Below are 52,737 nucleotides of genomic sequence, written 5' to 3'. Positions count from 1 at the left end.
TGTGGACTCCGTTGCTAGCCACACCCACGATCGAGTCACCGGCTTCGATCGCACGTCCGTCAATCAGTTCGTCTTCTTCCACGACCGCCACACAGAACCCGGCAAGGTCGTACCGGCCTGCTGGATAGAACCCTGGCATTTCCGCCGTTTCCCCTCCCAAGAGAGAGCAGCCACTGCGTCTGCAGCCATCGGCGATGCCTTCCACGACCTCGGCCATGGCCTCGGGGCTGAGCGCGCCCGTTGCCATGTAGTCAAGGAAGAACAAAGGGGACGCCCCTGAGGTGATCACATCGTTCACACACATCGCCACCAGGTCGATGCCAACGTTGTGATGACGGCCATAATCCTGCGCCAGCTCAAGCTTGGTGCCCACTCCATCCGTCCCGGACACAAGGAGCGGCTTGCGTAACCCTGCCGGGAGGCGCATTAGCCCCCCAAATCCCCCCAGACCTCCCAGCACTTCTGGCCGGAAGGTGGATTCCACGCTCGAGCGGATCCTGCCAACGAAGGCTCGTCCCGCCTCGACGTCCACGCCCGCGGTCTTGTAATCCATTCTCGTGCGGGGCGGTCCCCGAATCGCGCTTTCTTCGATCCTCTCTCCCCGTGGTCCCAGGCCCGGTTGCTTGGCCGTCCACACGGCTGATTAGGTGGCGTTGTCTTGCCGATAAGGCCGGCTAATCGGACCTTGATGGGCCTCGCTCTTCTGTCGCATTGCAGTGCAACTGGTTGAGCGCTTTGGCCTGGTTGCGTCCCATCAGCAGGAAGCCCTTTGCTCTGCTGCGCCCATCCTGCAGGCCTCCTTACCGTTCGATCGATCTTTGTTCAATCAGGTTGCTCGGATTTGATTCCCATTGGGAATCTGCATGCTCAACGCAGTTCCCTTCAGAAGCTGAAGCGTTCGAGCCATCCAGGCATCCGCCACGCATGAGCTCACCCTTCGCTCTTCTGCTGTTCACCGGCCTGGTTTCGAGCGGAGTCGCTCTCCTGCCAGTTCTCTCTCGTGAACTGGCTCCAGGCTCGGTGCGTGAATCGCTTGAAGCAGTGCTGAGTCAACCCATTCAGCCTGTCCGTTCATCCTTGGTTGACAGCGAAGACAGCGGAAGCAGCATCAACCAAACGGTCGTTCCTGCTTCTGCAGACGACACGGTTTCGAAAGAAAGCGTTCTTCCAACTTCAGTGATTGCCCCACCTCCCGTTCCTCAGCCTGCTGTGGTCTCGGTGAGTACAGGTGAGGCCAGCTGGTATGGCCCTGGGTTCTACGGAAATCGCACGGCCAATGGTGAGGTCTATCGGCCCGGCACGATGACCGCTGCCCATCGCACGCTTCCCTTCGGCACCAAGGTGCGGGTGACCAATCTCTGGAACGGGCGTATCGCCGTGATCAGAATCAACGATCGTGGACCATTTGTGGGCCATCGTGTGATCGATCTTGGCCACGGTGCCGCCAGTCGTCTTGGGCTGACGGCCTCTGGTATCGCACAGGTGAAGCTCGAGGTACTGCGCTGACCTTTCAGGTTCTTCGATCAGTGTCTGCATTGCGCCATTGGCGCGCTCAGCAGACCCATCCCGTCCATTTCGTACCCACCATGGGTGGGCTCCACCAAGGTCATGCGCGGCTCATGACCGCTGCTCGTGGATTCAGCCCCGCAGCTTGCTCTGTTTTGGCAAGCGTCTATGTGAATCCTCTTCAGTTCGGGCCAAGTGAGGATTTCGAGCGTTATCCCCGAGACCTAGAGGCTGATTGCCGTAGGGCAGCACTGGCCGGTGCGGATGCCCTTTGGTGCCCCAGCGATGTCGAGATGTATCCCGATGGTGCTGATCAGGTGTTCCGCATCCAAGTACCCAGAGGATTGCAGCAGCATCTCTGTGGTGCAGGGCGTCCTGGGCATTTTGATGGTGTGGCAACGGTGGTCAGCCGTTTGTTGGCGCTCGTGCGTCCCGCCGTGCTGGTGCTCGGTGAGAAGGACTGGCAGCAGCTCACGATTCTCCGTCATCTGGTCATGGATCTGGACTGGCCTGTGCGGATCTGTGCAGTCCCAACGGTTCGCGAGCCAGATGGTGTAGCGAGCAGTTCCCGGAACCTCTATCTCACCGCCCCTGAACGCCAAAAAGCGGCGGCGTTTTCGGCAGCGCTTCGTGCTGTGGATCTGCAGACACCTGTGGCCTCGGCTCGTGTCGCCATTGCAGCTGCTGGATTGGAGCTGGAGTATGTAGAGAGGGTCGATCCCTTCAGCCTCCAGCCTTGTGGCCCTGAGAAAGCGATCTCGCTGCTGGCCGCGGCGGTTCGCTGCCGGACGACCCGTTTAATTGATCATGTTTTTCTGATGAGTCGTCAGCCCCTCGTTGCGATCGATGGCCCGGCCGGCGCCGGCAAGAGCACCGTGACTCGAGCCTTTGCTGAACGGCTTGGACTCATCTACCTGGATACCGGAGCGATGTACCGCTCGGTGACCTGGTTGGTGCAACAGAACGGTGTGGACCCCAAGGATGGGGCGTCCATTGCGCCGCTGCTGAACGACCTCGACCTGCAGCTGCGGTCACTGCCCGCTGGCGGTCAGCAGGTGTTGGTCAATGGGCAGGACGTGAGTGAAGCGATTCGCTCGCCTGAAGTCACTGCGTCGGTTTCGGCTGTGGCGGCGCACCGCTGCGTCAGGCAAGCGCTGACTTCTCAACAGAAAGCGATGGGTGCCAAGGGTGGCTTGGTGGCAGAAGGTCGCGACATCGGTACCGCTGTTTTCCCGGATGCTGATCTGAAGGTGTTCCTCACGGCCACGGTGAGCGAACGAGCCCGGCGTCGCGCCCTCGACCTGGAGCAGCGGGGGTTCCCGGTGCCTGAGCGCTCTGAGCTCGAGGCACAGATTGCTGAACGGGATCATCTCGACAGCACGCGCGAGGAAGCTCCCTTGGTGCAGGCGGACGATGCTGTGGAGCTCGTGACCGATGGCATGAGCATTGAGGCTGTGATCGACGCCCTGGTGGCGCAGTTCCGGTCTCGGGTGGCGGAGGAAGTCTGGCCTACTCCCGCGGTGGACTGAGTTCGTCCAACAGGTTGGAACAGGCGTCTTCGAGCAGGTCGAGCACGTGTTCAAACCCCTGCTCGCCTCCGTAATAGGGATCAGGGACCTCCGTTTCAGAGAACCGGCGGCTGTAGCTGAGCATCGGTTTGATGCTGGCCGTTGCCCTGGGGCCAGCTTCGCGAGCCAGTCCTTGAACGGCGGTGAGATTGTCGTCGTCCATGGTCAGCACCAGATCGAAACCCGAGAAATCGTCGAGGCTGATCTGTCGTGCGCGGCTGGGCAGCTGAATGCCGCGGCGGTTGGCTGCAGCCTGCATGCGTCGGTCCGCTGGATTGCCCACATGCCATCCGCCCGTTCCGGCGGAATCGACAACGAACTGATCGCTGAGACCACGCTCCTCAAGCAGATGCAGGAAGACACCTTCGGCAGCGGGGGAGCGGCAGATATTGCCGAGGCAGACGAAGAGCAGTTTCATCTCTGACTTGGGCGGGGCATGGGCTTGTTCATGGACTCACAGATTAATTGCAGTGATCTACACCCTCTGCCAGGGCCATCGAAATTCTTGATGCGACGACAGGATCGGGTTCGCTGTCTTTTGCGCTAATTAGAAGGTTCTTTGCTTTTATGCTGCTCATTTTTTCAAGCGCAAGGCATGCGCTGTAGCGGAGGCCCCAGTCATCAGGCTGATTCAGGGTCCAGTTGAGTTTTTCAATGATTAATGAGAGGGATTCCTCAGCCTCTCTTTGTATAGATCCAATTTCCCCAAGCGCGTTGGCTGCGACGCGGCGTATGTTGCCCTGGCAGTGGTTTCCTATCTCTACTCCAATGGCATCAACGAAAGCTGGTAAGTAAGAAGGATTCTTGAGTTCTGACATCGCCTTAATGATTCCCATTTTTATATCTTGATCTGATTCGGAGAAATATAGCTCTGAGAGTCCTTTGTGGTTGTTTTCGAAAATTCTGACCAGTAATTTTATCCCCTCTATGCGACTTGAAAGGGATGGCTCCCGAAGCATTGAAAAAGCTTCCGGAGTTGAATTCTGAGTCGTTTTTGGCCAGTCTTCTTGGCGACCTTGAGGCCTGGTTTCTTGGCTGCTCGTTGGCAGGTTTCCGGAAAAGTTTTCTTTAATAAGGGCATCTAGCCTTGCAAATAAGTTGCTGCGAAGAGCGCTTTCCTTAGGCGATTCTTCGCTTGTGTGATCTGATTGTTGATTGCTAAGTTCGCAGAGAATGGCCTTAATGGCGAACATTTTAATGTTGTTGGGGATGTTCGCCTCAAGGATTGCGTCTGCACTGCTGATTGTTGCGATTCGTGCAAGGTCGAATGCTGCTGCTTGTCTTATGAATCGATTGTTGTGGTCAAGCAGTGTGATCACGTTCTCTAAATATGATGCTTCTCCTGTGCAGATGAAAAAGAATGATGCGGCTGAGCTGGCAATTCTTTCTGAGTCTGAATCGAGGAAGGGCTCGATTTTATCGCGAACATGGCAGGCTTTGAAGGTTGTCAATGTTTCGATGAGAGCCTCGATGGGCTTGTTGATGTCTTGTCTGTCTAGGTAGGTGATCAGAGGACCGATACAGTCATTGTTATTGATTGCGATTAGTGCTCTAAGTGTTGCCTCGTGTAGCTGTACGTCCTTCGTCTGCAGAGTCTGTAGCAACGCTGGAATGCAGCTAGAGTCTCCGATCATTCCTAGTGAACGCGCGGCCTGGCGTCTTAGGGGATATCCTCCCGCTGCTGTTCTATCGCGTTCGTCGTTTAAGCATTGAACCAGTTTTGGAACGGCGGATTTGATTCTGTGTTTACCCAGCCACCAAGCGCTGTGATACCTAATGCCTGAGTCTTCATGATTAAGGGCATCGATGGCCGTTTTTGCCGAATTGATCAGAGTCAAGTCGCTTCCCTTCTCTCGGTGACAATGGGTACTGCAGTCTAGGAAATTGACTTGGTTGTTATTTTGCTTGCTTGGTGTAATTCTTGATTGATATCCCTTCAGCTGGCATCTGCCCAGTCTGCATCCCAGGATTCTGATCGCTTAAAGCAAAATTCTCCTGCAATAGAGCCCCAGCATCGTTGATTAGTTGTAGGGTCATATCCTCGATCGAGGGTTGAGAGTGTATTCCCCTTAAGGTGGAAATGGCTTTTGAGCACTGTGTCCTTGTCGTCTCGGCGCACGATGCAGAGACATCCGGGTTCAATTTCTCCGTGGTAGCCATCTTCCCTCTCAATAACTTGATAGTGGCATTGCTCTAAAACTGTCAGGTCGTCAGTGCTGATTTCTTGGCGTCTGCGACGATCAAGTGTCGCGTTGGCGAACCTTGCAGGCTCACGAAAGCTATGGTTCCAGAGTTTGATCGCTCCTGTTTCAAGCTCTTCAGCCCGGATCATTCGCAATCTATATGGATTCTTGGGGTCAACTGCATACGTCTGCTCTAGAAGAAGTGACCCTGGTTGAAGATGTTCTATTGGCCTATAGCGAAGAAGAATATGTGCAAAAAATGGTGGATTCTCAAAGGCTTGTTGTTGGTTGCTGTACTCTCCGCAAAGCAGGCTGAGAAATCGTTGAAGAGAAGGTGTCATCCAAAGCCATGCAGAATGAAAAAAGCCTCCCTAAGTAGGGAGGCTTTGTAAGCTACTTGCTCAGATCTGCTTAATCAGATCAGGGCATTGATGGCGTAGTCGATGTAGCTGTTGGCTTCGGTGGCAGCACTGCCGGAAAGGCCGTGGTTGGCTTTGATGTGCTTCAGAGCTTCAACATACCAAGTAGGAGAAAGCTCAAAGGTGCGGTTGATCTCAGCCAGTCCGGCGATCAGATAATCATCCATGGGGCCAGTACCACCAGCGACCAGGCAATAGGTGATCATGCGCAGGTAGTAGCCGACGTCACGGGAGCACTTGGCTTTACCTTCAGAGGTCGAGGCGTAGTTGGCGCCTTCCATCTGGGTGGTGAAGGGAAACTTGGTGTAGACAGCCTGAGCTGCACTGTTCACCAGAGCATCAGCCTGGGTGGTGAGGGCTTTGGCTGCCTCAAGGCTTGCCGTGGCGCGGTTGAAACGACCGGATGCCGCCTGAACTTCAGTGTTGCTGAGGAACCGACCTTGGGAGTCTGCTGCTGCAACAGCTTCGGTGAGGGGAGTTTTCATTGCTATAGAGAGGAATTAATAACGTTGAGTGCGACGCCTTGATCAGGCGACGGAGGCTGCAGCGCGATCGAAGTAGGTGCCGATTTCACTACTCAGGGAGGCGCAGTCACCTGAGGAGATCCCAGACTTGTCGTTAACGGTGGACAATGCTGCGTCCTTCATCAGGTTCACGCCGGCTGCCACGGAAGCACCGGGAGTTCCCAGGGCGAGATAGGTCTCACGCAGACCGTTCAGGCAGCGGTCTTCCATCACGGAAGCATCGCCGGTGAAGATCGAGTAGGTGACATAGCGCAGGATGATCTCCATGTCGCGCAGGCAAGCGGCCATGCGGCGGGAGGTGTAAGCGTTGCCACCGGGGGCGATCAGGGCAGGCTGCTGGGCGAACAGGCCGCGGGCAGCGTTTGCAACGATGCTGGAGGCGTTGCTGGAGATACGGTTGACGGCATCCAGACGCTTGTTGCTGTCGGAAACCATGGCTGCCAGCGCATCGATTTCGCTGGCGGTGATGAACTGGCCCCTGGCGTCGGCCTGGGCGACCACCTTGGTGAAGGCGTCGAACATTTGGAACTCCTCTTGGCAGCGTCTAAGTGTGTGTCACAGACACAGGAGGGACATCGACAAAAGTCCCGTCTGAGTCGTTCAAGATTCTCGCGAAGTGGAGCGGAGGCTCCCGAAAGCTGTTCATAATGCTTAATCGCCTTTTGCTCACAGGGATCTCGCACATGCAGGAAAGAGACCCCCTACAGATCAAAAAGCACAGTATGGATGTACTCCTCTGTCCACTCTCCTCCGTGAAAGCGGGTGAGCATGCCGCGTGCTGGATCTTTCTCTGCCCTGTAATCGGTGTAGCGCCGTTGGCCGGCAAGGAGGTGATCACGGCGGCTGTCTGAGACGGGTTGGGCGGTTGCTGCCAACTCCAGATAAAGCTTCAGATACTCATTGAAGGCGGGCCGTACCACAGTCTCGATCAGATGATCGCCTTCCTCCCCCAAAGGCAGACGAGTCCAGAGGAAGCCTGGTGAGAAGAAGGGTTGGGCTTCGTCAGGGATTGGTCCTCCATCTGGCAATTTGGATCGCCAATGTTCAAACAGTGGCAAAAGTCGATCCCACACGGGTTGTGTATGGCTCTCGTCGGATTTGTCCGCTGGTTGAAGGTCTAGGGCAAGAAGGTGGCCAGCTGGAAGGGTGACAAGGTCACCGCCGAAAAAGGGCAGGTCGAAGCGAGCTAGCGGATTGATGACGAAGTTCAGCACCGAGGCAGCTCCTCCTGCGCTCACGCAGGCTGCCCTCACCTGGCGGAATTTCTCTGTTTTGCAGGCCCAGGTTGCTGTGGTGACCGTCACGGGCTTTGCTTTCGAGCCCGTCTGATCTTGCTTGAACAGGAATTCGTCTTTGACCGGATAGGCCTCGATGTTGAGGCTGTTCATGGCCTTGATGGCGTCCTCAAGAAAGGGTTGCCAGGTCCATCCGGGAATGTCGACAGGATCTGTGCTCTTGAGTCGAGTCGGGCTCATTGATTCGCAGAAGCGGGGAATAGAAATTCATGCAGGAATCGATCCGACCACTCTTTGCCAAAGTGACTGGTGAATAGGCCGTGGGCAGGATCGCGCTCTGCGCTGTAAACGTCGTAATTCTCCTGCAAACGCTTGACCTCATCAGCAGGAATGGAAGCCTTGCCACCGCAGGCTTGATCGTGAAGCTGCCAGTAGGCCTTCAGGAAGGCACTGAAGGCGGGTGGAAGTGATGTTTCAGCTTGATCGGCTCCTCCACGGCAAAACAGTAACCATGAGGAGAAGTATTGATTCGGGTCAAAGGAACGCATGGTTTCTTCCCCATTGAGATCGGGAAATTGTGCGTTCAGACTCTTAAGACCCTCGAAATAGCGGTCAAGGTAATCAGCATCCTGAACCAGAGGTTGAAAGTCCAGCACCGCCACCAGTTTTTGCCGTGCCCCAAACCAGAGCAGATCCACTCCCATCAGTGGGTGGTCGAAGTCATGGTCGGGGTAGGCAACTGAATTCAGAACTTGGAGGCTGTCGCCGGCATCGAGCCTGGTAACACGCCAACGGCGAAAGCCTGGGACCTGCCAAAGCCAACTGCGGATCACGCTGTTCCCTTTGGCTGAATGACATTCTTCGAGCCCACTCGGGACCTGAATTGGCGTGCCTCCCCTGGCAGTGATGCTCTGATGCAGTTCGTCGAGAAAGGGGTCAAACACGATTCAGCTCCGCAACGGAAGAAGGTGGTGCATCCGCTTGGGCTCTTGCTTCTGCTGAAATCGCAGCAAGATCGGCCTCAGTAGGACAACGAAATTCAGTGCAATAGGTGGTCATGGCGACTCCATTCAGGAATTGCACCGAACTCACACGCATCCTGATCTGATCGTTAACAAACCAGCAACGTTCAATTCCCACATTGGTATCATAACGAGTCTTGATTGTTAAAATTCCATCGTCGGTAAAGTTGTAAGTACTGATGACAGATTTTTTCTCGACATAGCCAACATCACGAAGCAGGAAGCCTGTGCTGGGGTCTTGGGGGTTTGGAGCATTAACAACGACTGCCGCATAGTCATCATTTCGAGTCTCTTGCATCAGATTGCTCTCCCACCAGAATTTTGCACCCCCGGCCGTGTCTTGGTGCTTGACGCTTAGAGCGTCGCAGACCTTTTCGACGACAGGATCGTCATTCTCGAAGGGTTCAATGATTAAATTGGAATCCCCTGATTCATCATCCTGACTGTCAAGATGATGAACCACGCGTCGAATCATCCATGTGCCGCGACTGGCTTCAAAGAAAGCCGCCATCGTTCGCGGTGGATTGGCCATTCCTTTCATGGGTTGTTCGCTTGGAAGTCCCGTTGTTGCTTGAGCTGGCTAAGGATCTCGTCTATCCGGGATAGTTCAGGGTGGTCTTTTATGGTCGCTTCAATTTTCTTCTGAGAGAGTCGGAGCTTCTTGCCAAGTCCGACGACATCGTTGTAGAGCCGCTCACGGTAAGCGGAGAGTTCCTCAATGGATTCTTGTAGCTCTTCAACTGTTGGGGCCTGATCAATTTGGTCCGTCATCCTGGTGAGAGGCCAAGAAAATTCTGTGACAACCTTACCTCTGGCCGCCATAGACAAGCCTCAGGCGTTGCGCTTGGTGACTTGCTTCTAACGATTGCTATGTCTCTCGCAAAGCCTGTCCCTGGCTCCCCTTTATTCCTTGGCTTGTCGCGAGGGGGGTGGTGGTCGACTGCTGCAAGGTGACGAACTCTTGCGTGATCGGCAGATCCCCTGCCAGTGCTTGGCTGTACAGGCTTAGCTTGCAAGAGCGCTTCAGCCCACTGGGGTCAAATGTTGTCAGGTCAAGCCTTTCCCTAAAGGACTTGCTTGGCGGCTACCTCACTGCACCAGAAGCCTTCCCCCTACAAAACTGTCTGGCCTACAATGCTCGACGCATTTTCCCGTTCGGTCGTCAGCGCTGACGCCAAAACTGCTCCCGTTGGTGGTAGTGACCTCGTTGGTCTCCGGTCCTACGTCCAGAATGGCAACAAGCGTTTGGACGCAGTCAACGCCATCACCTCCAACGCCTCCTGCATCGTTTCTGATGCCGTCACTGGCATGATTTGCGAGAACACCGGCCTGATTCAGGCTGGTGGCAACTGCTATCCCAACCGCCGCATGGCCGCATGCCTGCGCGACGGTGAGATCGTTCTCCGCTACATCAGCTACGCCTTGCTGGCTGGCGATGCTTCCGTTTTGGATGATCGCTGCCTCAATGGCCTGAAGGAGACCTACATCGCTCTGGGCGTGCCAACTCAGTCGGCTGCTCGCGCTGTTGCGATCATGAAAGCTGCAGCAACAGCTCTCATCGGTGAAACCAACTCTCCTGCTTCAGGTGGTAAGCGTTTCCGCAAGATGGACACCACTCAGGGTGACTGCTCTGCGCTGGTTGCAGAAGCTGGTGCTTACTTCGATCGTGTGATCGGCGCCGTTTCCTGATCAGCGTTATCAATTTAATTTTCAGCAATTCTCCCCTTTAAAGGAAACCATCAATGAAGTCCGTCGTTACCACTGTTGTGACTGCTGCAGACGCAGCTGGTCGCTTCCCTTCTCAGAACGATCTTGAGGCCGTTCAGGGCAATATCCAGCGCGCAGCTGCTCGTCTGGAAGCTGCTGAAAAGCTGGCTGCTGGTCTGGACAAGGTCACCCGTGAAGCTGGCGATGCTTGCTTCAACAAGTACGCCTATCTGAAGCAGCCAGGTGAAGCTGGTGATAGCCAGGTGAAGGTGGACAAGTGCTACCGCGATCTGGGCCACTACCTGCGTCTGATCAACTATTGCCTCGTTGTTGGTGGCACCGGCCCTCTCGATGAGTGGGGCATCGCTGGCGCCCGTGAGGTGTATCGCAGCCTGGGTCTTCCTACTGGCCCCTATGTCGAGGCTTTGATCTACACCCGTGACCGCGCTTGCTCACCCCGTGATATGAGCCCACAAGCTCTGAACGAGTACAAGAGCTATCTTGACTATCTGATCAACGCTCTTTCCTGAGTTATCCCTCAGCGATCTAATACAAGGGGGCAAATGCCCCCTTTTTTTGATTTTAAAAACTGCTAGTTTTCGCTGGCTCTTAGCAGCTGATTAATAGCAAGTTTTAAAACACTTAAAACGTTCTCATCGTTTTCCTCGGTCGCCCTGCTTTGAAGAGCATCGATTGAAGAAATCTCGCGTAGCTTCATTAGCGAAAGTGCACTATTCTTTCGTACCCAGGAATCGGAATCGGAAAGCTTGGGGATCAGCAGCGGGGTCGCGATTTTTGCATCGTCAAATTTACCCAAGAGTGTGACTGCTTCTGCACGGATCTCTGCAAAAGGATCAGATAGTGCATTGAGCAAAAGTTCTTTATCCTCCTCTGTCTCGAGAGCTTGGATTTGGCTTCCTAATGCAGAAATGGATGCTTTCCTTACATTGGCATTTTCTGATGTGGCGGCTTGACGCAGTACTTGTGGAGCCCTGTCTCCGATCAGAGTTAGAGCCCAATTTGCTAGCCCAATTTGCATTTCCGTACTGTCGGGAGCCGCAATAATGCTCAGGATTGCGTCGATAGATTCTTCTCCCATCGATGCCATGGCACCCATGGTTGATCCTTGAACAACTGAGTCAGTATCGGAAAGAAAGGTTGAGAGTAGATCGGGAAGACTTGCCGGGTCCCTAATCAGCGTCAGTGTTTTGGCAGCTGCTCGTCTGACTGTGACTTGAGAGCTATGCCGCATGGCTTGGCATAAAGCAGGTACGGCAGCTTGACCAACAGATCCAAGGCTGTCCGAAAAACTCCGGCGTAGTAGGCCTCGGGGATCGCCAAGCCCAGCTATCATTGTTGCGATCGATTCTGGATCAGACTCGATCGGTAATCCTGCTCTAAGTTTCTCTTTGAGATGCGTAGCCAGATCAAGAGCTTCTTCTTCGCTGAGTTGGATTTCAGCAGAGCTCTTCTCAGGAATTTCCATTAGATCCCCTTTGATGAGAAATGGCTGCTGGCTTCATAGCCTTCCGATTGCCTCGTTCAAGTTATCACCAACCATAGACCCCGACCATGACAGTTTTCGTTGTTTCCCATAACCTCCAATTGAACTCGCCGCAGACACCAGATTTTTCTGCAGAGCAGTTGGCTGAGGGTTTGATGCATCATTCGACTGCCTTCTCATGTTCCGATGCTTTGAATCACCCACATTGGTTGGTGAAACTTGAATCTGATTTATCTGTGAATGATATGGCCAATGAACTCGTAAGAGCGTGGAAGGCTTTCCGGATTCATCAGGGGCATTCAGTGGATCACTCTTGTTTGGCCTTAGGAGGCCGAAAAGATAGCGCTGCCCTACCTGAAGCACCACTTCAGATGGGAAGTTGGGGGGTCGATTTTGTTGAATGTGCCGACCCCGACACATTTCTTGCGAGCATTAACTGGGATGCCCTTAAGTCAGCTCGACCTTCAGACGGTATTTTTGAGTTAAGGGCTTAAGAATGAGATCAGACTCGACCATTCATTTTTTGCGTTGACGCCGCCGCTGGGATGACTTCTCTTTGTTGCCTCCATCTTTATCTTGCGATGATAATTTGCTGATCAGCGCCTTTCCAATCTTTGCAGCCGTTCCGTCATTGTTTTGGTCTGCCGAGCCAGGATTTTCAGGCGTTGATATTGGCCTCATATCGGTAATCACATAACCGCTCCTATGCATGACTTGCATGCCATGGCAAAGAGAGTTAAACGGCAGGCTGAAGTGAGTTGATATGCCTGGCCTTGAGCGATTTAGCGCATTGACTTGCACCTTAAAATGCGCGCTTGAAAATGGCCCCATTTTTTTATAGTCTATTGGATAAGTAAATTGTATGCTCGTTTTGGCTCGAATGCCAAAGCTTTACTTTTATTAATTGGGTTGAGTTTGGTTAAGGCTTGCCTCGCTCGAGTGCCTTAAGATTCAGGGGAATCAGTTCATCTTGATGTGACCTTGGGCCGTTTTGATAATATCCACCCTGGGCTTACATGTAATCATGCACGCCACATCCTTTCATTGTCCATTGATGAGTTGGAATCCAAAAGTGACTTTTATATGGCTGCAGCCCACCTGATCAATTGCCCCTGCGCAGAAACTGAGGATGCACTTCAATCACTTCTTGTCTGTGCAGTAGATGATCAGGCGATCAAGATAGCAAAAAGAAAAGCCGTTGAGGTTCTAGCGCGACTTGGTTCTAAGTCTTCAGTCCCACTAATTGGCCAATGTCTCTGGTCTGATGATATTTACCTCGTTGAAAATTCTGTTTGGGCTCTCGAAAAATTGAGCTGTAATCGTCATGATTTGATCCAGCAGATGATTGACTTGCTAAAGGACGCTTCTCAAAATCAGAGGGTTTTGATTAAGGCTCTCGCTACGCTTGCGATCGATCAGAGTTTTGACTCGATTCGCTCGCTTCAAACCTCTGATCGCCCTGGTGTTCGTGGTGCTGCAATTGCTGCGGTTGCCAAGTGTACGCAAGATAGGGCTAGCTTGTTACAAATTAAGGGGTATTTGACGCTTCCCAATCAAATGGATCGGCAATGTGCCGTTCAGGATCTTGTCGACGGGGGTGCAATTGAACTTCTCCCTTCCATTGCCACTGCACCTGTTTCTCCGGCTTTTCGAATACGAGCTTGCCGTGAAATTCTCGCAACGGCAAAGGTTCTTCTTTCAGCAGATGTTGGCCTGGATTTAATAGATGTCGTCTTTAGGGACGATCCGGCCCAGATTAATGTGATTCATCAATATGATGAGGCTCCGGCTCCTGAGTTTCTGGTTCGCCAGCTATATAGTACTGACTTTAGTCGTTGTTATCTGGCGATGCAGAATTTGCCAGAGTATTCTGCTGAAGTGCTGATTCCAATTTTGCAACAGTCGTGGGAGGAAGAAGCCCATAATGATTATGGGGCCCACTATTTTTTCATGCATGTTTTTGGCTCAAGAGATGACTGGAGCTCCTCCGCTCTTGAGTGGATCGTTGACTTGTTGAATGAAGCCGCGATCAATCGGAGGCCTCAGTTCCAAAAAAGCCGTGCAGCTGCAATTCAAGCACTTCATAGTCTGAGGCCTGATTTGTTTTTTGAACTCGGTTCGCAGCTGCTTCGTGGTTCGATCCCTGCATCCTGGGAGTGTCGCTACGTCACCATCATGTGCATGGAGAGCTTATCCATCGAAGGCGGTGATCAAATCAGGGATTTACTTGTCAATTGTCAACAAGATGCCGACGCTTTCGTTCAGGCTCGAGCTGCTTCGGCTCTCTCTTCTATAGGCTGAATTGAGAAATAAAATTGTCTAGTATCATCGCCAAGGCTAAATCGGTTAAATGCTAAAATTAGAGAAGAATTAAGCAAACTGTTCATATGGATTCTCCTTCTCAATCATTTGACCAGCTCCTTGCTGATCTTGCTCATCCGAATCCGAATATCCGTGACAATGCTTGTAGCCTCATGGCCCAGCATTTTGCTGATCAGGCATTGCCTCAGCTGATCTCTTTGCTCCATGATCCGGATCCAGCCGTCTACAGAACGGCTGTCAAGGGGCTTGGGATTCTGGGTCACCAAAGTGTTCCGCAATTGTTAGAGCTGTTTGAAACGTCGGATAATGGAACAGTCAAGGCTTGCTGCATTAAAGCTCTTGTTCAAGTTTCAGTGAATTTCCCGACGCAAGCCTTTCCGGCTCAGACGATGGATGTATTGGAAAAAGCGCTTGATGAAGCGAACCCAGTTGTTGCACAGTCAGCATTGATGACCCTCGGTCATCTTTCCAAGCAGGACTCTGAAAAAGAGCGTGTCATTCCTCTTCTGATCAAGGCATGCGAAAGGGATAATATTGCTCATGTTCAGGGTGCTTTGATGGCATTGGCAGAACTTGATGCACCTTTGGTGAATGATTGCTTAGAGAAACTGGCCTCTGATATGAGTAAAGACAGCTTGGTGCGAGAAATGGCTCAAGCAAGTTTAGAACGTCGAGAAAGTCTCAATCTTGGCTGATGCTTTCATGAAATTCTTTTCAGTTGGTTGTGGGCCACTTCCATGACAGCCTTGACTTGATTGTCAGGTTCGCTCTTGATTGCTGTCATCAGGGGTTCAATTGAATGACATGCTTCCATTTTCATCAGTGCAAGGGCAGTATTCTTGCGTACCTGTGGTGATGTGTCTTGAAGCAGAATAATCAGTTGGTCTTCCGCATCCTCTGGGTCTAACGTTTTGCCGGTGATTGTTGCTGCTTCCGCTCTCACTTCTTCTTCTTCATCTTCCAAAGCCTCGAGTAAAAGATTTCGTGCTGATCGGCTTGAGCCAGACTGAACCTGTTCCGATAACGCAGTAAGTGCAGCTATTCTTATTTCTGGATTTCCTGATTTTGCCGCTGTGTTAAATGCATCTGGGGCTTTAGCCCCAATAAAACTGAGGGCGAGATTGATCAGGCCAACTTGAAACGCGGTGCATTTTTTATCTGAAAGTATTTTGAATATTGATTCGATTGCGGGGATGCCGATGGTGGCCATCGCTCCAGCCGAGGAACCTTGAACGACTGGATCATCATCCGTCTCGAACGCTTCGATCAGGTTCGGTAGGGCTAACTCACTGCCGATGATATTGAGGGTTTTTGCAGATGCCCGTCTGATCACAACATTCGGATTGTTTTTCAATGCATGGCAAAGGATTGGCACCGCGGCCTCGCCCACGGACCCTAGGCTTTGAGCAAACGTAAGGCGAAGTGAGCCCCTTTGGTCTCCTAATCCAGCTACCATTCTTCTGAGAGAATCATCGTCTGAATTTGGCTGCAGATGATCAGCGAGTTGAAGCTTTAAGGCTTCGGCCAGCTGGTAGGCCTCAGCTTCGGTTAGCTCTCCGACCTCAAGCATCGAAGAGTTTGGAGTTTGTTCCGTCACTATTCATTTTGCCTTGTATACAAACTCTACCTGAGTGCGATTAGATCCTGGCTGTTGATCCACCTGATTGGAGCATAATAAAAGCCTCCTCGCACCAAGATGTGAGGAGGCTAATTGTGTTAATGAGTTTGAACTTCCGTTAGATCAGAAGTGAACTCCGAAGGGACGGAAGGCGACGTAATCAGTCATCTTCGGTGTCTGGTGGCCGGCGTACTGCTGCTCAGGCAGTTTGACCGGAATGCGCGTCACTGCGGTATAAGTGAACGGCATTGGTTTTGCACTTGCGCGAGCCGCGGTGGCCAAGGGGTTGACCGTACGGCTGTTGCGACCCTGTGCGTTGTCACTGATGGCAACCTTCCAGCCACCCAGTTCACGCATCAGGTTGAAGGTACGCGTGAACATACCTGCGTAGGAATCCTGACTGCGGTCGTAAGGGACGATGTCTGAGCCAAACACCTCTGTGTATTCCGCAGAGTCAGTCAAGCTATCAACCAATGCATCGAAGCCCTCTTCGGCTTGCAGCTTGATGTTGGCTTGAACTTCAGCCTGATTCAGTGGAGCACGGCCAAGCAGATGCTTGAAGTTCAGCTCAATTCCGCGCTGAGCGCCCACAGCATGGAAGAAGTTGGCTTTGTAGAAGTCAGACTTAGCCAGTCCGTTCACGAAATCACGCACAGTGATTTCGCCATTCATCAGACGAACTTCCAGCGATGTTTCGCGCTGGTTCTCTGTGGGAGGGAGGTTACCCAGCACCTGACGGTAAGCAGCCGCAATCACGCGCTCGAGTGCTGCGCTGTTCTCTGGGCTGTACTGATCGAAGGTGACTGCGAAGGGGCACTCGGCGTGGAGTCTTGGCCCAATACCAATACCCATCGCGGCACAATGCTGACGCTTGTAGTCAGCAATAGCGCCTGCAACGGTGCGAGGAGCGGTGTTTTTGCCGGCTTTGCTCGCTGTGGAGAAGGAAGCGGGCCCTGTTCTTGTGGCTGACGTGAGGGCTTTCAGGCTGGTTTCAGTGCCGAGCATGATGAGAATTGGGTTGAGTTTTGCTTTTTGTCCCGACTCACTCCTGACTCATGCTGTTGTGTTTGCAGATCAAGAGTTAAGCCATAGACAAATGGTTGAAGCAGAAAAATGTTTCTGTGGATTTTTTGCTGTCAACGCATATTCTATGTGTTAAAGCCAATAGGCTAATTGTTCACTTGTTGGAATTGTTATATTCCGGGCGTTTGGTTGACGCCTCTATTCGGCAATGTGTGCCTTGCGCGAAAACCTAGCCAACCAGGCGTTTGGGTTGTCTAAATGTGCGCCTCGACGGTAAAAAAAAGGGGTGGGCAGTATTGCCCACCCCGGTCACATTGCTGAAGTGATAAACATCTAAGCTGAAGAATCAGCCCAGGGAGTTGATCACATAGTCCAGCAGGGTGTTGTAAGCGGTCAGAGCCTGGGGGCTCATGTCACGAGGTGAGCAACCGTCGTTACGCATGTTGGAGAAACCAGCAACGTAGGTGCCACCGTCGATGCTGAGAGCCTTGTAGACTTCCTTCTGACCATTGATGGCCAGCTCGTCCAGAGGGCCGGTGCCGCCGGTAACCAGGCAGTAGTTGATCAGACGCAGGTAGTGAACGAAGTCACGCTTGCACTTCTCTTTGCCTTCGGTGGCGCACTTGCGGGGCTGACGGCCGGTGGCGCCGTTGGGGTACTGGGCGTACACAGCGTCAACAGCGCGCTGAGCGATGCCGTCGTAGTTAGAAGCAAGCTTTTCAGCAGCTTCGAGACGAGCAGCAGCGCGTTGGATTGAACCCTGCACCGACTCCATGTCGGAGGCGGAGGGGAAACGGGAAGCGCTGTCGGCTGCGCCGACAACGGTGGTGATGACGGACTTCATGATTTAGGAAGCTAGTTAGGGTGTTGGACGTTTAAACAGACTTGGTTCAGCTGATGGCGCTGATCACCATGTCGAAGTAGCTACCAGCTTCGCCGGACAGGCTGGAGCAGTCACCCTGGGTCACAGCAGCTTTCTTGGGCTGGCTGTTGGTGTTGGTGATCAGAGCACCGGCGGCGGCCTTCATGATGGCCACGGCGCGGGAAGCAGAACCGGTAGGAACGCCCAGAGCGGCATAGGTCTCGCGAAGACCGTTCAGGCAGCGGTCCTGAAGCACGGAAGCGTCACCGGCGAGCAGGGCGTAGCTCACATAGCGGAGGACGATCTCGCCATCGCGCAGGCAAGCAGCCATCTTGCGGTTGGTGTACACACCACCGTTAGGAGCGGTCAGGCCAGTGTTCTCGCAGCAGATGCCGGCAACAGCGTCAGAGACGATGCAAGCAGCGTTGCCAGAGATGGCGTTCACAGCGTCGAGGCGCTTGTTGCCATCAGCGATGAAGGACTTCAGAGAGGCCAGCTCGCCTCCGCCGATGAAAGCACCGCTGGAATCGGCCGAGATGGCCTTCCTGGAGAATGCGTCGAGCATGGGTGTTTGAAAGTTAGAGGGGGATGCAAATCCGCATCACGAATGACAGTAACCCTGCTCTCAGTCTCCGAACCGGGAACCCGAATTTGAAGACACACAAGTTTGCAAACCCGAGTCAGAGTCAGAATATTAAAAAAAACGGAACAGAAATTGCCTCGGCTCTAGCGGCACCGCAGTCTGCTGCGGTTGCGGAATTCATCACAACCCTTTCAGGACTTGCTCGCAGCTCCATTTGAGAGGCAGCCAGCTTGTCGTCTGCTGAATCTGCATAAGCGGCTCTACCTGGTCTTTCAGCCCTAGCCTCAGGCAGGACCAAGCTGCTGCTACGCGTGACTTGGCGTACTGCGGCAGCGTCTCAGCCAGGGCGGTGCGGACAAGATCACTACGTTCTTGTAGGCCCTGAAGGCCAACAACTGCCGTCAGCAGATAGTTGACTCCGTAATCACTCCAGAAGCGCGAATGGATGTGATCAATTGTATCGAGTTGTTGCCCCTTCGGCATTTTTATCACGCTTAATGCTCCCCCGTATTGTTTACCTTCATCCCTGTGCTGCAGGTTTTTTTCGATTTCCGCGATCTCTTCGCTGCAAATCCAGTCGTGCTGGAGTGAAAGCGTTGAAGGGTCGTCTTGCAGGAGTTGAATGATGAGGTCGCTGTGCGCGATCGGAACCGTTCCACTCTTTTGGGGATCGACGAGTTGAAACGCACTTTTCGCCCGCAACGGCATCGACACCGGGCACGTCACGAGATGGGGCAGAACGCTGACGTCACCGGCATCGCCAAGGTCGATCACAGCGGCCCGCCGTCGACCGGCAATCGAATCGGTCAGCTGCGGGATCAGGGGGGCGAGTTGGTCGAATTGGCCATGCACCTTGGCTGCATAAGCCCGAGCTGCGCCGGCAACGAGCGGGTTGTCATCCCGTTCTAGGGCCGCAATCGCTTGTTCTCCGGAGGCGATGCCAAGACGAGCGTGGGTTTGAATCACGGAACGCTTCTGGTTGTCGCTGCCATTGAGTGCAGAAAGGAGCTGCTCACTTTGATGGTTGCTAAGAGGGGCTCCAATTTGTGCTATCGAATCCACGGCGTTGATCACCGATGCTTCGTCGTCAAACCCTAGAGCTGTAAAAAGTGCTGGCAAAGCTCTTGGATCTCGTCGTCTTCCTAGCGCTTCAAGAACCTTACGCCTTGTGATCCGGTTAAACAGATTTTCTGGATCTAGCTCAATGGCTTCGATCAAACCTTCTAGTGATCGATCGCTACGACAGGCAGCCAGCCTTGTTGCTGCTGTGTATTTCTCGACTGGATTGGATAGCTCTTCGGGGTTGGTTCTCAGTAATTCCAGCGCTTTCTCTTCTGGAAGCCCCTCAAATAAAATATCGAATCTTTCAGACATGACCGACGTGGCTTCATTCTTCGAAAATTAGCACCTCCAGCTTGCACCTCTTTGTAACAGTGCCAGCTTTGAATGGGTGCAGCTTGTATCTGGTAATCTTCTGTACAGATACTTGCGTATTATGCCTGTCTCTGCTGAAGCGGAACAAGCCTTGCACCGTTTTGTCGATGCAATCGCTTCTCAGCCCTCACTTCAGGACCAGTTCAACCAAGTCGAAGAGATTGATTCTCTTCGTAACCTCGTTCAATCGGTTGACTCTACTCTGACAGGTGCTGCTGTGATCCCCTTGGATCAGGCGACTCTGCCCCCTAAAATCCTTGTGAATTCTGGCGTGACGAACCAGGAGATACCCTGGCGCCTACTTCGCTGCCCCGGTGGTCCTTTGGTTCTGCAAATGATCTGCAAAAAAGCAAATTTTGCGGTTTGGATCGAGAGTTGCTGATGTCTGCTAAGGAGTTACATCGCTTTATTGATGAAGTCGTCCGCTCCCATGAGCTGGCTACAGGTCTTAAGGGGCTTGCCACGCATGAACAAATTATTGCTTATGGGCAAAGTCAGGGCTTTGATTTCACTGCCTCGGATTGGTCTGATTTGTATGACCAGGATTTCTTGAGTCAGGAAAGAGCTGTTCAAGAGTCTGTGCGTCAGGCGGATCCTTGCCACTGGTCGTGGGCTTTTCGTCAACTGTCTTGCTGGAGAGCTATGCTGATGGAAGGCGCTGGAGACGGTCGGTCTTGAGCCCTGCATTGTTGACTACCTGACTTTTAATAGCCATGTCTGATGCTCAGCAGGATCAGATTCTTGAGGATTTTATTACTCAAGCTCGTTCGGATCAGTCTTTGAGGGATGAGATCAAGGCGGCATTGAACCAAGATGAAATTATATCCATTGCGCAGGCGAGGGGTTTTTCAGTTGATTCACTTGCGATTCTGCGAAAATGGAGCAAGCACACTGATTTTTCAAAGCCAACATGGTTGGGTTGGTTTGACGACTGAATCAGGTATTGATGTCTGAGTATCGTGTCTGATTGCTTCCTTTTTTTGCCCAGTATGTGACGAGTTCTTCTCCCCCAGGTCTGGGTACACTGGCGATCGCTCTTAGGATTTTAAATGACCTGTTAGGACCCATGGGCCAATTCCCCACTGCTTTCACAGTCCTCACTCGTCCACCAATTGATTCAACACACTGTTCAAATTTCTCAAGCTGTGTTTGATCGACTGTCTCAAAAACAAAATCAGTTCCTTCGCATATTAGGTGTTGAGATCGAATCCAGGCCTTGATTTGTTTTTTGCTATTTTCCATGCATTACTGACTTATCTTTGCCCAATTGGGTGTAATTAGTTCTGATATTGTTTGTACTCTGGCAAAGCGAAGTGGGCCATGCTCTGAGCCCCATTTTGGTTCATCTGTTTGGGGGTCAAAGCCACGATCGCGACTAATCCACGTGTCTTGATCGACCTCAACTTCGCTAACTAGGTAGGTGAGGTTTCCATCTCTCGGGACGAGGCATTTTTTCCCGGGTTCGACATTGCCAATATAATGTCCTGGTTTGCTTTCAATGAAATGCATCGAGCAACCACAGCGGGGCTCTAGGTTTTGGGCATCGATTGCTTCAAGTAGTTCTGGAGTTCGTCCTGCTCCTGCCAGCCTTTCTTTGTTGGCAAAGCCAAAATTTTCCATCACGTATATTTCGTTTTCGACCCTAAGACGATGAATGCCTTGCCGGTATGGATCCCATGGAGCGTAATCGTAATATTGTTCTGAATAAAATCCGGGACCCTGAAAGATTGACCATGGTAATGGCCTGAAGACAATATGGATACGGGCAAAGTCTTTGGGATTCTCTTGTGCCTGTGTGAAATTATCGTAGATGCCTGCAAGCGTTTTGGTGAACCTAAGGATATCGTCTGGATTCATGTGGTTGTGTAATTGGATGATTAGGCCTTGATTCTTCTAACCTCAGACGCGAATGATGTTTGCAAGATGCCAGATCCCTCTGAGGTTCTCAAGACGGATGATCGACACCGTACATTTTCGGATACAAACCAAATTCTCTCCTCTGCCATTGACTGATCGTACTTTGTATTCAGGATGAATGTTCCGTCATCAAGGAACTCATAGCTTGATTCTGCAGGGACTGATTCTGCATAGCCTAAGCTTCTCAGTAGCCAGCCTGATTTACTGTCTTTTGGAATCGGAATAATAATGCATGATCCGCTCGATACTTCGTTTGGATCATCGGGCTCCCAATCGCTTTCGGCACTCCATTCCATTTTGAATGGAGATTGAAATTTTGAATCAGATGATAAATTTGATTTATCTATTAACTCTGCAATTGCCTCGCTTTTGGGACTTATGGCTTCGATTGAAACTTCGCTAAGAACATCTTCAAATTGTTGAAATGCGAGAGAATGGCCAGAGCGCATCGATCGCCATTCGCCTGCACTTTGAGCAACAAATTGCTCAATATTCATCGTTGTGAGTTAGCGGATTAATCGTGTTGGTTTGGGCGGGCTCAAGGTTGTTCTTCATCATGCTCACCATCGAGTCAACCATCATGGACATGGCCATGGGCACAGAGGAGACAGAAGTTTGGAACTCTTCTGTTTGATTCGACTGTGTGCTGGTTGTATTCCGGAGAATTGGCATGATTTGAGGATTTTGAGGCTGAGCTAGTGGGTATATATACTTGCCCTGTCAGGGTTGGCTTTTGCCAAGTCCAATCATGACAGGACTAACGATAGAGGTGGTGGCCATCACGCAAAGGCTTAAGTCTTCGCAATAGAGAGGATTTTGCCTTTCTGAGCCAGAATGCTTTGAATCGTGGCAGACATTGAGCTTTGGCTCACCACAGATCGCTGGACAGCACGACGGTTGGCTCCGATCTGCCTGCCAGAGCTCCAAGTGATCGCGAGCGTATTGCCATTGCCCACACCCTTGCGATTGACGATGTTTGGAACATCGCCTGTGGTGAGGCTGTTCAGCAGCTTTGAGCTTCGCTCTGCTCCATCAAATCCAGCAAAGCCACTTTCCATAACAGTGGATCGTGTGAAATTGATCGTTCTGCCACCGGTTACTGTCTGTTTGGAGCGGTTGTATGGAACTTGGTCAACACCAAATGAGGAGAGATACTCTTCGCTGTATGTGTAGCTTTCAATTTCAGCTTCGTAGCCTTCATCATTGAATCGCCTGACATGATCTATCAATTCAGCTTGATCATGAGGTGAGCGCCCCAAGAGGTGCTTGAAATTGAGTTCGACGAACCTGTAAGGGCTGTTGCTTTCTAAGAACAGCTTTTTGTAGGTTTCAGACTGGGCAAGTGCAGTAACAAAACCTTGAACAGTCAGATCACCGTTGATGAATAATGCTTCAAGAGATGGATTCACATCCAGCTCCATCAGATGACGGTTGCCAAACACCTGTTTGTAGACGCTTTGGATGACCTCTTCAGCGTGGCCGAGGTCAGTATTCGCTGGCGCTGCAAGGGTTGTGGTTTCCGTCATTGGTCTGGGAATAGGGAGAAGTGTCGGTGGAGCCTTGATCAATCAAGACTCCTATTGTTCAAAGCGACTGCTTTGTCTTACATCACTTCAGTGATGGAGACGATCTTGCCGCCGCGAGCATGGATGTACTTCATCTGGCTGGACATGTCCTTGCCGGACACCAAGTAGGTGCTCCCTGCTGTGCGTTGGCGCGTGCGTGCTGACTGAGCAGCAACAACGATCCGGAACCGCTTTGTGGTGGGATCAGGAGAGCCAGATTGGGTGCCTGTGCGATTGATCCGGGTGGTCGTTGAGCTCCAGCCACCAGGCACTGTTTTCGTTGCCACCGAGGTCACCAGGGCAGAACTCGTCTGTACCGTGTCGCTGGCGGCATAACCTTCTGCCAGTTTGAGATGGCGGTTGAAGGCAACCTGTGAACGGCCGTTTTCAGAAAGGATGCGAGCGAAGGGGACTGTATCTTCCCCAAAGGTGCTTTGGTACTCCTCGCAATCCACGTAGCTGCTGATTTCAGCGTCGTAACCACCTTCGGCGAGGATACGGGTGTGTTCGCTGATCTCGGCTTGTGATTTAGGAGCCCTACCCAAGAAGTGCTTGAAGTTCAGCTCAATGAAACGGTAAGGAGCGTTGGTTTCAAAGAAACGGCGCTTGTATTCGGCCGAAAGACCGATAGCACGCACGAATTCTCGTGTGCTCAAGTAGCCGTCAATGAATTTACTTTCAGCTGAAATGGCCCGTTCGAACTCCATCAGATGAGGGTTGCCCATCACTTGCTTGTATGAAGCACGGATGAGAGCGTTCAGTTGATCGGTGCTATCGCCGGGGCAGCGCTGGTACGTTTCCTGTTCTCTCTGGCCAAGCCCAAAGAACACGTAGGAATCACCACGCATCGGAGCGGAATCCTTGCCGCTCGTGACGCCTGGATCTTTGCTGGCGATCCGACCTTTCGCGAAGCTTGCGCTTGGGCGAATGCCAATAGCTTGAGAGGTCAGGCTAATGCGGGGTGCCATGCCGCTGCCCATGCTGCTGGTGAGCGCACTGCTGCCGCCTCGAGCACTGTCGCTGCCTGCGAAGCTCTTCTGAAGAGCCGCCAGCATTGGGAATGCTGCTGTTGAGAGGTCAGCGGGAGAATTCCAGGCGCGAGCATAAGGAACAACATCGCTGCCAAACACTTCGAGGTATTCGGCAGAATCGATGATGCTGTCAATCAGTGCATCGTGTCCGTGCTCTGCCTGCAGGGCAATTTTCGCACCGATTTCGGCTTGAGAATGAGGAGCACGGCCCAAAAGGTGTTTGAGGTTCAGCTCGATACCGCGCTGTGGGGCCACGGCGGCAAAAAACCGACTCTTGTAGAAGCTTGACTTGGCTAGGCCACGGATGAAGTTACGAACATCGAGTTCTCCGTTGCAAAGCTGTGCTTCCAGCTCATTAGAACGCTCGAAATCCATCACATGGGCGTTGCCGAACACCTGGCGGTAGGCGGCAGCGATGACATCATTCAGCGCTGATGCATCGGAGGGGCTATAGCACTCAAAAGTGACGCGATGGGGGCAGTCTTCATGGCTGCGGGGACCGACCCCGATGCTCATCTGATCACACGACTGCTTGAGGAATTCGCCGTTGGTTAGGGCCGCTTTCTGTGCGGACTTCGTCTTGTGCTTGAAGCTGACTGGGCTGCTCCACTTGGTTTCAGCGCCGAATCCGGTTGAGACTTGATTGGTGGCCATGGTTCAGGTTGAGGGGGAGTTGGGGAGTGTTGATTTCGAGTGCTTGTTCCTGAATGGATCAGGTCACCGGTGTAATGCTTGCGATTTTTCCGCCTTCGCGGTGGATCCGTTTGAATTGCTCTGAGAGCTTGTCGAACGGCACATAGAACACCCTGTTGGAACGGGTGTAGCGCGAGATGCGACGCAGATCATTGGCGCTGTATCCAGTTACTTCCACGCGGTAGGTCACGCCTTCCTCTCCCGCACCAACACCCAGTCGCGTGGGTGCGTCCTGCAGATTTCGTGAGGGTCGGAAGCTCCAACCAGTGGTTTCGCCAGAGGATGGCGGAATCACGGGAAGAGGGAGGTTCTGATATGCGGCACCACCGAGTTTGCTTCTCTTGCCTGCGAGATCACCCTTCAAGCTGCTGCTGCTGTTTCCTCGCAGCAGTTGGAAGCTCCAGGTGAACTCCTGGAGTGTGGTGCAGCATTCGGTCTTCCAGCCGCGTTGAAAGGGAACAGTCCACTCCCCATAGGCGTTTTGGTAATCGGCTGAATCGAGGAAGCTATCGATATCGGCGTCATATCCCTTGCTGTCGAGGCGTTCAGCGTGCTCGCGCATCTCCTCGAAGTCTTCCGGTGCCCGACCCATCAGATGGCGGAAGGTGAGTTCGATATAGCGGTAGCGCGCACAGGTATCGAAGAAGCGACTGCGGTAGAGCTCGCTCTTGGCGATGCGGCGAACCAGTTCCCGCACACTGATCTCGCCCAGCTTGAACTGGGATTCGGGAATGAGCTGACGCTCGCTCTCCATCACGTAGGCGTTGCCAAGCACCTGCTTGTAGACGGCACGGATGATTTGCTCCTTCTTGGCATCTTCGTCACCGGGAAGAAGTTCAAGGGGAGCCTCACTCTCGTCCGAGAAGCGCTCGACCCCCAAAAGCGAGGCAGGACCGAAGGGCATGTAGGTTCTCGCGTTTTCGCTTGTTAATAGTCCTTCAGAAGCGCCGTGAGCGGTCTTGTTCTTTATAAACCTCAATCAAGTATGTCCGAATGTTGCGTGGCATGACAGTTCTTCGGCTATTGGTGCCTTTCCTGCTTTAGCCGAGCGCCTGCCAGTGCTTCCCCTCAAGTGCTCAAGCTTGCTGAGGAGGGGAGCAGCGATTCAAGGCTGGAACGGGTCGTTGCCCTGGTATGGGGATTCCAGCAGTCCAATTCCTCCACAGCTCTGGCCAGCAGGGCTTCAATCTGAGCTTTCTCCAGGCCGGAACAGAGCGAGAAGTCAGCTCCTTTGATCGATTCGACCGTGTCCAAGGCCGCGTTCTCTAGATCGGCGCCTCTCATGTCCGTCATCTGCATTTCGCAAGTGCCGAAACGGGTGCCACGACACATCGCACCCCGCAGGTTGGCTGAGCGAAGATCCGATCCCGCCAAGGACACCCCGTCAAGAATGGCCCCACTGAGATCTGCTCCGCTCAAATAAGAGCCCAGCAGCACTGCTCCGCGAAGATCCATGCCCCTTAAATCGCTGTTGTTGAGGAATGCACCATTGAGCTTTGCTCCTGGTCCGACTGCACCGCTTGTTCGCAGCTCAAATCCTTCAGGCACGACGGTGTGACTGTCGTAAAGGGCGAGTCGAAGATCTGCACCTTCCAGTTGGCATTGACTGAGATTGGCACCGCGGATATCGCAACGGCAGAGTTGGGCTTCACGTAAATCAGATGGGCCCAAATCCTCACCATTCCAGTTAGCCCCTCGCGCATCGAGGGGGCTTTGTTGCGTGTCATTGGCTCGTGCATCCTCCGGCGCTGACCATTCCCAAAGATTCAAGGATGCAGGACGTGACATTCGCGCTTCAGGCTCTCACGATCAAATCATCTCAATAATAAAGCCTGGCTCTCAAACACAAGACTCGCTCTAGGCCTCCTTGGCGTTCTGCTTCTACGCTGTGTTTGCTGCATACGCAGCTTGCTTGGAAAGTTGTGCTTGATGCTCGGCGGGATGGTCAGTCTTTGACTCTCATTCATTTAGAAACAGATGTCTGATTTTAGGAGCGAGACTCATCATCCCGCTGATGATTGGCTTGTTTGTCGTCAATGACAGGGTCGTCATTGACGATATTTTGCCATTCATGCTTTAGGTCGATGCTGAATACAGTCTTGAGTTGTGAGTCCGTACAGCTTTTGGGCTCAATGATGCAAGCGCAACAGCCAGAGCAAGAGCGAGTGGCTGCGCTTGTTGTCTAGGCCAATGGCTAGTGGAATGGGGATGAAAAAAGCACCGAAACCATAAGGGTCCGGTGCTTTGAAGGAACTGATTGAAAGGCCTAGTGTTGTACTAGACCCATAACGTTGGTGCTTGGTTCGAGCTTGACGTTGGCTCAGGCCCAGGATTTGCAATTTTTGGATTGGTACATCCTGCGGAATGCTTCGGATGTTGGATCGCTGGTTGCTTTGGAGTAGACGAATCCGCTGACGTCATAGCCCTTGCCTGCACCGCTAATGCTGCGAGCATTGGTGAATTCCATCACGAGCTGGCTACGCCCTTCGATGATGGTGTCTGAGGCTGCATTGGCTGGCGAAATCCGAGCCAGGTTGACGAAGGTTGAGCAGTACTTGCCTGCTTCAGATGTCCAAGCCCGCTGATAGGGAACTGTCTGTGTGCCGAACACCTCGAGATATTCACCTGAGTGTGTGATCTTCTCAACGAGAGCATCAAATCCCTGCTCTGCAATCAGGCTGATTGCTGCACTGACCTCCGCTTGGTTAAGAGGAGGACGCCCCAAAAGGTGCTTGTAGTTCAGTTCAACGCCACGGATGGGGGAAACCTTGAAAAAGTAATTTTGCTTGTAGAGGTCAGATTTGGCCAGGCCGGCAACAAAATCACGGACGCTGATGTCTCCGTTTGAGAGCTGGGACTCGAGTTCGCTGCAACGCTGGCTGCCCATGGGCCCTAAGTTGCCAAGAACTTGCTTGTAAGCAGCAGAGATCGTTGCCTTTAGGGCATCGCTTCCTGTCGCTGCGAATTGATCAGCAGTGCTACTAAAGGGACACTCGCTGTGAATCCTTGGGCCGATGCCAAGGCCCATGGCGTTGCAGAGATTCTCTTTGTATTCATGAATGCTGGTGGATGGCTCGCCGACGCGAGTCAGGAGCACGCCCTGATCGATTTCCTCTCTGTAAACGTTGATTGCCTTGCCTTGTTTGAGCTTTGCTGAATTTTTGACGGCGTATGAAACTCGATTGAGGCTTGTGAAATCGCGGGTCGGCTTGATGGCAACCATTGCTGATCTCTAAAAAATGATTTGTATCAGTTAGCTTAAAACGATTGGCCTAAGCCGAATCCAGGCCTTCATGCGCTTGCAACAAAAAGTTTTCCGCAAGATTGCTAAAGTGCCTGCCCTGGTCATATACATGGATTGTTCAATTTCCGCAAGCTTCTTGAACGTTGCTTTGCATTCGCCTGGCTTGCCGCGCCTCTGGTTGGCTGCTTCGCAGTTTTTGGTGAGCCTACAGCTTGATCTGTAGCCTTCTTGGATTGCCTTGGCCGATCTGTTGATAAGCTTTGTCTTCCTCCCGAGCGCGGCTCTGAATCGGGAGGAAATGGTCAAGTCTTTTATAAGTTGTCTATTGATTAGCCTCGATTGAGACGCAGAGGTCACTCTTTTGGCTTCTTGGTGAATGGCAATTAAAATCTCTTTCTCAGTTGCTAAGCATTGAGATTGTGATGGTCAAGAACACGCGTACAAGTTCGAATCCTCCCACGATTGCAAAGGCCAGCCAAGCTTTGAGGGCCCATGCAGGCGGTTGACCATTGGCCCAAGCCTCTGAAACCTTTAACTGTGCGATGAGATTCGCAGCCTCACTTGGCGCACGATTCTGGAGCGAATCACGCCAATCAGCGCCATAACGCGGAAACGATTGGTAAATGGGAAGTTCACCAGTTGCTTGCCCGGGTAAAACACGAGAACGCTGTGACGGAACTAAGTCGTATCCGAACGAATTCATATATTCCTCACTATCGAGAAGCTCGTCGACAAAGCGTGTAAATCCTTTGTGTCCGATCACGATTGACCATGCACGTCGCTCAGCGTCTCCATGGACCGGGCGACCGAGCACGCGTCCCACCACCTGATCGACCATTCTGTAATTGGAGCTGCATTGGTAGTACCCCTGTTGGAAGCGTTCAGACAGGAGAAGTCCACGAATGAAATCGCGCATGGTGATGGTTCCATTGCGCAGCTGTGATTCGAGATTCGGATCTCTGTCACTGCGCATTGCATGGAAGAACACTTGCTGATACGCGCGTTCAATTTGGCAGTCAATCGTTGTTCTCAGGTTTTCGCCGGATGAGCTGGCCGAACCTTGCGGCTGAGCTTTGACCGTGCTGCTGTCTCCAGCCAGGTTGCTGACGCGGGAGTTCTGAGCCTCAAGTGGGTAGGTCAGCAGTGGCAGAGACATCTGAGACTTGCTGGGTAAAAATACTTGGGTTGCATCCTCACCCCTGCAAGCAGGTGGCCGCTCGCATCCTTAGCAGCTGTTCATTGAAGTTTGATTGAGTTGCTCTCTCATGTGCTGAAAGGCTTGCTGGGCGCACTCTGCTTCTTTGCGGTTGGACGTTGCATCGAGTCGTGTCTTGCAGAGTTCCTCAAGGGTTTCTAGAGCCAGGTTCATGCCGTCCATCGGCACGGCCATGAATGCGTAAAGCGCGCGTACGGCTTTCATGCCCTCATCGTCAGTGCAGTGCGGGCAAGAAGATGCGACTGCATAGATGCACACACGTAGAAAATTCCAGCAATCTCTCCAGCATGCTTCGGCACGTTGCTCGGGGTGCAGGCCCCCACCCGGGAGAATCAGTTCCGGATGGTTTTTAATCAATTGCGTTTTTGTTTGGTTAACCAAATGCTCTGCTGCCTCCTGGAGAGCAACAATGGCGCTTGGGTCTGTGCCTGACCAGCGGCAGATTTGATTCACATCGTCTGGGCAGAGCTGCTGTTTGCTTGTGTCTGCAATGTTGATGCGCTTCCGTAGTTCCTCGGGGATGTGGTGATTGTGTTGGAGGCCACAGACCTGAGCTTGTTCGCAGAGTTTTTGGATCTCCTTGCTTTGCATGGCTAGCGCTTTAGCTGTTACGGGCTGAACGGTTCAGCACTGGTGATGCGCTGAGTTGACCATGTCGGTCCAGATAAAATGCCCATGTTGTCTCAGATGCTAGGCCTGGGCAGTGATCTGGTAGCGATCTGGCCAAATTGAGTTCAATGCCAAGGCTGTGTAGAAGGGGCGCAACTTCTTCGGGAGATTCAATCTGAAAGGGGCGAATTGCAGACCCAACCACCCACGTGAGGCAGGTATCTTTAAGGTTGCCGCCGCCATGTTGGCAGGCCAGTAGGAGGTTGCAAGGTGTTGATAGAGATTCAAGGGTTTCGTACCAGAGCCTGATGTCGTCAGGCTTTAGGTCGATGCGAAACCTTGAGCCATTGATTGTGTGAATGACTTCGCCATTCTTGTCGGCTGATTGAAGGAGGGAGTTGAGGTCTGTCATTGGAGGGTTGGGGCGGTTGGCATGTGTGTCTGGGCTTCATTCAGTTTGTTGATCCAGGCTTTTGGTGTTTCAGAAAAGAAATCTTGTGTCTTCTCAAAGCGGAATGGTTCTGTAATTGCAACCCAAAGGTGTTCATGCACGATTCGATCGTGGCCGCGATCGAATCGAAAGCTTGTTGGTGTTTCTTTGATCATGTATGTGCAGCCTTCAAGTCGGTTTAAGTCATCCTCTTGGATCGGTTTGCGTCGTTCCTGGTGACCCATGTCTGCCCAGAACCTCTGGGCTTCTTTGCTGGAATGGTTGTGGATGATCAGCCCGCGTTTTGGGGCGATGTCAGCTCTCGGCGCCCGCACGCGATAGGGATCGGCGGCAGAAATGGCATCGGCCTGCTCCAAAAGAAGAGAGCCTGGACGCCAGTGGGTGAGGGGGTGAAGGCGCACGAGGATGTTCCCGTACAGAGGGGGGGATTCAAAAGCCTGGCGTTTGTTGCTGAAGCTCGCTCTGAGGCCTTGGGTCAGGCGGGTGAGTGATTGATCCATGGCGGAGAGCCCTGTTCAGCTTGTCCTTGCCTGTGTCCATAAGGTGATGCTGCTGATGCTGTTTCGGCTGCATCCTTGTGGAGGTGCTTTGGTGCGCGAGGCATTCTTGACGACCATGGTCGCAGCTAATCCTTTGGCGCTGGACAGGGGGGTGAGGATCGATACGATTCGCCTACTTCGCTGTCGTGAGAAATGGACTTGAAGGCAAACGTGACCGAGGCTTGTTTGCTGCAGCATGTCTGTCGCCAGCTTCATGAAATTACGCATATTGCTGAATCGTTGACGCTTCGGATTCTTGACGTTGAACGACGCTGCCAGATGCTTGAAGAATCCGTTCAGCAAGTCTCTGTCGCAACAGAAAGCGGCGATTTGCATGAGCTGCTTGATGTTGTTGGAGGGCGCTTGACCGACCTCCGCGAAATCCTTCAAGTGGATCAGGCCGAGATCGCTCCCGCTGCTCCCGATGTCATTCAATCTGACCAGGCTTCGGACGATGCGGCTGATCAGTTGATCGAGTTCCAGGAGCCTGAGACGATCTACGTTGATGACCCTCAGATCGATCTTCTGTCGGCCTGATCGTGAACGTCAGCCCAGATCAAGCAGTCTGATTCGGAAATCTGCCACTTTTTTTGCTTGCTCCGGTTCAGATAGGAGGAAGGGATGATCGCTGATGTAGTCAGTGAAGATGGCCTTAACTCTTTCGTCTACGCTGAGATCTTGCTCGGATGGTTTTCTGTTTGATGCCTTCCATGCATCATCAAAGGCCATAGCAAAACTGTCGGCGTTATTAAAAACCCTGTCCATAGTGTGGGCCTTCACCTGTTTGCGTCTCAATGCCAGGACCCAGATTTGAACTGGGGACACGGCGATTTTCAGTCGCCTGCTCTACCAACTGAGCTATCCCGGCCCGTCGCCTTCGCGACTTATGAATTGTAGATCACAGCCGGTCTGTGCAGCCGGCAGGCGCGAGTGCCTGACTGCCTTAGGCGTACGTGCCAGACAGGCGACACCCTGGACATTGATGTTGGATTGCTGGAGCGTCAGGTAAGCCGCATAGGCGGTTGCTCCAGTGGTGAGAATGTCATCGACGATCCACACCCCCTTGCGGGACTGACGTACTTCAATGCTGTTTTCGCGATCGCAATAGAAGCCATCCCTTTGGTTCTGCCAGCGCTGCTTCCGATTCAGATGGTGCTGGCCGACAGCGGCTCGGCATCGCTGCAGTAGAGGCCGATGCTCCCGACCTAAAGCCTTCACCATCAGGTTGGGGATCGGGTTGGCCCGGCTCGCCCGTTTCCAGCTTGGAATGGGAACCAAAACAGCATCGGTTGGCAGGGTTTGGTTGAGAGCGCCGATCAGGGATGCCAGCAATCTTGGCTCTTGGCTTCGCCTTAGCTTGAAGAGGATCTGGCGGAATCGGCCCTCATAGCGGGCTGCTGCTAACCACGGCAGCGGATCCAACCCTTGAAGGGGGATGTCTGCAAGGCTTAGGCACTGCCGACACTTTGGGCACGGCTCTTCTGCATTGGTGAGGCTGGCGAGTGGTTGCATGCAGATGGCGCAGGCCGGTTGGATCAGCAGATCCTGGATCCCTCCGCAGAGTGAAGACCACATCGATCGATTCACAGCTTGCCGAAGCGTTCCCCCCTGTCTGCAGTCTTCAGTCGCTCCTGGGCATGGCCTTCAGCATCGCAACCAGGGTGCGGTGGGCATCATCACTGTCAGTGAGCTGGTGATCAAAGCGAATCTCGACGGCTTTGCCATCGACGTTCAGTTCCATCGCCTCTGGATGCACTGCCGTCATCGAGGCGGACTTGGCGTCGATCATTCCGCCGTAATGCTGGGCATACTGCAGAACAGCTTCTTTGTGATCATCATTCATGTGCCGGCAGATGCGGTCACTAACGGCGGGAGTGAGGGGGTCTGCAGCCATGGATCGTGCGGGGAGTAAGAGGGTGAAGGGCAGCCTTCACGTCTGCGAAGGCGATGATCAGCGAATTAGGAGAAATGCTGCCAGAGCAGGACGCCAAGCCGCATCCCGCTGAAGGTCACGTAGCCGGCTAGAACAATAAACAGGCCGATGGCAAGAGCATCGCGCAATTTGCTGGGCACTGACGCAGGAATCGGATCGACTCCAATTCTCGCTCGGCTCAGGGCCTCGCGGTCAGCCCCTTCCCCTGCAGGTGGTTGAGGGCCAGGCGGGCTACTCCTGCAGCTGGAGGCGTGAGGCAGGTGAGCACCGGGCAGTGGAGGATGCGCTCACGCAAGCGTCTCCATTGAGGGTTGCGGGCACCTCCGCCCAATGTGATCACCCGTTTTGGAGGTTGAGCTCCCAGTTCCGTTAATCGTTTCCATCCCTCAGCTTCGATCCGGGCCATGCCCTCTAGAAGGGCATGGAGGTATAAGCAATCACTCACTGGTCTGGGTGTCAGAACCGGTTGCAGCGTTGGGTCGTCAGAGGGGAAGCGTTCCCCAGGAGCAGGGAGTGGACGAAGCTCTAGGCCACTGGATTGTTCAGGATTGATCTGGCGGCTGAGCTGATCGAGATTGATGCCTGGGAACTGTTGGAGAAGGACGGCTCCGCCGCTGTTGGAGGCGCCACCGCATAGCCATCGACCTGCCACTCGGTGGCTTGTGATGCCAGGGCCTGTCAGGGGCTTGGTTGTGAAGCGCTTTAGCACCAGAGTGCTGCCCAACACCGTGATGCCATCGTTGTCACCGGGATTGGCGGCGAGGACCGCAGCATTGGAGTCTGTGGTGCCTGCCACCACGGTGACATCGCTGCAGAGTCCCAGTTCCTGGGCAGGCTTTGCCGCGAGTCTGCCCAGGTCGCTGCCGCTCGGGCGCACCGTCGGCAGACTGTCTGCCCAGGGCAGAGTTGCAATCGCTTCGTTCCACTGGCCCCGTTCAAGGTCCCAGCCCAGGCGGAGATTGTTGCCTTCTTCCCCCCACTGCCAGTCGTTAAGCAGCCAGCCGTTGATCCAGTCAGCTTGATGGCGGAGCAGCAGCCCTTCCCCGTGCTCTTGGATCAGCCGAAGGGCCCGGGCCAGACTGCCGCTGCAACTGGATGCTGGCCCACCTCCAGGGAGCAGACCCATCAGCGTCTCAGCGAATTCTGGACAGGACTGGGCGTAGCTCAGTGCATGGCCAATGGGCGTGCCGTGATGATCGCAGGCCAGAAGCGTGCCAGAGGTCCCATCGACAGCGATGGCTTGGATGGCTGAGCGAAGGTTGGCTGGGATGGCCTGAATCAGGCTGCGGCAACTGGATTTCCAGTCCTCTGGATGTTGAAGTCCTTGCCGATACGTCGTTGCTGTGTTGTGGAGGATGTGACCGGCTGCATCGATCACCGCAATGCGTACACCGCTGGTGCCCAGATCAATTCCGAGCGCCAGCGGGGTCATGGCATCTCAGCTTTTTTGCAGGGCCTCAGCTTTGGCGCTGACATCCTCCCAGGGCAGGTTGAGGTCGGGGCGGCCGAAGTGTCCATAGGCCGCGGTGTCTTGGTAGAAGCGACCACCGCGTTGTTGTGGGAGGTTGCGTAGACCGAAGGTTTCGATGATTGCGCCAGGACGCAGATCAAAGTGCTGTTGCACCAAGTTGGTTAGCTCAGCATTGCTCACCTTGCCGGTGCCGAAGGCTTCAACCAAGATCGAGACCGGCTTGGCGACACCGATTGCGTAGCTGAGTTGCACCTCCGCACGCTCAGCAAGGCCAGCAGCCACAAGGGCTTTGGCCACATAACGTGCGGCGTAAGCTGCCGAGCGGTCCACTTTGGTGGGGTCCTTGCCCGAGAATGCTCCACCACCGTGACGGGCATAGCCGCCGTAGGTGTCCACGATGATTTTGCGGCCTGTGAGCCCGGCATCGCCCTGGGGACCACCCACCACGAACTTGCCGGTGGGGTTAACCAGATACTTCGTGCCTTCACGGCTGGGCTTGAGCGCTAGGTCTGCGGTGGCCGGCTCAACCACATGGGTCCATAGGTCCTCCGTGATGCGCTCACGAATGCCTTGTTCATCACTGATGCCGTCAACTTCGGCAGTGTGCTGCGTGGAGATCAGGATCGTGTCGATCGCAACAGGTTTGTCGTTTTCATAGACGACGCTGACCTGGGTTTTGCCATCCGGGAGGAGGTAGTTGAGGCTGCCGTTGTGGCGAACTTCAGCCAGGCGGCGGGAGAGACGATGGGCCAAGCTGATGGGAAGGGGCATCAGTTCTGGCGTCTCGTTGCAGGCATAGCCAAACATGATCCCCTGGTCGCCGGCCCCCACTTTGTCCAGGGGATCACCGGCATGGTCGTCGGCTTCGTTCACCCCTTGGGCGATGTCGGGCGACTGCTGATCCAGAGCGACCAGTACGGCACAACTCGTGGCATCAAAGCCACCGGCACGGGCTCCGCTGTAGCCGATTTCCTTAATCACATTGCGGACAAGGTGGATGAAGTCCACCTGGGCGTTGGAGGTCACCTCGCCAGTGATCATGCAGAGGCCAGTGTTCACAACTGTCTCGCAGGCGACTCGGCTGGAAGGATCTTGTGCCAACAGTGCATCCAAGACCGCATCACTGACCTGATCGCAGATCTTGTCGGGATGTCCTTCCGTCACCGATTCGGAAGTAAAGACGTATTGGCTCATGAGCGCTCTAGTTCGTCCGAGACTTTAAGGGTTGGTCTCAAGAGCAGTTGCTGCGCCCAGTCACCTTCAGTTCGCTCCAGTGGGTGATGAGATGTTCGTGCTCTGTGAGGTCGGGATCTTGCTGCCAGCCCGCCACATAACCAAGGCTATGGCTGACGCCTGCCTGACGAGCCATCAGCAGATCAGAATCGGCGTCACCGATCAGGGCGCATTGACGGGGGTTCAGCCCCAAGATCTTGCATAGGCCTTGGACGGCCTCCGGATTGGGTTTGCTCGGCAGATCCTCTGCGCTCCAGATGCCGGCGATGTGACCGTCCAGTCCGTGGCTGCGTAAAAAGGCCTGAATACCCGCTCGGGTGTCATTGCTGATCACTGCACAGATGACCCCGGCGTCTCTGAGTTGGTCGATAAATGTTCTTGCCGCTGGTAATAACGGGCTGGATTGCATCGGCTTGTCGAGCTTGGCAAGGCCCAGTTCGTTGTTGACGGCCTCTGCAAAGGTTCGCTCTGCCAGCAGGAGAGCCCTCGGCCAGCTCAGGCCCATCAGGCTGAACACCGTTGCCGTTGCTAGAAGATTGTGTTGCCTCGAGGCCACAGCCAGAAGGCCGTCAGGGCTGACGCCTTGGTCGGAGAGTCCGTAAGCGCGATGGAGTAGCGCCCTGAGCTTTGTTTCAGCAGCACTGTCGCGTTGATCTGAGCCGGCCGTGATGTCGGCATAGCACTGGCAGGCCGCACGGATGCGACTGGTTCCCTGTGTGATCAGTCTGGGTTCGCTATGGGAAAGGGTGCCGTCCTTATCGAACAGCACCCCTTCAATCTCACCCAGAAGCTCGCCCCTAAGCAGCAACTGAGCCATTCATTTCAGGAGATGATCAACCCATCATGCCGCCGTAGGCCTCCTCGCCCTCTTCAGCCTGCTCGAGCAGCATCTGCTTGTAGCGGGCTGCCATCTCCTCTGCCTTGTCGAACACCTTCTGAGGATCGGTGAGCATGTCACCGGGTTCGGGTTCGAGGGCTTTGGTGGAGAGGGAGATGCGTCCCCGCTCGGCATCAAGGTCGATGATCATCACCTTCATCTGATCATTCACGTTCAGCACCGAGTGGGGGGTCTCGATGTGTTCATGACTGATCTCAGAGATGTGCAGCAAGCCACTGACACCGCCGATGTCGATGAAGGCGCCGTAGGGCTTGATGCCACGCACGGTGCCAATCACAACTTCGCCCACCTCGAGGCGGTTCATCTTGCGTTCCACCAGCGCACGGCGGTGGCTGAGCACCAAGCGGTTCCGCTCCTCGTCCACTTCGAGGAATTTCAGTGGCAGGAAGTCGGCCACAAGCTCTTCCTTCGGCTTGCGAGTACTGATGTGGCTGCCAGGAATGAAGCCGCGCAGGCCTTCAACGCGAACCAAGGCACCACCACGGTTGGTGGCGAACACTTCTGAGTAGATCGTGGCGTCTTCTTTCTGCAGTTGACGGACTCGTTCCCAGGCCCGCTGATATTCAATGCGTCGAATGGAGAGAGCGAGCTGACCGTCTTCGTTCTCCTCACTCATGATGAAGAACTCGCGGATCTCTCCGGGTTGCAGCACATCACTGAGGCCTTCGACCCGGTTGATCGAGACCTCTTGCATCGGCATAAAGGCTGCCGTCTTGGCGCCGATATCGATCATCGCCCCTTTCGACTCAAGCGCAAACACCGTGCCATTGACGATGTCGCCGGGCTTGAAGTTGTAGTCGTATTTGCTCAGCAGAGCAGCAAACTCATCAATAGAGAAGCCTGCGCTCTCCAGATCGCTTGGGTTGGCTCGGCTGCTGGGGTCGTCAGCAGTGGGCACATCCTCCGGAATGCTCAGATCCTCTTCGGCGAAGGCTTCAGCCATGGCTTCTGCGCCGGTGGCTTCAATTGCAGCGTCCTGCTCGCTGGTTGCTGCTGGATCCTGAACCTGATCAGTGGAGGTGACAGACATGGAGGGTTGGCGGTCTGCCCTGAGGCAGTGCGAAAAGAAGGATGCTGAGGCCCGCCGACCTCAGGCAATCGATCTTTCATCCTACAGATCAGCCCCAGGCTCAAACGACGACAAGCTTGCCGTTGCTGCTGCTGTGCATGCCTTCGAGGGTGGCGACGAAGTCACTGATTCCCTGAAATTGGCGATAGACAGAGGCGAAGCGCACATAGGCAACTTCATTGAGGTCTTTGAGCTGGTTCAGGACAAGCTCGCCGATCTCTTGGCTAGACACTTCCCTGCTGCTTCGTTGCTGGAGCGACAGCTCAAGTTCATCGACGACATTTTCCAGTCGGTCTGCCGATAAACCGGTTTTTTCACAGGCGCGACCAAGTCCGTGAAGGAGTTTGGTGCGACTGAAGGTTTCACGGTTGCCATTGCGTTTCAATACCGTTATAGGCATCGTCTCCACCCGTTCATAGGTGGTGAAGCGAAATTCGCAATTGAGGCATTCACGCCTCCGCCTCACACTTTTTCCGCCGTCAGCAGAACGGGATTCCAGCACCCGACTATCTGTGTTTTGGCAGGAAGGGCACTGCACGCCCGCGCGGCTCCTTAAATCAAATTTGTTCCAAGTTTAGACGCATTGTCGAGCGATGAGAAGTGGGCGATTCCGTGTTCTTTGGTTTTGCTATCGGCATCAAGGTTTGAATTGATCGTTTTTCCCAATAAAAAACCCCGCCTGATGGCGGGGTTGATTGAAGGAAACCTGAATCACTTGCCGATCTTCGGGGGATCGCGGAATGCGATCGCAAAGAAGAGAGTGGCAATCGCCAGGGTGAGGATGAGGATGTAAGCAAGGCTGTCCATCGAGAGTCTCCGGTAGGGCGATCAGCTAAGAGGTGAGCCTGCCGGGGGCACAAAGCCCTCGGGAAGTCGACGGGTTGAGCGGTCGCCCAGCTTCTGGAACAGACCAAACTCAACTTGTTCGCCAAGATCGGGATCGATACCAGCAAACACGTCGCGATAAAGGGTGCGAGCACCGTGCCAGATGTGTCCGAAGAAGAACAGCAAGGCAAAGACCGCATGCCCGAAGGTGAACCAGCCTCGTGGTGAGCTGCGGAAGGTGCCGTCCGAGTTATAGGTTTCGCGGTCGAATTCAAAGGCTTCACCCAGTTGAGCCTTACGGGCCAGACGCTTCACGACCGCAGGATCAGTGAAGGTTTGTCCGTCGAGAGCTCCGCCATAGACCGTTGCAGTCACTCCTTGTTGTTCGAAGGAGTATTTCGCTTCAGCGCGGCGGAATGGGATGTCAGCGCGGACGATGCCCTCGCTGTCTTCCATCACCACAGGGAAGTTCTCGAAGAAGTTGGGAATCCGACGAACCTGGAGATCACGGCCTTCGCTATCGGTGAAGGAGATATGGCCAACCCAGCCAGTGGCAAGGCCATCACCATTCACCATGGGGCCAACGCGGAACAGGCCGCCCTTGGCAGGACTGTTGCCCACATAGTCATAGAAGGCAAGCTTTTCCGGAATGGCTCCGTAGGCTTCTTTCGCTGAGGCCCCTTCGTCCATTGCGGTTTGGACGCGACGGTTGATCTCTGTTTTGAAGTAGCTCTGATCCCATTGGTAACGGGTAGGGCCAAACAGCTCGATGGGTGTGGCAGCAGCGCCGTACCACATCGTTCCAGCCACCACAAAAGCCGAGAAGAAAACAGCTGCGATGGCACTAGCCAGAACCGTTTCGATGTTGCCCATCCGAAGGGCCTTATAAAGGCGCTCCGGGGGACGGGATGTGATGTGGAAAATGCCGGCAATGATGCCGACGATGCCAGCAGCGATGTGGTGGGCAACAATGCCACCGGGATTGAAGGGATTGAATCCTTCTGGCCCCCAGGCCGGCTGAACCGGTTCAAGGTGACCAGTGATTCCATAGGCATCCGAGACCCACATCCCTGGGCCAAAGACGCCAGTGAGGTGGAAAGCTCCGAAGCTGAAGCAGCCCAGTCCGGCAAGCAACAGATGGATGCCGAAGATCTTGGGAAGGTCAAGAGCAGGTTCCCCTGTGCGGGGGTCCTGCCAGATCTCAAGATCCCAGTAGGTCCAGTGCCAGATGGCGGCCAGCATCAGCAGGCCACTGAAAATGATGTGGGCAGCAGCGACGCCTTCAAAGCTCCAGAAGCCAGGGTCAACACCGGTTTCACCGGTGATACTCCAGCCTCCCCAGCTCCCGGTGACACCGAGGCGGGACATGAAGGGCATCACAAACATGCCCTGACGCCACATCGGATTCAGGACTGGATCCGAAGGGTCAAAAATGGCGAGTTCGTAGAGAGCCATCGAGCCGGCCCAGCCGGCAACGAGGGCTGTGTGCATGAGGTGCACGGCCAGAAGTCGGCCGGGGTCGTTAATGACGACTGTGTGCACCCGATACCAGGGCAATCCCATGGGTCAGGTTCAGGGGAACGAGCTGCCAATGCAGCCAGACCCAGGGATCGTAAGGGTTGTTCCACGGCGTTCGTGCTCTGCTGTCGCGAGCTGCAACGTGTTGTGGCATGGGATTTGGACGCGCAGGCAATCCCCGGGCCCTGTGATGTTGCAGCCTCGAAGCGGCCCCGCTTGATCGGGATGCCCCCGAGCTCCGGTTACAAAACGAAACGCCTGCCCTCAGAATGCACCAATCTCGATCCACCAGTTCGCCATGCCTGTGATCCGATTCGTCCGCGAAGGGCGTGATGTTGAGTGTTATCCAGGCGAAAACCTGCGGGATGTGGCGCTCAGGGAAGGCATCGAGCTTTATGGGCTCAAGGGGCGACTCGGCAACTGCAACGGCTGTGGGCAGTGCATCACCTGCTTCGTTGAGATCTCAGGTGGTGGTTCTGCATCGCTGTCTCCGCGCACGACTGTGGAGGATGCAAAGCTCAAGCGACGTCCTGATGCGTGGAGGTTGGCTTGTCAGTCCTTGGTTGAGCAGTCGGTCATCGTGCTGACCAAGCCTCAGGCTGGTCTTCCGAATCGTGATCTCAAGATCAAGGCTGCCCTTGCCGAGACACTTCCCATGGGCCCTACGGCTTGGCCTGTGATTGAGCCCATTGAGGATTCGGGCGATGAAGGCACCGACGCGACAGCTCCTGCTGGTTCGGCCCAGCCTGGATAGGGGGGAAGCTGCTACGCCCGATGACGAGGGCTGAAGCAACGTTCCGGAAGGTCGCCGAACGGTGATACCTTCCGATTGCATCTTTCATCAGCCATGGAAACCAACGATCTCGGCTTTGTTGCCAGTCTTCTGTTCGTTCTGGTTCCGACTGTCTTCCTGATCATTCTCTACATCCAGACCAATAGCCGTCAGGGTTGAACTGGAGGTATTGCCGGAGCTGGCAGCTCAGCTGCGCTCCGGTTCTCTCACCAGCATCACGGGGGCAGGTGCATGCACCCTGATGTAGTCGCTCACTGAGCCGCCCAACAACTTGTCGAGATCCACAAGGCCACGGGCTACGAGTGGACGTCGGTCTTGGGAGGCAATCACGACAAGATCTGCATTGGTGTCTTTCGCGGCTTTGCAGACCCCCCGACCCACGTCTGCGTCGGTGATATGCATGGGCTTCATCTCTACGCCGAAGCTTCTCGCCCGTTGTACTGCTGCGTTCAGGAGCTCATCACGCTTGTTGTTGGCGCCCCTGGAGGGTGCGAGATCCTGGCGCGCAACATGGACACCGGTGAGCAGGCCGCCGGGGATGTCGCGAACCATTTCGCAGGCCAGCTTGAGGGCGTCATCGCCAACGCCTGTGCCATCCACGGTGACCATCACCCTGTTTACGTGGCGCACGTAAAGGTCATCCCTGACCAGCAGCATCGGACGGGTGGAGAGTTGAAAGACGTATTGGCTCGTGCTGTTGGCGAGAATCGACTGGAGGCGGCCCAGCCCTCTGGATCCCATCACGATCAGATCGGCGTTGAGTTCTTCGGCCACCTTCAGCACGGTTTGCTTGGCGTCGCCGTTGCGAATGATCGAGTTCACTTCAGTGGCATCAAGGCCCATGCGTCCCACCGCTTGGGCCATCAATGACGCGGCAGCTCCCCAGTGCTCTTCAGAGTCAACTGAGCCTTGCTCGGGTACAACGTGGAGCAGGTTGATGCGAGCGGCGCGGAATCCGGGAAGATCGCGCAGCATGCAAACCATCTCCTCCACATGCCCCTTGCCAGAATCGGCGATCAGCAGGTTCTTAAACACGATCTCGTTTTGGCTGTGCTGCAGCCTATGGCGAGACTCCCGCCCCTGAGACATGGCGATTGAGAGCGTTACGACCTCCCCCTGGAAGCTGGAGAAGCGCGTGCTTCCTCAGCACACCGACTACGCCGGAGTGATGTGGCATGGGGCTTACCTGGCTTGGCTTGAAGAGGCCCGGGTTGAGGCGCTTGCTGCCGTGGGTATGCCGTATTGCCGTGTTTCTGGCGAGGGGTATGAGATGCCGGTGGTGCGCCTTCAGCTCCACTACCGGCAGGCGCTTTCCCATGGGGATCGTGTGATTGTTGAGAGTCAGGTGCTTCCGCGTCAGGGTGTTCGATGGCCCTGGCATTCACGCTTTTGTCTCCCGGATGGGACCTGCGCGGCGGAGGCGGAGGTGGAGCTTGTCATCGTGCAGAGCTCGGGAGGAGGTCGCGGGGTGTTGAGACGGCCTCCAGCTTTCCTGGCGCCTGCGTTGGCCGCGCTGACGCAGGGCCCCCAGCCTGTAGACTAGTTCATGCGTACTATTTGATGCTTTGCGGCGATGGTGGTGGGTCTGGAGTCATTGCCCTGGGATTGGCGCGGCGCGGATGGTTCGCTTGCTGGAGCTGGCTGACCGTTATGACACTGACCTTGAGGGCCTCTGGGGGTGGTCGATCGCTCGGTTGCAGGCTGCGTTGGGGTGGCCTGACCATTTGCTCTTAAGCATTAATGCTTATCGAGGTCTGGTGGGGGCCTGTCCGGCTTGTGACCCTCCTGATCAGGTGCTGCTACCGATGGATCGGCACTGGCCAGAAGGGTTTAAGGCCCTCCGCCGTCCACCTTTGAGGATGTTCTGGCAGGGCAATGCCTCTTTGCTGAACGCCTTGGGTTCAGGTCAGGCCGTTGCTGTTGTGGGTTCTCGGCGCCCATCCATGCATGGGTTAAAGGCGGCAGAGCTTCTCGGGGAGGCTTTGGCTCTTGCTGGCTGGCCTGTGGTGAGTGGTTTGGCGGAGGGGATCGATGCTGCTGCCCATCGTGGCTGCCTGCAGGCCGGAGGGCGGCCGGTGGCGGTGCTGGGCACCCCATTGGAGCGGGTCTATCCCCCGGAGCATCATCAGCTCCAGACTGACGTGGCTGAGGCGGGACTGCTCTTCACCGAGCTGGCTCCTGAGTCCAAGGTGCAGCGGTCTAGTTTTGCTTTGCGCAATCGGTTGCTGGTGGCACTGGCCCGTGCTGTGGTGGTGGTTGAGTGCCCCCAAAACAGTGGTGCGCTCATCACTGCCCGGGCCGCGCTGGAGCAAGGGCGCGCGCTTTGGTCCATGCCTGCAGACGTACTGCGTCCTTCCGGTCTGGGAAGCAATCGTTTGTTTCTGGAGGGTGCCAGGCCGTTGCTCGATCCTGACCAGCTGCTGCAGACCCTTGGCCAAGCCCCTCTCGCTGAGTTGCCTTCGTCGGCTGCCTCTAGCCATCCTTCAGGGCGATCCCTGGCGGAAGCCCGGCGGCTGCTACTGCAGCGAGACCCCATGCTCAAGGCCATGCTTGAGGAGGGCGCCACGCTTCAGTGCCTGGCGAATCGCCTTGCTCGCAGTCCTGTTGACCTGGCGGAACAACTCGTGGCGCTTGAGTTGGAGGGTGTCTTGAAAGCGGAGCCTGGCATGCGCTGGCGGCTTGCTTAGCTGGGGCGATGGCATCACGGGTGCTGAGAGGGGAAGACCTGCTGGCCTGGCGTCGTCGTCTGTTAGCGGAGGGAGGTCGCCGGGTGGATCTCGATTGGCTGCTGGATCTTGGTGGCGGCCTGCGTTGGCGAGATCTTCAGAAAGTGCAGCTCGATCCCGGCGGTGTCCAGGTTCGTCTCACCTGTTCACTGGATGCACTGGAGCGATTGTGGTGGCGGCATCGTCATGATCAGATCCCTCTACAGCACCTTGTTGGCCGTTGTCCCTGGCGGCAGTTTGAGCTGTTTGTGTCGCCGGATGCTCTGATCCCCCGTCAGGAAACAGAGCAGCTGGTTGATCTGGCCTTTGCTCTTGGCGCTGCGTGTGAGGCTGAACCCGCGTCGAGGCTTCGGATGTGGGCTGATCTGGGCACGGGCAGCGGAGCATTGGCCCTTGCTCTGGCTGCTCACTGGCCTCAATGGCAGGGGCATGCTGTGGATTGCAGCGCTGCTGCCCTTGCCCTGGCGCGCCGAAATCTGGCCCGATGGGCACCGGATGCTGACTGGAACTTGCACCAGGGATGTTGGTGGGATCCGCTTCGGCCCTGGTGGGGACATTTGAATGTGGTGGTGTGCAACCCCCCCTATATCCCTGAGCTTGTGGTGGATCAACTGGATCCAGTGGTGCGTGATCATGAGCCACGCCTTGCCCTTGATGGAGGCAGTGATGGTCTCCAGAGCTGCCGCACGGTTGTCGCTGGAGCAGCCGTCGCCTTGGCCCCAGGGGGGTGGTTGCTGTTGGAACACCACCATGATCAGAGTGATGCCGTTCTGTCGCTCATGGCTAAGGCTGGGCTGATCGATGCCAGGTCCGAGAAGGATCTTCAGGGCATTCGCCGGTTTGCCGTCGCTCGTCGTGCAGGCTGAGGCAGTTCTGCACCCGTCGGGTTGTTCATGTCAGGTCAGCAGCCGATCGTTCTTTCCAGCGACGCGATTGCCGATCATCTCCTCAAGGGAGGAGCGGCTGTGATGCCCACAGACACACTGCCCGCCATGGCAGCCGTTCCAGCCCATGCCGGTCAGTTATGGAGATTGAAGCGACGCCCGCGGGAGAAGCCCTTGATCTTGATGGCAGCAAGCGGTGAGGTGCTTCTGCAGCTTGCTGTGCCTGAGGCCAAGGCAATGGCCTCCAGCCTCGCCCACCAGCACTGGCCTGGAGCCCTCACGTTGGTCGTGCCGGTCGGCGCTGATCCTGCCGCGCAGGCCATGCTCCAGGCTCTCAACCCAGGTGCCACAAGTCTTGGCCTCCGAGTACCCGCCTGTCAGCAGGCCAGAGCCTTACTGGCCAAAACCGGCCCTTTGGCAACCACCAGCTGCAATCCTGCGGGGGCTGCAGCCGCGCTCAATCCTGAACAGGCCTGTCGCTACTTCCCCCAATTGCCACTGTTGGGCCCGCTGGACTGGCCGCAGCCATTGGGTTTGGCCAGTACCGTTCTCGCCTGGGAGCCTCAGAACCGCTGGCAGATGTTGCGCCAGGGTGCTGTGATGCCAGCAGGAGTGGGTTCTCCGCCGTCATGCTTTGGCTGATCGCATTGGTGTTGGTGCTGCAGAGCCTGGGGTTCTGGTTGGGTGACCCGCTTGTGCACGCAGCAACAGCACTGATCAGCCTGAAAGCTCTCCCCTTGCTGTTGGCGGTGGTGGGGGGCTGGTTGCTGGCTGGCCGTAAGGCCTGATCTCTGTCCCTCTTCAAGGGCGAGAGATCAGGCCATGTCTTTGAAGCCGGCTAACGGATTTGAACCGATGACCTTCGCTTTACAAAAGCGCTGCTCTACCGCTGAGCTAAGCCGGCAACGTCGGAAGTGTACCGGCCTGCTTTGAGCTCTGGAGTTGTTGTTGACCTAACAGCCACACCACCAATTCAAGACGGCTGGTGCATCCAGTTTTGATCAACGAATGGCTCACATGGCTTTCAACGGTGCGCACACTCAGCACCAGTGCATCGGCGATGGCCTGGTTGCTGAGACCCTGCACCAATAGATCGGTGACGGCGCGTTCAGCCGGACTGAGAGAACAACTGGGCATGGCTTCACTGGACACGTTGGGCTGCAGTGAAGATTCCCCGCTCCGTTCAGCCGGCTTGAGATCAGCCTTCGCTTTGGCTCACTGCCAGAGGTCTGCGGATCGGAAGATTGGCCACGAGAGCCGTCACCCGGTCTTCGGTCTCAAGGCTCACGTCGCCCTCGTCGAGGTCGATTTCGACGTATTTAGCCACGACCTCAAAGATTTCGCGTCGCATCTGGTCCAGCAATTCGGGGCTGAGGTCACTGCGGTCATGGGCCAGTACTAATTGCAGCCGATCCCTGGCGGTGCTCGCACTGGCGGGCTGGCGGCGGAGCAGCTTGTCGAGGATTTCGCGCACTGTCATCGGTTTCAGAAGATTTTCTTTTGCATCAGTCGGCGCACCTTGGCGCGAAGGCCACGCCCTTCTTTGGATGGGTCAATCAGAGGAACATCGTCTCCTTGCAGGCGACGAGCCACATTGCCGTAGGCACGAGCTGCTGGGGAACTGCTGCCGTTCAGCGTGAGGGGCTCGCCCCGGTTGGTGCTCACGATCACCTGCTCATCCTCCAGGACGAGACCAAGCAGGGGGAGGGCCAGGATGTCAGTGACATCATCGACCGCCAACATCTCTTGGCTGGCCATCATCTTGGGCCGCACCCTGTTCAGCACGAGTTGAACAGGTTTCACCCCATGGGTGTTGAGCAGTCCGATGACCCGATCGGCATCCCTAACAGCAGACACCTCAGGAGTGGTGATCACGATGGCCTCCTTCGCCGCTGCAACGGCGTTCTTGAAGCCGTCTTCGATGCCTGCTGGACAATCGATCAGCACATAATCGAATTGTTTTTCCAGCATTCCTGCAATCGTCTGCATGTCCTCTGGCTTCAGCCACTCGAGCATGCGGGGATTGCCTGCAGGAAGCAGGGCCAGGTTTGGCTCCTGTTTGTGCTTCACCAGAGCCTGCTCCAGACGGCAGCTCTCAGCAAGCACCTCCTGGGCCGTGAACACGATGCGGTTTTCCAGGCCGAGCAGCAGGTCAAGGTTGCGGAGGCCGAAGTCGGCGTCGAGAACAACCGTGCGAAGCCCCAGCCTTGCCAGGGCGATGCCAAGGTTGGCCGTGAGTGTGGTTTTGCCGACCCCTCCTTTTCCAGAGCAGATCAGGATCGTTCGCGAAGTGGACGCCACGGCTCCCCGGGAAGTCGCGTCACCTTAATGGGGGTTGAAGATTCAGGCCAGCGTTTGTTCGCCTCAGTCCGTCGCTGGGACGGACATCCTTGCTCTCAGGCGAGGATTTGCAGGCTCAATCACGATTTCATTGGCATCGATTCGGGCTTCTTCCGCGAGGCCGGGTTGGGGCCGATCATCCGGTCCACGCGCCACTTGATCAGCAATGCGGAGCTGCAGAGGCCTGAGTTGAAGTGCAACGACTTTGGCGGCACGGTCTCCATCGCGGCCCGCATGGGCGATTCCCCGCAGACGTCCCCAGATCATGACGTCACCAGCTGCCGCGACGTTTGCGCCAGGATTCACATCTCCGAGCACTAAAAGGTCTCCGGCAGTTTCAATCTGCTCGCCTGCACGCAGGGTGCCGCGATGCAGTCGTAACTGCGTTGTGCAATCTGGCTTGGTATCACTGGATTGGTCTCCGCTGTCATCACTGGGAGTGGCATCCGAAGCCATGGGGTCGCTCTCCAGCAGCTGCACGGGCAGGCCGAGGGCTTGGGCACTGATGGCGGTCAGCGGCTCCTGGGTGTGAAAGCTCGCGATCCTGAATCCTTCACCCTGCAACAGTTTGATCAAGGACGACAGATCGCGGCAACGCATCTGCCAGTGATGCGAGATCAAGTTGAGAGATCCAGGCCGAAGCCTTTGCAATTGATCGGGCAAGGTGTCTTTCCAGTGCGCTTGCTTGATGGGTGGGAGCACGAGGCGCTGAAGCAGACCGGAGTTTTGATCAGCTGCCATCAGGGTCTGTATGGAAGGGCAACGGCACGAACCGTTGTTAGACGCTAGGAGGATTGAGCCGCTGCGCCTGCCTCGAGGTTGTCCAGATCATGGCGAAGCTTTGATTGGATCTCACTCGGGTGAATCAGCCAGGCTGTTGCTGCTGGAGTGGAGAGACTGTTGACGAGAGGGGACATCTGTTCCAGTCCGCGTAAGGCCATTCCGTCCCAGAGACGCAGACCTCCCCGGTAGGGGTGATACCCCCGAAGCTGCTGATGGCTTAGCCCGCAGCATTGGTCAGGATTCATCTGGACTGTTTCGCTCAGTCGGCGAGCCAGCGCCAGAGCCTCTAATTGCTGTGCAGGCTCAAGTTGAGCCACGCTGGTGGCCTTGAGCAGCCTGCGGTTTAGGAAGCGAGAACAAAGCTCTGCCAGGGGGGCTGGCCCCTCCTCCGCCCAGCGTTGCAAGTGATAGCCCAGTCGTAGGTCGTCATTGGCGAGGAATGTGCTTGGTGTGATGTCACGGGGGGCCCAGAGCCACGTCTCCATGACGCAATCGCTCCAGACCTGCTCCGGGCCAAGGCGTCGTGCCTCACGGACTAATTGCTGCAGCATCCAGTTACACACCACGTTGAGGCGGTGGGTGTAGACGCTGCGATACATCAGATTGCGAACCACTAAATAATGTTCAACAGCCATCAATCCCTTGGGGGCGATGGCTAAGTCGCCATCTGGAGCCAGTGTCAGGGCGGAAAGAATTCGATCCAGATCCAGTTGTCCGTAGCGGGCGCCCGTGCTGTAGCTGTCGCGCATCAGGTAATCCAGTCGGTCGCAATCGAGCTGACTGCTCACCAGAGCCTTGATCACGCCCCGTTCTGCCTGACCGTGCTCCAGCAGTGAGGCCACGGCAGCTGCGGTGCCGGGGGCGACCCTCTCAAGCAAAGGCTGGATGTCTGCATGCTCTCGCACCAGTCGAGCCGACCAGGTCTCGTGATGGAGGCCGAACATCTCTTCCCCTGTGTGGCTAAGGGGGCCATGGCCTAGGTCGTGCAGCAGGGCTGCTGCATAGAGCACGCCCTTGTGTTGCTCGAGGCTCGGATCCTGGGGAAGCAGATGGTTGAAGGCTTTGCGTGCCAGCTGAAACACCCCGAGGGAGTGGGTGAACCGGCTGGATTCGGCACCATGGAACGTGAGAAAGGCGGGGCCGAGTTGGCGGATCCGCCGCAGTCGCTGGAACGGGGAGCTATCCACCAAACCCATGACCATGGCTTCGGCGGGGTCATGGCCATCCAATTGAATGTTGCCGTGGAGCGGATCGTGATAGGTGCGCGTGGACATCAACGCGGTCACGTGGCGTCCAAGGGCTCGCTGCGATCGAGCATTGCTTCCATGATTCGTTCGGCATCAATCAGCCAGCGATCACCGTCTCCGCCTGGATTCAGCGGTTCTGGTTGGTCCAGCAATCGGTCGGGTTCGAGTCCTTGCCCCTGGATGTCTCTCCCGCTTGGGGTTAGGTATCCGGCCACCGTGACGGCAAGTCCGCTGCCATCGCTGAGGTTGGTGAGGGTCTGGATCAGCCCCTTGCCGAAGGTGCGACTGCCCAGCAGCTGTGACCGCTCATCATCCTGAAGGGCCCCGGCCAGAATTTCGCTGGCGCTGGCGGTCCCCCCATTCACCAACGTCACCATCGGTCCGTCATAGAGGGTTGGGAGGTTGGCTTGGATTGGGTCTGCAATGCCATCGCGATTGCGGGTTTCCACGATTGGTTCGTTGCTGAGGAAGGCATCGGCCACGGCCAGTCCTGCGCTCACAAGTCCGCCTGAATTGTTGCGGAGGTCAAGCACTAGGCCTTCGATTCCCTTGTCGGAAAGCTCGGCAATCGCTTCCTGCACCTGTTGGGGCACCCCTTCGCTGAACTGGGTAATGCGGAGGTAGCCGAGGGTGTGCTCGTCGCGACGCAGCCGCCGGGTGCGCACGGGTCTGAGGTCGACACTACGGCGTTCGAGAGTCAGCTCCTCGTTCGTGCCATCCAGGGCTTCAAGCGTAAGCACCACCTGCGTTCCGGCTTCGCCGCGCAGGCGCGCTGCGGTGGTTTCCAGGCCAAGGCTGGCAGTGGATTCGCCATTCACGGCTAGCACTGCTGTTCCGCTGATGACCTCGGCTTCCGCGGCCGGGGAGCCTTCAAGAGGTGCGATCACCACGACCCTGCCATCAGCGTTCCCATGGGCCAATTGCAACCCCACGCCGCTGAGGCTGCCTTGATTGCTCTCTTTCATTACGGCGTAGTCATCGGGTCGGAGCAGGCGCGTGTAGGGATCCCCCAGTGGCGTCAGCATCGTTTCGATGGCGCCATAGGCCTGTTCACTGCTTTCAATCTTTCCCTCTAAGGCCCTCTGCCGCAGTCGTTTCCAGTGAATTTTGTCGAAGCTCTCTGGGCTCACATAGCTCTGGTTCACAAGCTTCCAGCTCTCCACCACCAGCTGCTGGGCATCGTTGAGCGCCAGTGCCGGCGAGGACCAGGCAAAGCCGGTCAGGAGAAGACTGAGCAGGCAGCAAGCCAGTTGTCGCAAGGCTTTCTTGCGGCGATTAACAGTCGGCAACATCGGCTTCATACCCGGCGCGTTCGCTGGGACGTGTTCAGTAGACTCTCGCAATCCAAGCCCACTTCTGCATGGCGAACTCCTCACCTGTCTACGACTGGTTCCAGGAACGTCTTGAAATTCAGGACATCGCTGACGACATCAGCACTAAGTACGTGCCCCCGCACGTCAACATTTTTTATTGCCTCGGTGGGATCACCCTGGTCTGCTTCCTCATCCAGTTCGCCACTGGATTTGCGATGACCTTCTACTACAAGCCAACTGTGGCTGAGGCTTACACCTCCGTTCAGTACCTGATGTCCGACGTCAGCTTTGGCTGGCTGATTCGCTCCGTCCATCGTTGGAGCGCCTCGATGATGGTGCTGATGCTGATCCTGCATGTCTTCCGCGTCTATCTGACAGGTGGTTTCAAGCGTCCTCGCGAGCTCACCTGGGTGACCGGCGTCACCATGGCAGTGATCACCGTCTCCTTTGGTGTGACTGGCTACTCCCTCCCTTGGGACCAAGTCGGCTACTGGGCAGTCAAGATCGTCTCGGGTGTTCCAGCGGCAATCCCTGTTGTTGGTGACTTCATGGTTGAGCTGCTTCGCGGAGGAGAGAGCGTTGGCCAATCCACTCTCACTCGCTTTTACAGCCTCCACACCTTTGTGATGCCCTGGCTTCTCGCCGTGTTCATGCTCATGCACTTCCTGATGATCAGGAAGCAGGGCATCTCCGGTCCCTTGTGATCCAGCGACTCACGTTCAGCCGCACTCGAACACTCACTGGTCAATTCAATGCACATCCTCAAGAAGCCTGATCTCACCGATCCAAAGCTGCGCGAAAAGCTCGCGAAGGGAATGGGTCACAACTATTACGGTGAGCCTGCCTGGCCTAATGACCTGCTTTATATCTTCCCCGTTGTGATCCTGGGGACCATTGCCTGTGTTGTGGGCCTGGCAGTGCTTGATCCAGCCATGCTTGGTGACAAGGCTGATCCATTCGCGACTCCGCTGGAAATCCTGCCTGAGTGGTACCTCTACCCGGTGTTCCAAATTCTGAGGGTTGTTCCGAACAAGCTTCTTGGCATTGCTTTGCAGACCTTGGTGCCCCTTGGTCTGATGCTCGTTCCGTTCATTGAGAGCTTTAACAAGTTCCAAAACCCCTTCCGTCGTCCAGTGGCGATGGCTGTTTTCCTGTTTGGAACGGTGACCACCATTTACTTGGGGATTGGTGCTGCTCTCCCGATCGACAAGTCCCTCACCCTGGGGCTGTTCTGAGTCGGATCACACACCTCCAACTTCCAACCCGGTTTTCGGACCGGGTTTTTTTGTGGCTAAATCTCTGCTTGCTCCTCTTCTGAGGCGGGGTCATGGTTGGGTAGAAGCTCCTCAAGGTCGAGGATTTCGACATCTTCGGGCCTGGTGCGTAAGAAGTGGTGCAGCAGCAAGAAGCCAACGATGGTCCAGGTTTGGTAGGTCCTTGATTGCTGTCCAACCCAAGTGCCAGTCGGTCCATCAAAGTATTCAGCCCATTGCTGCCTGGGTAACTGGTTGAGCTGACTCCAGTAGCTCTCTTCCAGTAGCGCCTTCATCTGCCCCATCAGCAGCACATCAGCATGGGGATGCCGCCGCTCATGCAACAGGATGGCGGCTCCGAAAAACCAGAGCAGGCTTGGCCAATGGCCGCCATTGTGATAGCTCCAAGGCCAGTTTTTGGGATCTGATCCGGTTTTGTTCTGCCATTCCAGGCCGTCCATCGGTGGATGGCAGATACGCATAGGCATCTGGGCCATTAAGTGATCACGGTTGTGCAGCACCAGGCGGAACAGAGCCCGTTGTTGTGGACTGGTCAGGAGCCCGAACAGGCAGCCGAGGGAATTGCCCAGGCTGTAGAAGCGAAAATCTGGACGTCCTGTCCGGATGTTTCCGATCAGGTAGCCGCCTCTGTTCTCAAGCCAATCCTGCAACCAGTCAGGAATCACCTGAGGCTGCACGTTGAATTCATTCTGGTGCTGATTCTCTCCGTATTGCTCGGTCGGCCGACGCCTCAGCACCTGCATGGTTTTGCTGGTGACCCAGTAGTGCTTGAGAAGGAATTGGCGCAGATCATGCACCCATTGCCTTGTCAGGACCAGGCGCTGATCCAACAGTCGACTGTCGTGGTGGCGTCGGCTCAGCTCCATCAATTTGATGCAACTGCGGAGGGATGCATACAGCAACACCTCCACCTCGAGGGGCGCACCCCAGACGTCCATTGGACGGTCAATCATGAACGCGCAATCCGGCACGAACAGCACCGGTGTGCCTTCGAAGGTGGGGTGAAGGACCAGATCCAACAGCAACTGAACACCGCGTTGCACTTTCTGACTGGAGCCAAATTCTTCGTCTCCACTCCTCTTCACGTAGAGCCAGCAGAGGATTGGCCACCAGAGGCTTGCATCCACGGAGGTGATCCGACCGATGGAGCGCTGGCCATAGTCCGCGATGAGCTCGTTCCCTTCCTCCACAAAGCTGGTGGGGAAGACCCCACGGGTCTGATACGTCGTGCTCTGGAGGTCGAGGCAGACCGTGAGGAAATGACGCACCTCGTCAAATCGCTTCTGGGTCAGCAGGTAGACCATCACCGGCACGTTGTCGCGCAGGAAGATCTCTCCATAATTCAGCGCTTCGTCATGGCTGGGATGTTCCAGCGCAGCAACGCTTCCAGCCACTGAACCTGCGACCTGGATCAGGGTTCGTTCGAAGTGCTCTCTGGCTTTTTCCACCACCTGGTCTTCCTTGGAGCTCGGCCGCACACGTTGGTGCTGCTGGCTGAAGCGTCCTGCCATGGCGCATGGTCTGTTCGTCCTATCTAGAAACTAGTGATGGCAAAGGTTTTGGGTAGTGGAAGCAAGTCTGGAGAAGTGTCGTGTCTCGAAGGGCTTGCGAGTTGGGTGAGTTGTGGGTTATGGTTTTGGACTGCGCGGGAGCCG

General features: G+C 55.2%; 66 protein-coding genes and 2 tRNA genes (1 of these 68 only partly in view). 20 read left to right on the top strand and 48 right to left on the bottom strand.

From position 1 onward, the window contains the following. A protein-coding gene (gene purM / locus DXY10_RS04060; protein ID WP_115016478.1) for a phosphoribosylformylglycinamidine cyclo-ligase crosses the window boundary here: on the bottom strand, positions 1–553 show its 5' portion. Its footprint begins 485 nt before the window's first position; only the first 553 of its 1,038 coding nucleotides appear in the window; its start codon is at positions 551–553; the stop codon falls past the left edge of the window. 371 nt (positions 554–924) lie between these two features. On the opposite strand from purM, the gene DXY10_RS04055 reads away from it, so the two are divergent. Together DXY10_RS04055 and DXY10_RS04050 are read left to right on the top strand one after the other, a co-directional pair. After that, positions 925–1,506, top strand: coding sequence for a septal ring lytic transglycosylase RlpA family protein (locus DXY10_RS04055; RefSeq protein ID WP_115016476.1), 582 nt, complete (start codon positions 925–927; stop codon positions 1,504–1,506). Beyond that, entirely contained in the window at positions 1,503–3,035 is a 1,533-nt protein-coding gene (locus tag DXY10_RS04050; protein WP_115016474.1) for a bifunctional pantoate--beta-alanine ligase/(d)CMP kinase, read from the top strand. Before DXY10_RS04055 ends, DXY10_RS04050 begins: the two co-directional genes overlap by 4 nt. Here DXY10_RS04050 and DXY10_RS04045 read toward each other — a convergent pair. From DXY10_RS04045 to DXY10_RS04005, 9 genes are all read right to left on the bottom strand, one after another. Beyond that, a complete protein-coding gene (locus tag DXY10_RS04045) occupies positions 3,016–3,492 on the bottom strand; it encodes a low molecular weight protein-tyrosine-phosphatase (protein ID WP_115016472.1) in 477 nt (158 codons plus the stop codon). The two genes, DXY10_RS04050 and DXY10_RS04045, sit on opposite strands and share 20 nt — an antisense overlap. Positions 3,493–3,535: 43 nt before the next feature. Continuing rightward, the gene (locus tag DXY10_RS04040; protein ID WP_115016470.1) at positions 3,536–4,912 is read right to left on the bottom strand and encodes a HEAT repeat domain-containing protein; all 1,377 of its coding nucleotides are present in this window, start codon (positions 4,910–4,912) and stop codon (positions 3,536–3,538) included. 98 nt (positions 4,913–5,010) lie between these two features. Beyond that, positions 5,011–5,598, bottom strand: coding sequence for a chromophore lyase CpcT/CpeT (locus tag DXY10_RS04035; RefSeq protein ID WP_115016469.1), 588 nt, complete (start codon positions 5,596–5,598; stop codon positions 5,011–5,013). A 74-nt stretch (positions 5,599–5,672) separates the two neighbouring features. Next, entirely contained in the window at positions 5,673–6,161 is a 489-nt protein-coding gene (gene cpcA / locus DXY10_RS04030; protein ID WP_115016467.1) for a phycocyanin subunit alpha, read from the bottom strand. Positions 6,162–6,203: 42 nt separating this feature from the next. Continuing rightward, positions 6,204–6,722 (bottom strand): phycocyanin subunit beta, encoded by a 519-nt coding sequence (locus DXY10_RS04025; RefSeq protein ID WP_115016465.1) that lies wholly within the window; start codon positions 6,720–6,722, stop codon positions 6,204–6,206. Positions 6,723–6,901: 179 nt separating this feature from the next. Continuing rightward, the gene (locus DXY10_RS04020; protein ID WP_115016463.1) at positions 6,902–7,675 is read right to left on the bottom strand and encodes a phycoerythrobilin:ferredoxin oxidoreductase; all 774 of its coding nucleotides are present in this window, start codon (positions 7,673–7,675) and stop codon (positions 6,902–6,904) included. Further along, complete coding sequence (locus tag DXY10_RS04015; RefSeq protein ID WP_115016461.1) at positions 7,672–8,379, bottom strand: 15,16-dihydrobiliverdin:ferredoxin oxidoreductase; 708 nt, start codon at positions 8,377–8,379, stop codon at positions 7,672–7,674. The genes DXY10_RS04020 and DXY10_RS04015 overlap by 4 nt, the downstream gene beginning before the upstream one ends. Then, positions 8,372–8,998 carry a phycobiliprotein lyase gene (locus DXY10_RS04010; protein ID WP_115016459.1) on the bottom strand — a complete coding sequence of 209 codons (627 nt, stop codon included), beginning with the start codon at positions 8,996–8,998 and terminating at the stop codon, positions 8,372–8,374. The genes DXY10_RS04015 and DXY10_RS04010 overlap by 8 nt, the downstream gene beginning before the upstream one ends. Next, positions 8,995–9,228: a hypothetical protein gene (locus tag DXY10_RS04005; RefSeq protein ID WP_115016521.1), complete on the bottom strand. Its 234-nt coding sequence runs from the start codon at positions 9,226–9,228 to the stop codon at positions 8,995–8,997. Before DXY10_RS04005 ends, DXY10_RS04010 begins: the two co-directional genes overlap by 4 nt. 363 nt (positions 9,229–9,591) lie before the next feature. On the opposite strand from DXY10_RS04005, the gene cpeB reads away from it, so the two are divergent. After that, positions 9,592–10,146, top strand: a complete 555-nt coding sequence (cpeB, locus tag DXY10_RS04000) for a class 1 C-phycoerythrin subunit beta (protein ID WP_115016457.1) — start codon at positions 9,592–9,594, stop codon at positions 10,144–10,146. 53 nt (positions 10,147–10,199) lie between these two features. Next, entirely contained in the window at positions 10,200–10,694 is a 495-nt protein-coding gene (cpeA, locus tag DXY10_RS03995) for a class 1 C-phycoerythrin subunit alpha (protein WP_115016455.1), read from the top strand. A gap of 62 nt (positions 10,695–10,756) precedes the next feature. On the opposite strand, the gene DXY10_RS03990 is transcribed toward cpeA, so the two are convergent. Next, positions 10,757–11,650: a HEAT repeat domain-containing protein gene (locus tag DXY10_RS03990; protein WP_115016453.1), complete on the bottom strand. Its 894-nt coding sequence runs from the start codon at positions 11,648–11,650 to the stop codon at positions 10,757–10,759. 86 nt (positions 11,651–11,736) lie between these two features. Here DXY10_RS03990 and DXY10_RS03985 point away from each other — a divergent pair, with 86 nt between their 5' ends. Continuing rightward, entirely contained in the window at positions 11,737–12,162 is a 426-nt protein-coding gene (locus DXY10_RS03985; RefSeq protein ID WP_115016451.1) for a DUF2656 family protein, read from the top strand. Between the two features lie 22 nt (positions 12,163–12,184). On the opposite strand, the gene DXY10_RS14760 is transcribed toward DXY10_RS03985, so the two are convergent. Then, on the bottom strand, positions 12,185–12,379 hold the full coding sequence (locus tag DXY10_RS14760; protein WP_206749689.1) for a hypothetical protein: 195 nt from the start codon (positions 12,377–12,379) through the stop codon (positions 12,185–12,187). 264 nt (positions 12,380–12,643) lie between these two features. Between DXY10_RS14760 and DXY10_RS03980 the strand changes: the two genes are divergently transcribed. Together DXY10_RS03980 and DXY10_RS03975 are read left to right on the top strand one after the other, a co-directional pair. After that, positions 12,644–13,969: a HEAT repeat domain-containing protein gene (locus DXY10_RS03980; protein ID WP_244281920.1), complete on the top strand. Its 1,326-nt coding sequence runs from the start codon at positions 12,644–12,646 to the stop codon at positions 13,967–13,969. A gap of 86 nt (positions 13,970–14,055) precedes the next feature. Beyond that, entirely contained in the window at positions 14,056–14,685 is a 630-nt protein-coding gene (locus DXY10_RS03975; protein WP_115016447.1) for a HEAT repeat domain-containing protein, read from the top strand. A gap of 5 nt (positions 14,686–14,690) precedes the next feature. Here DXY10_RS03975 and DXY10_RS03970 read toward each other — a convergent pair whose 3' ends face one another. The 5 genes from DXY10_RS03970 to DXY10_RS03950 form a co-directional block, all read right to left on the bottom strand. Beyond that, complete coding sequence (locus tag DXY10_RS03970; RefSeq protein WP_244281919.1) at positions 14,691–15,587, bottom strand: HEAT repeat domain-containing protein; 897 nt, start codon at positions 15,585–15,587, stop codon at positions 14,691–14,693. A gap of 144 nt (positions 15,588–15,731) precedes the next feature. Beyond that, positions 15,732–16,613: a phycobilisome rod-core linker polypeptide gene (locus tag DXY10_RS03965; protein ID WP_115016443.1), complete on the bottom strand. Its 882-nt coding sequence runs from the start codon at positions 16,611–16,613 to the stop codon at positions 15,732–15,734. A gap of 364 nt (positions 16,614–16,977) precedes the next feature. Continuing rightward, positions 16,978–17,475, bottom strand: a complete 498-nt coding sequence (gene mpeA, locus DXY10_RS03960; RefSeq protein WP_115016441.1) for a class 2 C-phycoerythrin subunit alpha — start codon at positions 17,473–17,475, stop codon at positions 16,978–16,980. 46 nt (positions 17,476–17,521) lie between these two features. Then, on the bottom strand, positions 17,522–18,058 hold the full coding sequence (locus tag DXY10_RS03955) for a bleomycin hydrolase (RefSeq protein WP_115016439.1): 537 nt from the start codon (positions 18,056–18,058) through the stop codon (positions 17,522–17,524). 198 nt (positions 18,059–18,256) lie between these two features. Continuing rightward, complete coding sequence (locus DXY10_RS03950) at positions 18,257–19,450, bottom strand: HEAT repeat domain-containing protein (RefSeq protein ID WP_115016437.1); 1,194 nt, start codon at positions 19,448–19,450, stop codon at positions 18,257–18,259. Between the two features lie 121 nt (positions 19,451–19,571). Here DXY10_RS03950 and DXY10_RS03945 point away from each other — a divergent pair, with 121 nt between their 5' ends. Genes DXY10_RS03945 through DXY10_RS03935 form a run of 3 tightly spaced genes read left to right on the top strand, consistent with a single transcriptional unit; the run spans position 19,572 to position 20,445 of the window. Beyond that, on the top strand, positions 19,572–19,892 hold the full coding sequence (locus DXY10_RS03945; protein ID WP_115016435.1) for a Nif11-like leader peptide family natural product precursor: 321 nt from the start codon (positions 19,572–19,574) through the stop codon (positions 19,890–19,892). After that, positions 19,892–20,188 (top strand): Nif11-like leader peptide family natural product precursor, encoded by a 297-nt coding sequence (locus DXY10_RS03940; RefSeq protein WP_244281918.1) that lies wholly within the window; start codon positions 19,892–19,894, stop codon positions 20,186–20,188. The genes DXY10_RS03945 and DXY10_RS03940 overlap by 1 nt, the downstream gene beginning before the upstream one ends. 35 nt (positions 20,189–20,223) lie before the next feature. Next, positions 20,224–20,445, top strand: a complete 222-nt coding sequence (locus DXY10_RS03935; RefSeq protein ID WP_115016432.1) for a Nif11-like leader peptide family natural product precursor — start codon at positions 20,224–20,226, stop codon at positions 20,443–20,445. A 1-nt stretch (position 20,446) separates the two neighbouring features. On the opposite strand, the gene DXY10_RS14810 is transcribed toward DXY10_RS03935, so the two are convergent. The 11 genes from DXY10_RS14810 to DXY10_RS03865 all read right to left on the bottom strand — a co-directional run bounded on the left by DXY10_RS14810 (position 20,447) and on the right by DXY10_RS03865 (position 30,736). Next, positions 20,447–20,752: a CpeR family transcriptional regulator gene (locus DXY10_RS14810; RefSeq protein WP_115016430.1), complete on the bottom strand. Its 306-nt coding sequence runs from the start codon at positions 20,750–20,752 to the stop codon at positions 20,447–20,449. A gap of 3 nt (positions 20,753–20,755) precedes the next feature. Next, on the bottom strand, positions 20,756–21,367 hold the full coding sequence (locus DXY10_RS03925; RefSeq protein ID WP_115016428.1) for a chromophore lyase CpcT/CpeT: 612 nt from the start codon (positions 21,365–21,367) through the stop codon (positions 20,756–20,758). Positions 21,368–21,387: 20 nt separating this feature from the next. Next, the gene (locus DXY10_RS03920; RefSeq protein WP_115016426.1) at positions 21,388–21,924 is read right to left on the bottom strand and encodes a phycobiliprotein lyase; all 537 of its coding nucleotides are present in this window, start codon (positions 21,922–21,924) and stop codon (positions 21,388–21,390) included. A gap of 294 nt (positions 21,925–22,218) precedes the next feature. Further along, positions 22,219–22,953 (bottom strand): phycobilisome rod-core linker polypeptide, encoded by a 735-nt coding sequence (locus DXY10_RS03910; RefSeq protein ID WP_115016422.1) that lies wholly within the window; start codon positions 22,951–22,953, stop codon positions 22,219–22,221. Between the two features lie 77 nt (positions 22,954–23,030). Then, positions 23,031–24,677, bottom strand: a complete 1,647-nt coding sequence (locus DXY10_RS03905) for a phycobilisome rod-core linker polypeptide (RefSeq protein ID WP_115016420.1) — start codon at positions 24,675–24,677, stop codon at positions 23,031–23,033. A gap of 58 nt (positions 24,678–24,735) precedes the next feature. Next, complete coding sequence (locus tag DXY10_RS03900; protein ID WP_115016418.1) at positions 24,736–25,620, bottom strand: phycobilisome linker polypeptide; 885 nt, start codon at positions 25,618–25,620, stop codon at positions 24,736–24,738. A gap of 164 nt (positions 25,621–25,784) precedes the next feature. Further along, a complete protein-coding gene (locus DXY10_RS03895; RefSeq protein ID WP_115016416.1) occupies positions 25,785–26,504 on the bottom strand; it encodes a pentapeptide repeat-containing protein in 720 nt (239 codons plus the stop codon). A gap of 532 nt (positions 26,505–27,036) precedes the next feature. Continuing rightward, positions 27,037–27,939 carry a phycobilisome rod-core linker polypeptide gene (locus tag DXY10_RS03890; RefSeq protein WP_115016414.1) on the bottom strand — a complete coding sequence of 301 codons (903 nt, stop codon included), beginning with the start codon at positions 27,937–27,939 and terminating at the stop codon, positions 27,037–27,039. A gap of 418 nt (positions 27,940–28,357) precedes the next feature. Then, positions 28,358–29,116, bottom strand: coding sequence for a phycobilisome rod-core linker polypeptide (locus DXY10_RS03880; RefSeq protein WP_115016410.1), 759 nt, complete (start codon positions 29,114–29,116; stop codon positions 28,358–28,360). A 69-nt stretch (positions 29,117–29,185) separates the two neighbouring features. Next, positions 29,186–29,767, bottom strand: a complete 582-nt coding sequence (locus DXY10_RS03875) for a phycobilisome polypeptide (RefSeq protein ID WP_115016408.1) — start codon at positions 29,765–29,767, stop codon at positions 29,186–29,188. A gap of 426 nt (positions 29,768–30,193) precedes the next feature. After that, positions 30,194–30,736: a CpcT/CpeT family chromophore lyase gene (locus DXY10_RS03865; protein WP_115016404.1), complete on the bottom strand. Its 543-nt coding sequence runs from the start codon at positions 30,734–30,736 to the stop codon at positions 30,194–30,196. Between the two features lie 318 nt (positions 30,737–31,054). On the opposite strand from DXY10_RS03865, the gene DXY10_RS03855 reads away from it, so the two are divergent. Further along, the gene (locus DXY10_RS03855) at positions 31,055–31,312 is read left to right on the top strand and encodes a hypothetical protein (RefSeq protein ID WP_170953946.1); all 258 of its coding nucleotides are present in this window, start codon (positions 31,055–31,057) and stop codon (positions 31,310–31,312) included. A 9-nt stretch (positions 31,313–31,321) separates the two neighbouring features. Here DXY10_RS03855 and DXY10_RS03850 read toward each other — a convergent pair whose 3' ends face one another. From DXY10_RS03850 to psbB, 11 genes are all read right to left on the bottom strand, one after another. Next, the gene (locus tag DXY10_RS03850) at positions 31,322–31,555 is read right to left on the bottom strand and encodes a hypothetical protein (protein ID WP_371410912.1); all 234 of its coding nucleotides are present in this window, start codon (positions 31,553–31,555) and stop codon (positions 31,322–31,324) included. A 15-nt stretch (positions 31,556–31,570) separates the two neighbouring features. Continuing rightward, positions 31,571–31,643, bottom strand: a tRNA-Phe gene (locus DXY10_RS03845). Further along, positions 31,634–32,350: a ComF family protein gene (locus tag DXY10_RS03840; protein ID WP_115016400.1), complete on the bottom strand. Its 717-nt coding sequence runs from the start codon at positions 32,348–32,350 to the stop codon at positions 31,634–31,636. Before DXY10_RS03840 ends, DXY10_RS03845 begins: the two co-directional genes overlap by 10 nt. A gap of 46 nt (positions 32,351–32,396) precedes the next feature. Continuing rightward, positions 32,397–32,669, bottom strand: coding sequence for a DUF2470 domain-containing protein (locus tag DXY10_RS03835; protein WP_115016399.1), 273 nt, complete (start codon positions 32,667–32,669; stop codon positions 32,397–32,399). Positions 32,670–32,886: 217 nt separating this feature from the next. After that, a complete protein-coding gene (locus DXY10_RS03830) occupies positions 32,887–34,140 on the bottom strand; it encodes an FGGY-family carbohydrate kinase (protein ID WP_115016398.1) in 1,254 nt (417 codons plus the stop codon). 6 nt (positions 34,141–34,146) lie between these two features. Further along, positions 34,147–35,373, bottom strand: a complete 1,227-nt coding sequence (gene metK, locus DXY10_RS03825) for a methionine adenosyltransferase (RefSeq protein ID WP_115016396.1) — start codon at positions 35,371–35,373, stop codon at positions 34,147–34,149. Positions 35,374–35,410: 37 nt separating this feature from the next. Further along, complete coding sequence (locus DXY10_RS03820; protein WP_115016394.1) at positions 35,411–36,229, bottom strand: HAD family hydrolase; 819 nt, start codon at positions 36,227–36,229, stop codon at positions 35,411–35,413. A 16-nt stretch (positions 36,230–36,245) separates the two neighbouring features. Further along, positions 36,246–37,340 carry a 30S ribosomal protein S1 gene (locus tag DXY10_RS03815; RefSeq protein ID WP_115016393.1) on the bottom strand — a complete coding sequence of 365 codons (1,095 nt, stop codon included), beginning with the start codon at positions 37,338–37,340 and terminating at the stop codon, positions 36,246–36,248. 100 nt (positions 37,341–37,440) lie between these two features. Beyond that, entirely contained in the window at positions 37,441–37,917 is a 477-nt protein-coding gene (gene nrdR, locus DXY10_RS03810) for a transcriptional regulator NrdR (RefSeq protein WP_115016391.1), read from the bottom strand. Between the two features lie 173 nt (positions 37,918–38,090). Beyond that, a complete protein-coding gene (locus tag DXY10_RS03805; RefSeq protein WP_028953714.1) occupies positions 38,091–38,186 on the bottom strand; it encodes a photosystem II reaction center protein T in 96 nt (31 codons plus the stop codon). A 21-nt stretch (positions 38,187–38,207) separates the two neighbouring features. Further along, entirely contained in the window at positions 38,208–39,767 is a 1,560-nt protein-coding gene (gene psbB, locus DXY10_RS03800; RefSeq protein ID WP_115016389.1) for a photosystem II chlorophyll-binding protein CP47, read from the bottom strand. A gap of 253 nt (positions 39,768–40,020) precedes the next feature. Here psbB and DXY10_RS03795 point away from each other — a divergent pair, with 253 nt between their 5' ends. Both DXY10_RS03795 and psbM read left to right on the top strand, forming a co-directional pair. Continuing rightward, a complete protein-coding gene (locus DXY10_RS03795) occupies positions 40,021–40,476 on the top strand; it encodes a 2Fe-2S iron-sulfur cluster-binding protein (RefSeq protein WP_115016387.1) in 456 nt (151 codons plus the stop codon). Between the two features lie 93 nt (positions 40,477–40,569). Then, complete coding sequence (gene psbM / locus DXY10_RS03790; RefSeq protein WP_115016385.1) at positions 40,570–40,674, top strand: photosystem II reaction center protein PsbM; 105 nt, start codon at positions 40,570–40,572, stop codon at positions 40,672–40,674. A 27-nt stretch (positions 40,675–40,701) separates the two neighbouring features. Here the strand turns inward: psbM and DXY10_RS03785 are convergent, their stop codons facing one another. After that, complete coding sequence (locus DXY10_RS03785) at positions 40,702–41,550, bottom strand: universal stress protein (protein WP_115016517.1); 849 nt, start codon at positions 41,548–41,550, stop codon at positions 40,702–40,704. 52 nt (positions 41,551–41,602) lie between these two features. Between DXY10_RS03785 and DXY10_RS03780 the strand changes: the two genes are divergently transcribed. From DXY10_RS03780 to DXY10_RS14450, 5 genes are all read left to right on the top strand, one after another. Continuing rightward, entirely contained in the window at positions 41,603–42,058 is a 456-nt protein-coding gene (locus DXY10_RS03780; protein ID WP_115016383.1) for an acyl-CoA thioesterase, read from the top strand. Positions 42,059–42,134: 76 nt separating this feature from the next. Continuing rightward, the gene (dprA, locus tag DXY10_RS03775; protein WP_115016381.1) at positions 42,135–43,202 is read left to right on the top strand and encodes a DNA-processing protein DprA; all 1,068 of its coding nucleotides are present in this window, start codon (positions 42,135–42,137) and stop codon (positions 43,200–43,202) included. Positions 43,203–43,210: 8 nt separating this feature from the next. Beyond that, positions 43,211–44,107 carry a peptide chain release factor N(5)-glutamine methyltransferase gene (prmC, locus tag DXY10_RS03770; RefSeq protein ID WP_115016379.1) on the top strand — a complete coding sequence of 299 codons (897 nt, stop codon included), beginning with the start codon at positions 43,211–43,213 and terminating at the stop codon, positions 44,105–44,107. Between the two features lie 27 nt (positions 44,108–44,134). Beyond that, complete coding sequence (locus DXY10_RS03765) at positions 44,135–44,767, top strand: L-threonylcarbamoyladenylate synthase (protein ID WP_115016377.1); 633 nt, start codon at positions 44,135–44,137, stop codon at positions 44,765–44,767. Next, on the top strand, positions 44,755–44,913 hold the full coding sequence (locus DXY10_RS14450; protein WP_170955690.1) for a hypothetical protein: 159 nt from the start codon (positions 44,755–44,757) through the stop codon (positions 44,911–44,913). The genes DXY10_RS03765 and DXY10_RS14450 overlap by 13 nt, the downstream gene beginning before the upstream one ends. Before the next feature lie 44 nt (positions 44,914–44,957). Here DXY10_RS14450 and DXY10_RS03760 read toward each other — a convergent pair. The 7 genes from DXY10_RS03760 to ctpZ form a co-directional block, all read right to left on the bottom strand. After that, positions 44,958–45,029 (bottom strand) — tRNA-Thr (locus DXY10_RS03760). Then, on the bottom strand, positions 45,020–45,262 hold the full coding sequence (locus DXY10_RS03755) for a response regulator transcription factor (RefSeq protein WP_115016515.1): 243 nt from the start codon (positions 45,260–45,262) through the stop codon (positions 45,020–45,022). The genes DXY10_RS03760 and DXY10_RS03755 overlap by 10 nt, the downstream gene beginning before the upstream one ends. 61 nt (positions 45,263–45,323) lie before the next feature. Continuing rightward, positions 45,324–45,605 carry a cell division topological specificity factor MinE gene (gene minE, locus DXY10_RS03750; RefSeq protein ID WP_115016375.1) on the bottom strand — a complete coding sequence of 94 codons (282 nt, stop codon included), beginning with the start codon at positions 45,603–45,605 and terminating at the stop codon, positions 45,324–45,326. Between the two features lie 5 nt (positions 45,606–45,610). Beyond that, positions 45,611–46,426, bottom strand: coding sequence for a septum site-determining protein MinD (gene minD, locus DXY10_RS03745; RefSeq protein ID WP_115016374.1), 816 nt, complete (start codon positions 46,424–46,426; stop codon positions 45,611–45,613). A gap of 63 nt (positions 46,427–46,489) precedes the next feature. Then, entirely contained in the window at positions 46,490–47,206 is a 717-nt protein-coding gene (minC, locus tag DXY10_RS03740) for a septum site-determining protein MinC (protein WP_115016372.1), read from the bottom strand. 44 nt (positions 47,207–47,250) lie between these two features. Next, complete coding sequence (locus DXY10_RS03735; protein WP_115016513.1) at positions 47,251–48,522, bottom strand: HD domain-containing protein; 1,272 nt, start codon at positions 48,520–48,522, stop codon at positions 47,251–47,253. A gap of 8 nt (positions 48,523–48,530) precedes the next feature. Further along, positions 48,531–49,796: a carboxyl-terminal processing protease CtpZ gene (ctpZ, locus tag DXY10_RS03730; protein WP_115016370.1), complete on the bottom strand. Its 1,266-nt coding sequence runs from the start codon at positions 49,794–49,796 to the stop codon at positions 48,531–48,533. A 59-nt stretch (positions 49,797–49,855) separates the two neighbouring features. Between ctpZ and petB the strand changes: the two genes are divergently transcribed. Continuing rightward, positions 49,856–50,512: a cytochrome b6 gene (petB, locus tag DXY10_RS03725; RefSeq protein ID WP_115016368.1), complete on the top strand. Its 657-nt coding sequence runs from the start codon at positions 49,856–49,858 to the stop codon at positions 50,510–50,512. A 48-nt stretch (positions 50,513–50,560) separates the two neighbouring features. Further along, positions 50,561–51,043, top strand: coding sequence for a cytochrome b6-f complex subunit IV (gene petD, locus DXY10_RS03720; RefSeq protein WP_115016366.1), 483 nt, complete (start codon positions 50,561–50,563; stop codon positions 51,041–51,043). A gap of 56 nt (positions 51,044–51,099) precedes the next feature. On the opposite strand, the gene DXY10_RS03715 is transcribed toward petD, so the two are convergent. Beyond that, positions 51,100–52,593 (bottom strand): glycoside hydrolase 100 family protein, encoded by a 1,494-nt coding sequence (locus DXY10_RS03715; RefSeq protein ID WP_115016364.1) that lies wholly within the window; start codon positions 52,591–52,593, stop codon positions 51,100–51,102. Between the last annotated feature and the right edge of the window lie 144 nt (positions 52,594–52,737).

It is taken from the genome of Synechococcus sp. UW140, assembly GCF_900474295.1.
Lineage (GTDB): Bacteria > Cyanobacteriota > Cyanobacteriia > PCC-6307 > Cyanobiaceae > Synechococcus_C.
Note: the sequence above shows the minus strand (reverse complement) of the source record. Positions and strands in the feature narration are given on the sequence as shown.

What these genes read in the sequence shown, in the direction of transcription:
- DXY10_RS04055 (WP_115016476.1), top strand. Translation starts at nt 925, where the DNA reads ATGAGCTCACCCTTCGCTCTTCTGCTGTTCACCGGCCTGGTTTCGAGC.
- DXY10_RS04045 (WP_115016472.1), bottom strand. Translation starts at nt 3,492, where the DNA reads ATGAAACTGCTCTTCGTCTGCCTCGGCAATATCTGCCGCTCCCCCGCT.
- DXY10_RS04035 (WP_115016469.1), bottom strand. Translation starts at nt 5,598, where the DNA reads ATGACACCTTCTCTTCAACGATTTCTCAGCCTGCTTTGCGGAGAGTAC.
- cpcA (WP_115016467.1), bottom strand. Translation starts at nt 6,161, where the DNA reads ATGAAAACTCCCCTCACCGAAGCTGTTGCAGCAGCAGACTCCCAAGGT.
- DXY10_RS04025 (WP_115016465.1), bottom strand. Translation starts at nt 6,722, where the DNA reads ATGTTCGACGCCTTCACCAAGGTGGTCGCCCAGGCCGACGCCAGGGGC.
- DXY10_RS04020 (WP_115016463.1), bottom strand. Translation starts at nt 7,675, where the DNA reads ATGAGCCCGACTCGACTCAAGAGCACAGATCCTGTCGACATTCCCGGA.
- DXY10_RS04010 (WP_115016459.1), bottom strand. Translation starts at nt 8,998, where the DNA reads ATGAAAGGAATGGCCAATCCACCGCGAACGATGGCGGCTTTCTTTGAA.
- DXY10_RS04005 (WP_115016521.1), bottom strand. Translation starts at nt 9,228, where the DNA reads ATGACGGACCAAATTGATCAGGCCCCAACAGTTGAAGAGCTACAAGAA.
- cpeB (WP_115016457.1), top strand. Translation starts at nt 9,592, where the DNA reads ATGCTCGACGCATTTTCCCGTTCGGTCGTCAGCGCTGACGCCAAAACT.
- cpeA (WP_115016455.1), top strand. Translation starts at nt 10,200, where the DNA reads ATGAAGTCCGTCGTTACCACTGTTGTGACTGCTGCAGACGCAGCTGGT.
- DXY10_RS03990 (WP_115016453.1), bottom strand. Translation starts at nt 11,650, where the DNA reads ATGGAAATTCCTGAGAAGAGCTCTGCTGAAATCCAACTCAGCGAAGAA.
- DXY10_RS03985 (WP_115016451.1), top strand. Translation starts at nt 11,737, where the DNA reads ATGACAGTTTTCGTTGTTTCCCATAACCTCCAATTGAACTCGCCGCAG.
- DXY10_RS14760 (WP_206749689.1), bottom strand. Translation starts at nt 12,379, where the DNA reads ATGCATAGGAGCGGTTATGTGATTACCGATATGAGGCCAATATCAACG.
- DXY10_RS03975 (WP_115016447.1), top strand. Translation starts at nt 14,056, where the DNA reads ATGGATTCTCCTTCTCAATCATTTGACCAGCTCCTTGCTGATCTTGCT.
- DXY10_RS03965 (WP_115016443.1), bottom strand. Translation starts at nt 16,613, where the DNA reads ATGCTCGGCACTGAAACCAGCCTGAAAGCCCTCACGTCAGCCACAAGA.
- mpeA (WP_115016441.1), bottom strand. Translation starts at nt 17,475, where the DNA reads ATGAAGTCCGTCATCACCACCGTTGTCGGCGCAGCCGACAGCGCTTCC.
- DXY10_RS03955 (WP_115016439.1), bottom strand. Translation starts at nt 18,058, where the DNA reads ATGCTCGACGCATTCTCCAGGAAGGCCATCTCGGCCGATTCCAGCGGT.
- DXY10_RS03950 (WP_115016437.1), bottom strand. Translation starts at nt 19,450, where the DNA reads ATGTCTGAAAGATTCGATATTTTATTTGAGGGGCTTCCAGAAGAGAAA.
- DXY10_RS03945 (WP_115016435.1), top strand. Translation starts at nt 19,572, where the DNA reads ATGCCTGTCTCTGCTGAAGCGGAACAAGCCTTGCACCGTTTTGTCGAT.
- DXY10_RS03940 (WP_244281918.1), top strand. Translation starts at nt 19,892, where the DNA reads ATGTCTGCTAAGGAGTTACATCGCTTTATTGATGAAGTCGTCCGCTCC.
- DXY10_RS03935 (WP_115016432.1), top strand. Translation starts at nt 20,224, where the DNA reads ATGTCTGATGCTCAGCAGGATCAGATTCTTGAGGATTTTATTACTCAA.
- DXY10_RS14810 (WP_115016430.1), bottom strand. Translation starts at nt 20,752, where the DNA reads ATGGAAAATAGCAAAAAACAAATCAAGGCCTGGATTCGATCTCAACAC.
- DXY10_RS03925 (WP_115016428.1), bottom strand. Translation starts at nt 21,367, where the DNA reads ATGAATCCAGACGATATCCTTAGGTTCACCAAAACGCTTGCAGGCATC.
- DXY10_RS03920 (WP_115016426.1), bottom strand. Translation starts at nt 21,924, where the DNA reads ATGAATATTGAGCAATTTGTTGCTCAAAGTGCAGGCGAATGGCGATCG.
- DXY10_RS03910 (WP_115016422.1), bottom strand. Translation starts at nt 22,953, where the DNA reads ATGACGGAAACCACAACCCTTGCAGCGCCAGCGAATACTGACCTCGGC.
- DXY10_RS03905 (WP_115016420.1), bottom strand. Translation starts at nt 24,677, where the DNA reads ATGGCCACCAATCAAGTCTCAACCGGATTCGGCGCTGAAACCAAGTGG.
- DXY10_RS03900 (WP_115016418.1), bottom strand. Translation starts at nt 25,620, where the DNA reads ATGCCCTTCGGTCCTGCCTCGCTTTTGGGGGTCGAGCGCTTCTCGGAC.
- DXY10_RS03895 (WP_115016416.1), bottom strand. Translation starts at nt 26,504, where the DNA reads ATGTCACGTCCTGCATCCTTGAATCTTTGGGAATGGTCAGCGCCGGAG.
- DXY10_RS03890 (WP_115016414.1), bottom strand. Translation starts at nt 27,939, where the DNA reads ATGGTTGCCATCAAGCCGACCCGCGATTTCACAAGCCTCAATCGAGTT.
- DXY10_RS03880 (WP_115016410.1), bottom strand. Translation starts at nt 29,116, where the DNA reads ATGTCTCTGCCACTGCTGACCTACCCACTTGAGGCTCAGAACTCCCGC.
- DXY10_RS03875 (WP_115016408.1), bottom strand. Translation starts at nt 29,767, where the DNA reads ATGCAAAGCAAGGAGATCCAAAAACTCTGCGAACAAGCTCAGGTCTGT.
- DXY10_RS03865 (WP_115016404.1), bottom strand. Translation starts at nt 30,736, where the DNA reads ATGGATCAATCACTCACCCGCCTGACCCAAGGCCTCAGAGCGAGCTTC.
- DXY10_RS03855 (WP_170953946.1), top strand. Translation starts at nt 31,055, where the DNA reads ATGCTTGAAGAATCCGTTCAGCAAGTCTCTGTCGCAACAGAAAGCGGC.
- DXY10_RS03840 (WP_115016400.1), bottom strand. Translation starts at nt 32,350, where the DNA reads ATGTGGTCTTCACTCTGCGGAGGGATCCAGGATCTGCTGATCCAACCG.
- DXY10_RS03835 (WP_115016399.1), bottom strand. Translation starts at nt 32,669, where the DNA reads ATGGCTGCAGACCCCCTCACTCCCGCCGTTAGTGACCGCATCTGCCGG.
- DXY10_RS03830 (WP_115016398.1), bottom strand. Translation starts at nt 34,140, where the DNA reads ATGACCCCGCTGGCGCTCGGAATTGATCTGGGCACCAGCGGTGTACGC.
- metK (WP_115016396.1), bottom strand. Translation starts at nt 35,373, where the DNA reads ATGAGCCAATACGTCTTTACTTCCGAATCGGTGACGGAAGGACATCCC.
- DXY10_RS03820 (WP_115016394.1), bottom strand. Translation starts at nt 36,229, where the DNA reads ATGGCTCAGTTGCTGCTTAGGGGCGAGCTTCTGGGTGAGATTGAAGGG.
- DXY10_RS03815 (WP_115016393.1), bottom strand. Translation starts at nt 37,340, where the DNA reads ATGTCTGTCACCTCCACTGATCAGGTTCAGGATCCAGCAGCAACCAGC.
- DXY10_RS03805 (WP_028953714.1), bottom strand. Translation starts at nt 38,186, where the DNA reads ATGGACAGCCTTGCTTACATCCTCATCCTCACCCTGGCGATTGCCACT.
- psbB (WP_115016389.1), bottom strand. Translation starts at nt 39,767, where the DNA reads ATGGGATTGCCCTGGTATCGGGTGCACACAGTCGTCATTAACGACCCC.
- DXY10_RS03795 (WP_115016387.1), top strand. Translation starts at nt 40,021, where the DNA reads ATGCCTGTGATCCGATTCGTCCGCGAAGGGCGTGATGTTGAGTGTTAT.
- psbM (WP_115016385.1), top strand. Translation starts at nt 40,570, where the DNA reads ATGGAAACCAACGATCTCGGCTTTGTTGCCAGTCTTCTGTTCGTTCTG.
- DXY10_RS03780 (WP_115016383.1), top strand. Translation starts at nt 41,603, where the DNA reads ATGGCGATTGAGAGCGTTACGACCTCCCCCTGGAAGCTGGAGAAGCGC.
- dprA (WP_115016381.1), top strand. Translation starts at nt 42,135, where the DNA reads ATGGTTCGCTTGCTGGAGCTGGCTGACCGTTATGACACTGACCTTGAG.
- prmC (WP_115016379.1), top strand. Translation starts at nt 43,211, where the DNA reads ATGGCATCACGGGTGCTGAGAGGGGAAGACCTGCTGGCCTGGCGTCGT.
- DXY10_RS03765 (WP_115016377.1), top strand. Translation starts at nt 44,135, where the DNA reads ATGTCAGGTCAGCAGCCGATCGTTCTTTCCAGCGACGCGATTGCCGAT.
- DXY10_RS14450 (WP_170955690.1), top strand. Translation starts at nt 44,755, where the DNA reads ATGCTTTGGCTGATCGCATTGGTGTTGGTGCTGCAGAGCCTGGGGTTC.
- DXY10_RS03755 (WP_115016515.1), bottom strand. Translation starts at nt 45,262, where the DNA reads ATGCCCAGTTGTTCTCTCAGTCCGGCTGAACGCGCCGTCACCGATCTA.
- minE (WP_115016375.1), bottom strand. Translation starts at nt 45,605, where the DNA reads ATGACAGTGCGCGAAATCCTCGACAAGCTGCTCCGCCGCCAGCCCGCC.
- minC (WP_115016372.1), bottom strand. Translation starts at nt 47,206, where the DNA reads ATGGCAGCTGATCAAAACTCCGGTCTGCTTCAGCGCCTCGTGCTCCCA.
- DXY10_RS03735 (WP_115016513.1), bottom strand. Translation starts at nt 48,522, where the DNA reads ATGTCCACGCGCACCTATCACGATCCGCTCCACGGCAACATTCAATTG.
- ctpZ (WP_115016370.1), bottom strand. Translation starts at nt 49,796, where the DNA reads ATGAAGCCGATGTTGCCGACTGTTAATCGCCGCAAGAAAGCCTTGCGA.
- petB (WP_115016368.1), top strand. Translation starts at nt 49,856, where the DNA reads ATGGCGAACTCCTCACCTGTCTACGACTGGTTCCAGGAACGTCTTGAA.
- petD (WP_115016366.1), top strand. Translation starts at nt 50,561, where the DNA reads ATGCACATCCTCAAGAAGCCTGATCTCACCGATCCAAAGCTGCGCGAA.
- DXY10_RS03715 (WP_115016364.1), bottom strand. Translation starts at nt 52,593, where the DNA reads ATGGCAGGACGCTTCAGCCAGCAGCACCAACGTGTGCGGCCGAGCTCC.